The following is a 56,132-nucleotide window of genomic DNA, read 5'->3' as shown; positions in this document are numbered from 1 at the left end:
CCCCGGTGTGCACGTTCTCGGCGAGCCGCCGGGCGGCGGCGGCGAACATGCTGGTCGTCACCTCGCGAGCCTCGGAAACGAGCGCCCCCAGACCCATGGCGGGGAAGACGTAGACGTTGTTGCCCTGCCCGATGACGTGCACCCGGCCGCCCATGTGCACCGGTTCGAAGGGGCTTCCGGTGGCCACCAGGGCCCGGCCCTCCGTCCAGAGCAGCACGTTCTCGGGGGTCGCCTCGCACTTGCTCGTCGGGTTGGACATGGGGAAGACGAGAGGGCGTTCCACGTGCTTGGCCATCTCACGGATGATGGCTTCGGTGAAGGTGCCAGGCTCGCCGGAGGTGCCGATGAGCATGGTGGGATGCAGGGCGCGCACCACGGCCAGCAGGTCGCGGGGCTGACCCTTGCCGAGGCCCATCTTGGCGGCGAGTTCGGCGGGCCAGGCGAAGTCGCGCTTGTGCACGTCGGCGATGGGCTCGTCGTCCACCAGCAGGCCGTGGCTGTCCAGGTTCGCGGTCGCGCGGATGAGGGCCTCGCCGCTGAGCCCCTCACGCTTGAGGGTGTCGCGCACGAGGCGCACGATGCCGATGCCCGCGGCGCCCGCGCCCAGCACCACGATGCGCTGCTCACGCAGGGGGATGCCCGTGGCGCGGCTGCCGGCGATCAGGCCCGCCACGGCCACGGCCGAGGTGCCCTGGATGTCGTCGTTGAAGCTCGTGATCACCTTCTGGTAGCGGTCGAGCAGGCGGAAGGCATTGGTCTTCTTGAAGTCCTCCCACTGGAGCAGGGCCCGCGGGAAGCGCCGCTGCACCGCGTGGACGAATTCGTCCACGAGGGAGTCGTATTCCGGGCCGCGCAGGCGCGGGGCGCGCCAACCCAGGTAGAGGTCGTCCGAGAGCAGGTTCTGGTTGTCCGTGCCCACGTCGAGGCTGATGGGCAGCGTGAGCCAGGGCGGGATGCCCGCGGCGGCCGTGTAGAGGGCCAGCTTGCCGATGGGGATGCCCATGCCTCCGGCGCCCTGATCACCCAGGCCGAGGATGCGTTCGTTGTCCGTGACGACGATGAGGCGCACGTCGTCGAAGGGCGCATTCCCCAGCACTTCGTAGATCCTGCCCCGGTGCTCGGGGGTGATCCAGATGCCACGGGCGCGCCGGAAGATGTGGCTGAACTCCTGGCAGGCCTGGCCGACGGTGGGCGTGTAGACGATGGGCAGGAACTCCTGGATGTGGCCGATGAGCACGCGGTAGAACAGGTACTCGTTGCGATCCTGCAGGGCCGCCAGTCCGATGTACTTTTCCAGCGGATCCTTCTTCCGGCTGATGTTGGCGTAGACGCGGCGAGACTGCTGATCCTGGGTACTCACGGCGTGCGGAAGCAGTCCCTCCAGCCCGAGGGCCATGCGCTCTTCATGGGAGTAGGCCGTCCCCTTGGTGTACATGGGGTGGCGCAGCAGCCTCGTTCCCCGGTAGGGCACTGCGGTGCGCAGGTTTCCCTGGTTGTCGTATTTCAGGCCGTAGCGTTCCATCTCGGCACCCTCCCAGAACGGGGTCCTTGACCCCGGCGTTCGCGTGGACGAACCACCCCCTTCTCTCGCTGGAGAGCGTCGGGGCATTCGCCGGAGGGCCCTCGTCCTACCTCTCGGGAACAGGTCCTTCGACCTAAGCGAAGCCTGACGTCAACCAAGCGGCGAACGGACTCAATATGGTGCCGGTGGGAGGGGATGTCCAGGTCATCAAGACCTGGAAACGGTGCCCCTGTCTGCGTCTTGCGCGAGTGAGTCCAGGTCCCGCTGGAAAAGGGAGGCGGGCCAGCGTCGCCCGGTCTTCGGATCCCTCAAGGTGCGCTTGAGCACGTAATCGAAGAGGAGCGGATTCCGCTTCCAGATCTCGTTGAGGGCCTTGCGTTCCCCGGCCGTGATCATCCGCAGCTGCACGAGGCGGCGGGTCCAGATGACGAGGTCGACGCCGGGCAGGGGATAGTCGCTGCCGTTGAACAGGCGGCCGTCGAGGTCGGGGCGGGCCAGGAGGGTGCACAGCGGCGCCGGAAGGCGGTTGATCTGGGTGATGGCCGACAGGTCGCCGAAGAGGCGGCCCCGGTATTTCGGTTCGTCCATCAGGCGCAGGAAGAGGTCGAAGTTGGAGGCGCTCGTGCCGGGGTGATCGAGGTCGGCGTTGCGCCCGAGGCTGGCGCAGTGGGCCACGATGACGGTAACGCCGAGATCCAGCGGGCGACGCAGGCGCAGCGGATTGCCGAGGGCCTGCGCGTCCTTCACGGCCACCGCCTTCTCCTCGCCCGCATGGGTGAGCAGCGCGATGCCGAGTTCTTTCATGCGCGTGTAGAAGGCGTCGTAACGGGGATCGGCGGGATCGATGCCCTGGGCGTTGGGCAGCCATTTCAGGAGCCGCGCGCCCTTCGCGGCGCAGGCCTCCAGCTCCCGGATCGCGTCCTGGCGGGCGGGGTGGATGGAGATCACGGGCACGAAGCGCTCCGAGTGCTCCGCGGCCGCCTCGAATACGTAAGCATTGGGCACGTGGAATTCCGTGCGGGTCGGATCGGGTGTGCCATCGCCGTGGTAGGCGCGATCCATGGCCAGCAGGTGCACCTTCAGGGGATGGGGGAAGGCCTGGGCCCGCGCCACCAGGACCTCGAGGTACTGCTGGTCGAAGCGCGCCATGTCGCGGACGCCCGTGGCCTTCAGGTAGAGGCCCGTCTCAAGGCGCTTGAAGGGATGCCTCGGGCTGAACTTGTCCGGATTCACCGAAGTGCCGTCGCCATCCTGGCCCAGGCCCACGGCGTGGACGTGGAGGTCGACGATCGGGCGGGCCGGATCCAGGCCCGCGCAGGCCCGATCGATGAGGGTCTGGGCCGCGGGTGAATAGGGTGCTGTCGCAGGCGCTTCCGCTCCGAGGCGAAGCGTGAGGCAAAGCAGGATCAGGACGCGATGGGGGGCACGGATGGGGGCTGAAGGCATCGAACCGTTGTAGCAGGGATGAGGTTTTCCCTGAGCGGCGTCCTTCAGGGCGTCACCACCACCTGCACGGTTTTGGTTGTGCTGCCGTAGGGGCCCTCGGCCAGGAGGGTGTACGTGGTGGTCTTGGTGGGGTGCACGGTGGCGCTGGTGCCCGTCACCCATCCGAGTTCGGGGGTGATGAACCAGCGGGTGGCGTTGGTGCTGGCCCAGCTGAGCAGGGCGCTGGCGCCGCTGGGGATGCTGGCGGGCCCCGTGAAGGTGGAGATGGCCGGCGCGGTGCCCGTGGGATCGGCGGTGTAGACCGTGCCCATCTGCACCACTTCCAGGTCCGACCCCTTGATACCCGACAGGGTGGCCAGCTGGGTGTTGTCCCAGCGCTCGTCGGGCGCGCCGGAGAGGTACCAGGCGCTGCCGTTGTCGGCCAAGATCATGCCGTAGCGTTTGAGGGCTGCCAGCACCACCCGCGCCTGGGCGGGATAGGCGCTGATATCCACGCCGGCCTTCAGGCGCACGCGCAGGCCCATGGGCGGCGCGCTGGCGCTCGTGTTACTGGAGGCCCAGTGGGTGGCGGGCAGCACGTAGGCGCGCCGGGAGGTGGGCACCGTGAAGCGCAGGGCGTGGAGGATGGCGCCTGCGGCCACCTCGTCGTAGCGGGCCAGCCCGGGGAAGATGGGCAGGCCCGCCGCATCGGCGCTGGTCCAGCCGTAGGGCCTCAGGGCATTGCTCTTCAGATCCCAGACGGAGGCGGAGTCGGCATTCCAGCTGCCGTCGCCCTGCGGGTAGGTGCCATAGAGTTCGTAGAGCAGGCAGGTGTCGCGGTCCATGACGAGCACGTGGCGATCACCCGTGGACGTGTTGCCGCCTTCCACGGGCGCGGCGGCGGGGATGGGCATGGGGCCCGGGTCGCTCTCGTCGCCGTAGGCCGTGAAGGCCACGGAGACCTTGGCCTGGGATGAGGAGCCCACCACCACGTAGGGGATGCCGATGGGCGCGCCCTGCCAGAGCCCGGCGCCGAAATCGGGATGGAGGCCCGTGCCCGCGCCGATGAAGGCGATGATGGCGGCGCTGTTGGGATCCACCGGCGCGGCGGAGACATCCTGGTTCCAGGCGTTGTCGCCGGGGAAGGCGGTGAAGCCGTGAAGGCTCGCGCCGATGCCCAGGTCCGCGCCATTGCAGGCGCCCGCGGGAGGCTGCACGGAGACCGTCACGGGCACCTGGGCGGACTTGGTGGGATCCGCGGCGCTCACGGCCTTCACGTGGAAGGTTCCGGCGTTCCCGGGCGCGGTGTAGAGGCCTGTTTCCGTGATACTGCCGCCGGAGGCTTCGAGCACGCTCCAGGTCACGGCCTGGTTGGTGCTGCCGGAAACCGTGGCCTGGAAGGCCTGGGTACCGTTCGTCCATAGGCTGGCCCCGGGTGGGGTGATGGTCACGCTCAGGAAGGGCGCCGGCGGGGGCGCGGCTTTCTTGCCGCCGCCGCATCCGGGCGCGAGTCCCACCATCAGCCAGAGGATCCAGCCCGTACCCCAACCCAAGCCCCAATTTGGCACACGCATGGATTCCTCCGGGGAGCCCGAAGCCATGAGTGTTCTCCCCCTGTGATGAATGTCAATCCTGCCTGCCGGAAGGCGCGGAGCAGAGCTCCCGGCCTCTAATCTGACCGGGAGGTATTCATGAGCGCCAAGCCCACCTTCCGCGAGAAGTACGCCTTCCCGTCCAGCTTCTGGAACGCCAACGTGACGGAGCTCTTCGAGCGGGCGGCCTACTACTCCATGGCCAGCTTCATCGTGATCTACCTCGGGCGCCTCGGCCTGGGCGACTACTGGCCCAGCACCCTGAACGGTGTGCTCTGGTTCCTCGTCTACTTCCTGCCCATCCTCAGCGGCACCGTCGCCGATCAGATCGGCTTCCGCCGCAGCCTTCTCCTGGCCTGCGTGCTGCTGGTGGGCGGCTACTTCCTCATGGGCTACCCGGTCTGGTTCGGCGGGCAGACGCTGGCCCTGCAGGCCGGGAAGGACGTCACGGCAGGCTCGGCCGTGATGGTGCCCGTGGCGGCGGCCATCCTGCTCATTGGCATCGGCGGCTCCTTCGTGAAGCCCTGCATCGCGGGCACGGTGCAGCGCACGCACCTGGGCAAGGCGACGCTCGCCTTCGGGATCTTCTACACCGTGATCAACATGGGCAGCGTGTTCGGGCGCCTCACGGCCTTCTTCGTGCGCACCAAGCTGGGCCGGCTCGACACCATCTTCATCGTCTCCATGATCGCCTCGGTGCTGGCCTTCCTCACGGTGCTGCTGCGCTACCGCGATCCCGAAGCCGCCGTGGATCCCGCCAAGCCCAAGCGCAGCGTCTCCGAAGTGTTCTTCGGCATCTTCAAGGTGCTCGGCAGCGGCCGTTTCAGCATGTTCCTCGTGGTGAGCAGCGGCTTCTATTTCATCTACAACCAGGTCTACAACGTGCTGCCGCTCTACGTGAAGAAGACCGTGGAGCTGAGCCCGGCCATGGACCTCTACACCATGGCGAACCCGCTGACCATCGTGCTGTTCCAGCTGGCGATCACGAAGGCCTTCGGCAAGCTGCCGCCCATCAAGTCCATCATCGTGGGCACGGTCATCATCGGCCTCGCCATGCTCATCAACGTGGCGCCGCTCTTCATGGCCGGGGGCGTGACGGCCCGCGTGCTGCTGCCCGTGGGCAGCCTCTTCATCGTGATGACCGTGGCCCTCATCGCCTTCGGCGAGCTCTTCGCCGCCGCCCGGCTCTACGAATACATCGGCTCCCTCGCGCCCAAGGGCCAGGAGGGTCTCTTCCTCGGCTACGCCAACCTGCCCATGGCCCTGGGCAGCCTGGTGGGCGGCCCGGCGGGCGCCTGGATCTTCAACCGCATCATGTGCGCCGGCGCCGTGAAGCTGCCCAGCGGACTCCTGCGGCTCGATCCGAAAGCGGCCGCCGCGGGCTGGATCCTCCTCACCCTCTTCGGCCTCGGCAGCGCCCTCAGCCTGTGGTTCTACAACCGCTGGCTGCAGAGGCAGAGCTAAAAAAAGATGAACCGCGAATGACGCGAATGGGCGCGAATAAAGAAGAAAGAAAGAAAGTAAGTCTGTTGCTTTTATTCGCGTGCCCGAAGGGCATTTTCGCGCCATTCGCGGTTCGGGTTTTTCAGATCACGCCGCGGCGCTGCTGGTCGCGTTCGATGGAGCGGAAGAGGGCGGTGAAGTTGCCTTCGCCGAAGCCCAGGTCGTTCTCGCGCTGGATGATCTCGATGAAGATGGGGCCGATGATGTTCTTCGTGAAGATCTGCAGCAGGTAGCCGTTCTCGTTGCCGTCCACCAGCACCTTGTGGGCCTGGATGCGCTGGGGATCCTCGCGCACGCCGGGCACGCGCTGGAAGACCTCGGCGTAGTAGTCGGGATCGATGTCGAGGGTTTCGATGGGCGTGTCCCGCATGGCGTCGAGGGAGGCGAGGATGTCGCGGGTGGCGAAGGCCAGGTGCTGGACGCCGGGGCCGTCGTACTCGCGCAGGTACTCGGCGATCTGATCCTTGTCGGACTTGGGCTGGTTGATGGGGATGCAGAAGCTGCCATCGGGTGAGCGCAGGGCGTACGAGGTGAGGCCCGTCTTCATGCCCTTGATGTCGAAGTAGCGCACCTCGAAGAAGCCGAAGACCTGCTTGTAGAAGTCGGCCCATTGCTCCATGGTGCCGGGCGGCACGTTGTTGGTGAGGTGATCGACGGCGAGGAAGCCCTTGTCGGACTGGTGGAGCGGATCCGGGTGAGGCGCGAAGTCCGTGTCGTAGAGGCTGCCCCGGGCGCCGAAACGGTCGATGAAGTAGATGAGGCTATCCCCGATGCCATGGATGGCGGGGTAGGGCAGATCCTGGGCCTCGGCGTTCCGCGCGCCGCGGCGGAGGGCTTCCGCGTGGGCGAAGACGGCGTCGTCTACGCGCCAGCCCATGCTGGAGATGGCCGGCCCGTGCTTCTGTGCGAAGGCGCGGGAGAAGCCCGTCGCCTCGTCGTTGAGCAGGAAGGTGATGTCGTTCTGCCGGTAGCAGGTGATGCGCTTGGCGGGATGCTGATGGGTGCGCGAAAAGCCGAAGGCGAGGAAGAGCCGCTCCAGTTCCGTGGTGCTGGGGCCGCAGAACTCCGTGAACTCGATGCCGCGGAGGCCGAGGGGGTTGGGCTGAGTCGTCATGGGGCCTCCTACATCCAGCTCTTCCAGTAGTCCGCCATGGCGACGCTGCGGCCGGCCTCGGTGAGCTGGAGGGGGTTGCGGGTGTCGATCATCACGGCCTTCTCATTGGTGAAGGTCTTGGTTTTCGCGGCTTCGATGGCCTTGGGGTGGGGACCGTGGTGGATGCCCTGGGCGTGGAAGGTCACCATGCCGGGTTCGATGCCGGCGCGGCTGAAGAACTCGCCGTCGTGGTAGAAGAGCACTTCGTCGAAGTCGATGTTGCTGTGGAAGAAGGGCACTTTCATGGCGCCGGGGTCGCCGTTCTCCAGGCTGCGGGGCAGGAAGGAGCAGATGACGGCGTTGCGCATGATCCAGGTGGAGTGGGCGCTGGGCGGCAGGTGGTAGCGTTCGCTCATGACGGGCCGGATGTCGCGCAGGTTGAGCTGCCAGACCGTGAGATCGCCCTTCCAGCCCACGGTGTTGATGGGGTTGAAGGGGTAGGTGACCGTCGTGATGCGGCCCAGGCGCTTGATCTCCAGCTGGAAGGGGCCCCCTTCGCGCGGCGCGGGATCGGGCGTCTTGATGACATCCGTATCGAAGAGCGCGTGACGACCCAGCATGCCGCGATCAGGGATGCCGACCTCGCTGAAGGCTTCGACGATGAGCAGCGAGGTGGTATCCGACGGCGTGTACCGGTAGACCGTGCCCCGCGGGATCACGAGGTAGTCGCCCGCCTCGTAGTTCAGCGGACCGAAGTCCGTTTCCAATTCGCCCGCGCCCTTGTGCACGAAGTGGACCTCGTCGCCGTCGGCATTTCGAACGTAGGCGGGCATGGCCTCGCGCAGCATGGTGAGGGAGATGACGACGTCTTCGTTCTCGAGGAAGGCCACGCGGCCCTTCCAGTAGCCGCCCTCGCCCAGGCCTGCGAGGTCGAGCACGCGCAAAGCCTCAGGCCGCAGGTCGCCGTCGATGTCCGTCCACCCCACGGGAGGCTGGCTGCGGTAGAGGTGGCTCGTGCGGCCGAAGAAGCCGTTGCGGGCGTATTCCTCTTCGAAGAGGCCTTCGGGCACGTCCACATGCGCCTGCACGCTGGTAAGGCCTTTTCGGAACTGCATGGGCACCCCTGGAGTTGTTTCCAGGGTGCGGAAGGGGCGCAGGCATAGAAAGCATAGGGATTGGATGAACATGATCGAAAGAGGCGATCATGTGACCCGAACAGGAGGTTCTCTGGGGCTCCGCTGGGGATTAAACTCAATTTTGGAGATAATGGGAGACCTCCGAGGTCGCCATGTCGAAGAAGGAAACGCCGCTCTTCCCCCTGCGCAAGGGCCTGCACTCACGACAGGCGCACGTGGACCTGCCCGCAGGCACGTTCGAGGAAGAACACGCCCGGAAGGGCTTCTACGGGCGCACCACGCACCTCTATCGCCTGCATCCCGTCACGGACTGGACGCGCATCGAGGGCCCCCTACGCCCCCACAGCTACGATCTGAACGGATTGGCGCCTTCAGGAGACGAGGCCATCCGCGCCTCCATGTTCGGCTCCACCGAGGCCGCCTTCGCGCCCATCTGCATCCTGCACAACTCGGACGTGGCCCTGCACTGGGTGGCGCCCTCCGCCATGGATTTCTTCTACCGCAATGCCGATGGCGACGACGTCTACTACATCCACGCCGGGAGCGGGAAGCTGGAGACCACCTTCGGCGCGCTCACCTACGCCAAGGGCGACTACCTGGTGATCCCGCGGGGCACCACGTACCGTTTCCTGCCCGACCATTCCGAACAGCGCTACCTGCTCATCGAAAGCTTCAGCGAGGTCACGATTCCCGATCGCAACCAGCTGGGGCCCAACGCCATCTTCGACCCGGCCATGCTCGATACGCCGGAGCTGGAGCCCTACGACGCGACGCCAGAAGGTGGCCCGCGCGAGCCCGAGGCAGGAGCCGAGGGCCACCGTCCGCAGGATGGCCCGAAGGGCGAGGCCCAGGAGGGGCCTCGTGAGTGGGCCATCCACATCAAGCGCGAGAACGAGATCACGAAGGTCTACTACCCCTTCAACCCGCTGGACGTGGTGGGCTGGAAGGGCGACCTCACGGTCTGGCGCATCAACGTCAAGGACATTCGCCCGGTCGTCAGCGCGCGCTACCACCTGCCGCCCAGCGCCCATTCCACTTTTCTAGCCAACAACTTCGTCATCTGCTCCTTCCTGCCCCGGCCCTTCGAGGAGGAGGAGGGCGCCATGCGCGTGCCCTTCTTCCACAGCAACATCGACTACGACGAAGTGCTGTTCTACAGCGACGGCCATTTCTTCTCGAGAGACGGCATCGGCGCGGGCATGGTGACCTGGCATCCCCAGGGCATCCACCACGGGCCCCATCCCAAGGCCATCCCCCTCAGCCGCACCAAGGATCGCACCGACGAGGTGGCCGTCATGGTGGACACGTTCCGCCCGCTCAAGGCCACCCCGGCCGCGGGGGCGGTGGAGAATCTGAACTACTGGGCCAGCTGGAAGTAGGAACCCCGGAAGGCCCGTCGTAGGGCCCTAACGCCGCAGGGCGCCCCGCAGGAAGAACCGCTTCACGAAATCCGCGAAGTTCATGTGCAAAATGCGGAAGGGTCCGCGATGCTTGCGCCGGTCGAGGGAAACGCCATTGGCCATGGGACACCTCTGGGTCGAATCGAGAACCCTCATTCTAGGTCGCAAATTTTGCCCGTGAATAGAAAAAAGCGTCAAAAATCGATAAATCAAATTCTTTCATAAACCCTTTGGGTCGCCTTTGTTGTCATGGGGCGGCACGTTTTGGTGAGGCTGGATTTGCTAGGCTGGTGCCTGGAGACGCGCATGGAAAGGTCGGCGGGCATGGCGGGTTTGATGCAGGCTCCAGAGCGCCTGAAGGGGTTGCTGGACTGGATGCAGAGCTCGGGCTGGTCGCGGCTCTCCCACCTGCTGCTGGTGGCGGCGGCCAGCATGGCCATCCTGGGGGCGGTGAAGCTGGTGACCCGGGCGGTGCGCCGCGCCGTGGACGACGGCAACGACGAGGTGACCTCGGATGCCGAGCGCCGGGCCGAGACCCTGGGATCCGTGCTCACCAATGCCGCGCGCGTGGTGGTGGTGGCCTTCTTCCTGCTGATGACGCTGCAGGAATTCGGCGTCAACATCGGCCCCCTGGTGGCCGGCGCGGGCGTGGCGGGCGTGGCCCTGGGCTTCGGCGCGCAAAGCCTCGTGAAGGACGTCATCAGCGGCTTCTTCCTGCTCATGGAGAACCAGTTCGGCGTGGGCGACATCATCAACCTGGATGACAAGAATGCTGGAGTGGTGGAGCGCATGACCTTGCGCATCACCCAGTTGCGCGATTCCGAGGGCCGCGCCCACTTCGTACCTAACGGTTCCATCAATCGGGTGGTCGTGCTGTCCAAGGATTTCGCCCGGGCCCTGGTGGATGTGGAAGTGGGATTCGGCGCCGATCCCGACCAGGTGTTCGAAGTTCTGAAGAAGGTGGGTCAGAAGCTGCACGAGGACCGGCCCTATCAGGCCCTCGAAGTGCTGGAGGTGAAGGGCATCGAATCGTTCAGCCCCAACGGCTTTGTCGTTCGCACCCTCACGAAAACGGCACCCGGCGCCCAGTGGGACGTGGCGCGCGAACTGCGCCGAAGCATCGTGGTGGCCTTCCGGGAGGCGGGCATCGAGATTCCCTACGCCCAGCGGGTGGTGCATCACCGCGAGGCGGGGAGTGGCGCTCCTTCCGCGCTTACGCCCCCCTTTGAAAGCAAACCCTAGTAGCCTCTGGTCAACCCTCTGGAGCCTCCATGGCTACGAAGACCAGCCGATCAGGGCCCACCACGCACTTGCTGCTCCTGGCCCTGATCCTCCTGGCCGCCATCGGGTTGCTGACCTGGCGCACCCTCACCGAAGAAAGCCGTCGGGCGGGAGTGACCCTGTCCGCCAGTGCGGAGGCCGCGCAAAAGGGGATCGAGTTCAGACTGAAGGGAAACGAGAACTACCTGCTGCTCCTCGCGGAGGAACGCGGGCACGGCGCGTTGACCGAGGCGGGCTTCCAGAAGCGCGCGGCCTCCTACATCGCCACCCATCCGGAACTGATCAATGTGACCTGGGTGGACGCCGCCTTCATCATTCAGGACGTGGCGCCGCGGGCGGGCAACGAGCAGATCCTGGGCCTGCGGCTCTCACTCCCGGAACCCAAACGGGCCGCAGAACTGGCGGCGGGGCTCCGGATTCCCCAGTACACGAAGCCCTTCGAGGCCATCCAGGGCCGTCCCTCCTTCGAGGTGTGGGTGCCCGTGTTCGAAGAGGGGCGGTTCCTGGGGCTGTTCGCGGGGGTCTACTCGACGGAAAGGCTCCTGAAGGCGGGCGTTCCCCCTTCGCACAGCGCTGCCGTCAAACTGGAATTGGTGGATGCGGCAGGCAGTCTCCTGGCAGAGGCCCCGCCGGACCAGCCGGCGGATCCTTCCACGCCGCGCCGGGTGGTGGACTTGACGCCCCCGGGTCAGGGGCTCTCCCTGCGGGCGAGCCGTCTCCATCCGGTCCAGGGGCGCCCATGGACCCTGGCCCTGGCCGGATTGTGTCTGCTTCTGGGCTTGGGCGGGGCCACCAGCCTTTGGCGCCTGCGCCGGCATATCAGTGAACGGAAGCGGGTGGAGGCGGCCCTTCGCGAGGCGCACCAGTTCAATGATCAGGTCATCCGGTGCGCTCAGGAGGGGATCATCGTCCACGGCCGGGATCTGCGCTACCTGGAGTGGAATCCCTTCATGGAGGGCTTGACGGGCGTTCCCGCCAGCGAGGTGGTGGGTAGGCATCCCATGGAGGTCTTCCCCTTCCTGCAAGAAACGGGACTGCTGGCCTGCCTGGAACGGGTCCTGGCCGGGGAATCGGTCCAGCCCCTCGAATGGCCCTACGAGCTTCCCCTGACGGGAAAACGGGGGTGGACGAGCAATTCCTGCTCCCCCTTCCGCGATTCGAAGGGCGAGATCATCGGCGTGATGGTGATCGTCAGTGACATCACCGAACGCAAACGCAACGAGGAAGCCAAACACAACCTCGAAGCCCACCTACATCAAGCCCAGAAAATGGAGAGCCTGGGCAGCCTGGCCGGGGGCATCGCCCATGACATGAACAACGTGCTGGGCGCCATCCTTGGCCTGGCCTCCGCCAACCTGGAATCCCAGCCCCCGGGAAGTCCCGCCCACCAGGCCTTTCAAACCATTTCCAAGGCGGCCCTCCGGGGTGGCAAGGTCGTCCGGGGCCTGCTGGATTTCGCACGGCAAAGCCCGGCGGAAGAGCGGGAACTGGATCTGAACGCCCTATTGTCGGAGGAGGTGGGCCTCCTGGAGCACACCACCCTCTCCAAGGTGTCCCTGGCCTTGGATCTGGGCGCCGACCTGCGGCCCGTCCGGGGCGACGCCAACGCCCTGTCCCATGCCTTCATGAACCTTTGCATCAACGCCGTGGACGCCATGCCCGAGAAGGGCACCCTCACCCTCCGGACCCGGAACCTGGACCGGGACCGGGTCGAAGTCACGGTGGAAGACACGGGCTGCGGGATGTCGAAGGAGGTTCTCAACAAGGCCATGGATCTTTTCTTCACCACCAAGGAACACGGCAAGGGAACGGGGCTAGGGCTTTCCATGGTCTACAGCACCGTGAAGACCCACCATGGGGAGATGGAGATCCAGAGCGAACCCGGCCGGGGCACCTGCGTGAAGATGCGCTTTCCCGCCTGCGCGGCTCCGACTCAGGCCGAAGAGCTTCCGCCTGGGGCCCGGCCCGAGGCCCCCAAGGAGGGGCACCGGGTGCTCCTGGTGGATGATGACGACCTGTTTTTGGGCTCCGTGAGATGCCTCCTGGAGGCGATGGGACATGCCGTCACCACGGCGTCGAGCGGCGAGGAGGCGCTTGAGAAACTGGAAGGAGACCTGCCGCTCGACGCGATCATCCTGGACATGAACATGCCGGGGCTGGGGGGCCTCGGAACCCTGCCCCGCTTGCGGGTCCTGCGTCCGACCCTGCCCGTCCTGCTCGCCACGGGGCGGGCCGATCAGGATGTCCTGGATCTCATCGCCGCCCACCCCCTGGTCACCCTGCTGCCCAAACCCTTCAGCATGGCGGATCTCCGGAAGTACTTCGAATCAGCCCTTAGCGCTCGGTGACGCGAAGCCCCACCAGGCGCCAGGCCTCGCCCGTGTCACCCGCGGCGAGGGCCCGTCGGATGGCATGGTCGAGGCCCGCCGCGGCGGGGGGGTCGCCGGGTTTTCGGGTCATGGAGGTGAGGTCCGGCAGGCTCGGGCTGTTCGCCAACTGGCCCAGGTCGTTGCCGGTGAGGACGTGGCTTCGCTTCAGGGCCTCGGGCAGGGCGTCGTAGCCCAGCGGCTTGCCGGCGGGCTTGGGCACCTCGAACACCGCCGAACCGCTGGCCCGGGTGTAGAAGGCGCCGCCGTTTCGGCCCACCAGGTCGAGGCGGTCCGGGTGCAGGAGGCCGTCCACGAAGCAATCCTCCCGCACGTGGAAGGCCAGCACCTCGCCGAGGATCATGAGGCCGGAACCGGGCCCTTCGCCCAGTTCCACCACCTGCTTCAGTCGGCACTCCATCTGGAAGGGGCTTTCGCCCACGAGGGCGGGCTGCACGTGGAGCGCGGGCACGGGTGTCAGGCCGCACTTGGGGAACTCGTCGACGCCATCGGGCCATTCGGCGCTGGCGACATTCATCTGATGCAACATCGCGTGGCTCACGGCCGCGATGACGAATTCCCCCGTGGCCACGGCGTTCAGGTAGGTGTGCTTCACCGTGCCGTCGCGACCACGGCGGTTGGGCGCGAAGGCCACGGTCGGGGGATTCGATCCGAAGGCGTTGAAGAAGCTGAAGGGCGACAGGTTCCGCACGCCCTCCGCGCTGCATGTGGAGGCGAGTGCGATGGGGCGCGGGGCCACGCCGCCACAGAGCAGGGCGTTGGTCTCGATGGGGCTCAGGTCGGCGGGGAGGATCGTGCGATGGCTCATGGTGGCAAACCTCACTGGTTCGGACGGCTGCGGTCCCCGCGGATCACGGCGCCGCCCTTGACGACGGTGCGCAGGCGCTGGAGCGCCGTGATGTCCTTCGTGGGGTCTTCGGCGAGAGCGATGAGATCCGCATGGGCACCGGGTTCCAGGGTGCCCAGATCCTTCGCGCCCAGCAGGTCCGCGGCGACGAGGGTGGCGGATTGCAGGGCCTGCAGGGGTGTCATGCCGCGATCGACCATCAGGGCCAGTTCTTTGGCGGGGTTCTCGGTCCAGGGGAAGGCGCCCGCATCGCTGCCGAGGGCGATCTTCACGCCCTTGGCGAGCCCCTTGCGGAAGGCCGCAGCGAGGAGCTTCGGATACAGGTGGCCGAGGGGGCCCCGTCCGTCGGCCACCCAGACGCCCGCGTAGATGGTGGGGCACCAGAAGGTGCCCTGCTTCAGGGCGCGCTCCAGCAGATCGTCCGTGAAGCCGTCGGCGTGCTCCAGCGTGTCGAAGCCCGCGGTTAGCGCCGCGTCGATGCCATCCCAGCCCTTCACGTGGGCCGAGGTGCGTTTGCCGAGGCGGTGGGCCTCCTCCACGAAGGCCTTCAGCTCCTCGGGCCGGTAGTTGGTCAGGGAGCGCAGGCGTCCGTCGTCGCCGAGGTAGGCGCTGCGGTCCACGTAGACCTTCACCCAATCGATGCCGCGCCGCACTTCGTCGCGCACGGCCTGGCGGATGGGCTCCACGCCATCCACCACGCGCACGCCCGAGGGCAGGTCCAGCTCCCAGGCGTAGTTCTGCAGCGGGTAGGTGCCGGTGGCCGAAAAGGCGCGACCGGCCACGAAGAGCCGCGGGCCGGGGATGACGCCGGCCTCGATGGCCTTCTTCAGATCCACGTCCGCGTATCCCGCACCTTCGCTGCCCAGATCCCGCAGGGTCGTGAAACCCCACAACAGGGCCGAACGCGCCGCCACCGCCCCGCGCAGGGTGCGATAGGGCACGCTCTCCTTGAGGATCTGGTCGGCGTAGTCCTGGCTGAGGCGATTGCCCTGCAGCAGCACGTGGGTGTGGGCCTCGATGAGGCCCGGCAGGACGAACTGGTCCGAGAGGTCGAGGACGGTCGCGCCCTTGGGTGCCGAGGCCGAAACCTGCGCCCAGGGCCCGCTGGCGGCGATGCGGCCCGCCTGGATGAGCAGCCCGCGATCCGTCTGCACCTGTCCCGTGCGCACATCCAGCAGGCGCCCCGCCCGGATGAGCGAAGGTTCCTGGGCGGCGAGGGCCAGGCCCATCAGGAGGACGACCAGGTGACGGAGCTTCAGGGGCCGGATCATGCCGCCATCATGGTCCAGGGAAGGCCATTGGGCAACGACTGGGCGACTGTTTGGGCGACGGTTTCGACCGCCATCCGGATGGGGATCACTCCCCGGCTTCGCCCGAGGGCGAGCCGGCGTAGAGGTCCGGAAGCGTTCCGCCCACCAGGTGCGGCGGCATGTCGCTCAGGCGCTCGGGCACGTGGACGACCGTGTTCACGAGGCGGCCCAGGCCCTCGATCTCCATGACGACCTCGTCGCCGGCCTTGAGCCACAGGTTGTCGGTGATCTTGGAGCCGTTCAGTTCGAGCAGGCAGCCCGTCCCCACGGTGCCGCTGCCGATGACTTCGCCCGGGTGCATCTGGATGCCGTAGCTCGTCCGCTGCAGGATCTGCGCAAAGGTCCAGTTCATGCTGTCGACGTCGCCGTTGGACAATCGCTGTCCATTGACCGTGCAGGTCATGGGCGCATGCAGGATCTCGCCCTTGGGGGTCTTTTCCAGCTTCAGCTCGTCCTTGGTCACGAGCCAGGGGCCGAGACTGGTCGCAAAATCCTTGCCCTTGCAGGGGCCGAGAGAGAGCTTCATCTCCTCCATCTGGAGCATGCGAGCGCTCCAGTCGTTCATCACCATGTATCCGAAGATGGCATCGTCGGCCTCTTCCAGGGTGGCGTTCCGCAGGGGGCGGCCGGTGACGATGGCCACCTCCAGCTCGAAATCCAGGCGCACCAGATGGTGGTCCTGCACCCTCACTTCGCCGGGGCCCGTGACCGCCAGGTGGTTGGTGAAGTAGGTGACGGGGAAGAGGTCGAACTCGGGAATCATGTCGAGGCCGCGGTTGCGGCGGGCGGTGGAGACGTGCTGGCGGAAGGCGTAGCCGTCCCGCATGGAGACGGGGCGCGGGATGGGTGCCAGCAGCTGCACGGAGGCCGGATCCACGAGGGCATGGGCCGGCGGATGCTCGGCCATGCGGCGGGCCAGGGGCATGAGCCCATCCTGGCGGCGGATGAGGGTGAGCATGTCCACGGCCAGGCGGGCCTCGGCGGCACCCAGATCGAGAATGCGGCCATCGGCCAGGATGGCGCCGATCTTCTCGCTTCCAGTCTGCAGGAAAGTCACCAGCTTCATCGCGCACTCCAAGGCAAAAGACCAGTGTACCGCCGGATGAACATCACTCTGGCGTCGTCATTGCGCGAGCGAAGAGAGCAGGTCTTCCAGCCCTTGGCTCCCGGGAAAATCGGGTAGCCTTTTCCGATGCTCACCCGATCCCTTCTCATCAGCCTCCTCATGCCCGTGGTCGCCATGACGCAATCCGCCATCGAACCCGGCGGCGTGAAAACCGCCCACATCGAGCCGCTGCGCCTCGGCCAGATGCAGGTCTGGACGCTAAAGGACGGAGAGATCCCCCTCGAAGCCTCCCTGCTCAAGGGTCTCGCGCCGGCCGACGCCCGGCGGATGCTGGGCGGCAAGGACGCGGCGGTGACGCCCGTGAACGCCTACCTCGTGCGCCTGGGCGGAAAGACCGTACTCGTGGACACGGGCATCGGCAAAAATCCCGAGGTGGATGCGGGGCACCTGATGGAACGGCTGGCAGAGGCCGGCGTGGCGCCGACGGACATCGATCTGATCGTGATTACGCACTACCACTTCGATCACATCGGCGGCCTGCTGAAGGCCGACGGCAGCCGGGCCTTCCCCAAGGCCAAGCTCCTTGTGCCGCGCCGCGAGCAGGCCTTCTGGCTGGGCGAACCCACCACCCTGCCGGAGCGCCTGCGGGAACGCATCCCCAAGCTGAAGGCGCTCTTCGCGGTCTATGAAAAGGAAGGCGCCTTCGGCACCTTCGAGGATGGGGCGGAACTGCTGCCAGGCCTTCGCGCCATCGCGGCCCACGGTCACACGGGGGGGCACACGGTCTACGCCTTCAGCTCCGAAGGCCGCGAGCTCTGGTGCCTGGGCGACCTCATGCACTTCGGCGCCGTGCAGTTCGAGCGGCCCGAAGTGGGCGTGTCCTTCGATGCGGATGGCGAGCAGGCCATCCGGATCCGGCAGGAGCTCTTCAGGAAAGCCGCCCAGTCGAAGGCGGTGTTGGCGGGCGCCCACCTACCGCGCCTCGTGCGGATCGAGGCCAAGGGCTCCGGATATTCAACGGTGCCCGTCGTCCCCTGAGTGAGCGCCTGAGTGAGCGGGGGCCCCTAGCGGGACAGCAGCTTCAGCAGGGTCTCGGTGGCTTCGCGGATGCGCGCGGGAGGCGTGCAGAGGGGCGGCATGAGGTACATGCAGTCGCCGATGGGCCGCACCAGCAGGCCCTGATCAAGGGCGCGGCGATGGAGGCGCCAGCCGAAGCGCGACTCGGGATCGTGGGCCTGCCCGGTGGAAGGATCAACCAGCCGGCAGGCGCCAATGGTGCCGAGCACCCGCGCCTGGCGCACGCCGGGATGGGCGGCGAGGGCCGTGAAGGCCTCCTTCATGGCGGTGTGGATGTCACGGGCGTTGGCCAGCACGGGCTCGTCGTCGAAGAGGGCGAGGCTGGCGCAGGCGACGGCGCAGGCGGTGGGGTTGCCCGTGTAGCTGTGCCCGTGCAGGAAGGCGCGCCCCGAACTGGGCTCGCCCCAGAAGTGCGCGTAGATGGCTTCGGTGGCCCAGGTGAGGGACAGGGGCAGGGTGCCGCCCGTGAGGCCCTTGGAGAGGCAGAGCAGGTCAGGCGCCACGCCCGCTTGTTCGCACGCGAGGAAGGTGCCCGTACGCCCGAAGCCCGTGGCCACCTCGTCAAGGATGAGGTAGACGCCGTGGGCATCGCACTGCGCGCGCAGCTCCTGCAGCAGCTCGGGCGGCCACATGCGCATGCCGCCCGCGCACTGGATGAGCGGCTCGGCGATGAAGGCCGCCATGCGCTCGCCGTGGGCGTCGAAGAAGGCGCGCATGCCCTGGCGGGCGGAGGCCAGTGTCTCGGGCCAGCCCGTCAGATCGGGATGGAGTTCGCAGCGCGGATCCTCGGGCACCTCCAGTCGATCGCAGGCCAGCAGAAGGGGGCTGAAGAGGCCCGTCATGAAGTTTTCCAGCTCGCCCACGCCCACGGCGCCGAGGGTGTCGCCGTGGTAGCCGCTACGCAGGGCGCCGAAGCGGATGCGTCCCTTTTCGCCGCGCTGCAGTTGGGCCTGGAAGGCCATCTTCAGGGCCACTTCCACGGCCGTGCTGCCGTTGTCCGAGAAGAAGGCGCGGGTGAGGTTCCCGGGCAGCTTCGGCCGCAGCCGCGTCACCAGCTCGAGGGCGGGTTCGTGGGTGAAGCCCGCGAACATCACGTGATCGAGGCGCGCGGCTTGGCGCTCGAGGGCGCTCACGAGGCGGGGATGGCCGTGGCCGTGGAGGCAGGTCCACCAGCTGGAGATGCCGTCCAGCACGCGCTCGCCGTTGGCCAGCAGCAGGTCACAGCCCTCGCCGCCGATGACGGGCATCGGCGGATCGGCTTCGTGGACCTTCATCTGCGTGAAGGGGTGCCAGACGTGGGCCCGGTCCAGGGCGAGGCGATCGGACCAGTCGGGAGGCAGGGGGCTCGGCATGCCCTCAGTTTAGGACGTGAACCAGTACCGGCAGAAACCCGCGCAGCACCGCCGCGTTCTCTTCGGCGGCCTCGAGCGTGGCGCCGTCGGCGCCGGGGTTGAGCAGCACCGCCTCGAGGCGCCAGCCGCGCAACATGAGGGCTTCGGCGGAGAGCAGGGTGTGGTTCAGGGTGCCCAGGCCGCCCAGGGCCACGAGCACGCAGGGGATCTTCAGATCCGTGGCCCAGGCGAGGAAGTGCGTGGACGGCGCGAGGGGCACCATGAGCCCGCCCACGCCTTCGAGCAGGACCCGGCCATGGGCGCTTTCCGCGGGCCGCCGGCACCAGGCCGCGGTGGCGGCCAGGTCGAGGGTCTTCCCTTCGCGCTGGGCGGCGGCCAGGGGCGCCAGCGGCGCCTTCAGCAGGATGTGGTTCTCCACCGTCACGCCCGGCCGCTTCAGGTAGGTGGCGTCGGCTTCGGGATCATCGGCCCGGTCCACGCCGGTCTGGAAGGGCTTGCGGTAGGTCACTGGTGCGCTTTGGGCCCAGGCCTCGGCGATGCGGGCCGACACGAAGGTCTTGCCCACGCCCGTGCCGGTGCCCAGCACCCAGAGCGGACTCGGAAGCGCATCGAAATTCAGCATCGCTGGATAGACCCGTCTACTTCTTCAGCTGGCTGAGCATCTGGCGGGCCTGGCCGGCCTGTTCGCTGTTGGGGGCCGTGGTCAGGATCTTGTTCCAGGCCTTCTCCGCCTCGGCGGGCTTGTTCAGGTCATTGGCATAGACGATGCCGATGTTGAAGAGGCTCTGGACGTGGTTGGGATCCTGCTTGTTGGCCTTCTGGAAGTTGGCGAGGGCCTTGTCGAACTGGCCGAGCTGGCGGTACATCACGCCCTGGTCGGTGAGGACGTTGGGATCGCCGGGCTTGAGGCTGAGGGCCCTGGCGTAGGCGTCCACGGCCTTCTGGGCCTGGTGGGAATCGAAGTACTCGTTGCCGAGGGCCACCCAGGCGTCGTGGTTCTTGGGATCGGCCAGCACCGCCGCTTCGATGCGGGAGATGCGGGCCATGGTTTCGGCGCTGGGAGGAGCGGCCGGCATGGCGCCTGGCATGCCACTGGGGGCCGCGCCAGGCATGCCACCGGGCATCCCGCCGCCGAGCGAAGGCGCCTGCATCACCGGGGCCGTGGGCGCGGCCACGACAGGACCGGCCTCTTCCTTGGATCCACCGCTGAACACGAAGTACCCCGCGATGAATCCAGCGACGAGACCTCCAGCCAGGGCGAGCATGATGTTGCGGTTCAAGCGGCACCTCCTGATGACCCTGTGGTCCGTTAGGATTCTCCCACAGGTGGGGCCCGGGGGTTCCGGCGCCTTTCCAGCGGCAGCGAAATCAGTGATCCAGGAGCCTGCCGAGGGCCTGGATGAGAGCCTCGATCTGGCCTTCCTCCAGGTGGGCGCCGGTGGTGATGCGCAGGCGGGCCGAGCCTTCGGGCACGGTGGGCGGACGCACGGCCCGCACGTCGAAACCCTCGTCCTGGAGCAGGGCCGCGAGGCGCACCGCATCCGCATCGGCGCCGACGAACACGGGCACGATGGCCGAGGGCTGACCGGGTTGCCCGAGGGCCGCACGCAGGCGGCCGGCGAGCGCCAGGGCCCGCTGGCGCCGCCAGGGCTCGGCGCGCGCGAGTCGGATGCCTTCCAGAGCTGCGCCGAGAACCGGTGGCGGGAGGGCCGTCGAGAAGATGAAGCCCCGGGCCGTGTTGAGGAGGTGGTCGCGCAGCAGCCGGTCGCAGCAGACGAAGGCACCGAAGGATCCCAGCGCCTTGCCGAGGGTGCCCATGACGAGGGGGATGCGCCCGTGCAGGCCCTGGGCCTGGGCCAGTCCCGCACCGTCGGCGCCCAGCAGGCCCGTGGTGTGGGCCTCATCGATGAGCAGCAGGGCATCATGCCGGTCGCACACCTCAAGCAGGGCCGGCAGGTCCGCCGCGTCGCCGTCCATGCTGAAGACGGCATCCGTGGCCACGAGGGCCTGGGCCTGAGGCGGGGCCCCGGCGCGCCAGGCGGCAAGCTGCGAGGCCAGATCCCCCAGATCGAGGTGACGGAAGATGCCCACGTGGGCGCCGCCGGCCTTGGCCATGCGGCAGCCATCCACGATGGAGGCGTGGTTGAGGGCGTCCGAAAAGACGCCGTCGCCCCGGCCCACCAGGGCCGGGATCAGGGTGGCGTTGGCCTGAAAGCCGGTATTGAAGAGCAGGCAGGCCTCCGTGCCCTTCCAGGCGGCCAAGTCGGCCTCCAAATCCTCGTGGAGGGGGCAGGTGCCGCGCAGGAGGCGGGCGGCCCCGGCCCCGGCGCCGTGGGCCCTGGCGGCCTCGGCGGCGGCCTCGGCCAAGCGGGGATCGCGTCGCAGCCCCAGGTAGTCGTTGGAACAGAGATCCACCCCGGCCGGGGGCCGGATGTCGCGGTTGCGGCCCAAGGATTGGCGCCGCTCGGCCTGTTGCTGGAGGCGCGTTTGCCAGGGGGAGGGGATCACGGAACCTCGGGGCCGCTCACGGCAGGGAAAGGTGGGGGAATGTTAGGATCTGAGAGGGATCCGCGTCCGGATCTCCCTTGGAGCGTGGCATGGATCTTCAGCAGTCGTGGCAGGGAGCTTCGGAAGGGACCCGGTCCCGGATCGATTTTGTCCGGAACGTCTACCTGTGGCTCATGGGCGGTTTCGCCGTGGCGGCCCTGGGCGCCCTCAGCGCGCCCTTCGTGGCGATGGCCCTGGTGCCGGTCGCCGGGAGCTTTCTGGGGTGGGTGCTCTTCGGGATCCAGTTCGGCACCCTGATGTTCGCCTCCTCGGTCAGCCGCCGGAAGCCGCTGAACAAGGTGGCCTACGGTTTGTTCACCTTCGTCTCGGGGGTCATCGCGGGCATCGTGGCCCTGGTGATCGCCCAGGGCGCGGGGTTCATGCCGGTGTTCATGGCCTTCGGTCTCACGGGCGTCGTCTTCATGACCCTCACCGTGACGGCCTTCGTGTCCAAGAAGGACTTCAGCTTCCTCCGCAATTTCGTCATCGTCGGCATCACCGTGATGTTCTTCGGCAGCCTGGCGGCGGCGATCTTCCACCTGGAGACGTTCCGGCTCATCATTTCCGGCGTGGCGGTCATCGCCTGCTCAGCGAAGCTGCTCTGGGACACCTCGGCCATGCTCCGCACCAATGATTTCGGTGATCCGGCCGGCTTCGCCTTGGCCCTCTTCGTGAGCCTCTACAACATCTTCATCTCGCTGATGAACCTTCTCGGCGGCCGGCGCCGCTAAGGCGACCGCCCGCGTTTCGAACCCAAGGAAACCCATGCTTCGTGCGTCTCTCATGTCCCTGATCGCCCTCGGTGTCGTCGCCCAGGAACCGGCGAAGGCCGCGCCCCAGGCCCCTCCAGCGGCTACCGCTCCAGCTCCCGCCCCTGCGCCCAAGCCCGAGGATGTGGTGCTGGCGAAGGTGGGTGATACCACCATCAGCGAGGCGGATTTCCAGGCGGCCTTCCAGCTGCTGGGCCAGCAGGAGCAGATGCAGATCCTCATGATCCAGGGCGGCAAGGACGAGTTCGTCAAGCACATGGCCGAGAGCAAGCTCCTCTCCATCAAGGCCAAGCGCATGGAGCTCGACAAGAACCCCAGCTATCAGCGGGCCCTGGACCGTGCCAAGGACGACCTTCTGGCCCGCGAGTTCCTGACGAAGGAAAGCGAGGCCCTGCAGAAGAAGCTGGTGGTGGCCGAGCCGGACGTGAAGGCCTACTACGAGAAGCACCCCGAGCGCTTCAAGCAGCCGGACCTCGTCAGTGTTCGGCACATCCTCGTGTCGGTGAAGCAGGGCGAGGGCCAGCCGGGCGTGACGGAGGCCGAAGCCAAGGCCCGCATCGCGAAGATCCAGGCGGAGCTGAAGAAGGGCGCCAAGTTCGATGCCCTCGCCAAGAAGTACAGTGATGATCCCGGCAGCAAGGACAACGGCGGCCTTTATGCCGATGCCGATCCCTCGGGCTGGGTGCCCGAATTCGGCGCCGCCGCCCGTACCCAGCCCGTCGGCAAGGTGGGCGCGCCCGTGAAGACGTCGTACGGCTACCACCTGATGAAGGTGGAGAACCGCAAGCCCGCCCGCCAGGTGCCCTTCGAGGAGGCCAAGCCGACCGCCGAGAAGATGGCTCAGCAGGAGCGGCAGATGCAGGTGTGGAACGAGCTGATGGACGGCCTCCGCAAGGAGATCCCCTTCGAGCTGGTGAAGCCTGCGCCGGCCCCCCAGGCCGCCGAGTCCGCCAAGGCTCCGGAAACCCCGAAAGAAGGTGCCAAGTGAAGATGATTGCGCCAACCCTGGCGATCCTGCTCGCCGCCCCGGCCCTGGTGGCGGAGACCAAGACCGATGTCCGCGAGGAGATCCTCGTGGTCGTCAACAAGCACATCATCACGCGACGCGAGCTGACCCAGGCTGTCGAGCAGCAGCACGCGGCCCTCTACCGCCAGTTCGCCGGCAAGGAGCTGGATGAGAAGCTGAAGGATGCGCGCGGGAAGACGCTGCAGGGGCTCGTGGACGCCTTCCTGCTGGAAGACAAGGGACTGGAGTTGAACTCCCCGGTCACGGACGACTACGTCCGCGCCAACGTCGATGCCATCAAGAAGGAAAACAACTTCGCTACGGATGCCGACCTCGAACGCGCCCTCAAGGGCAGCCTGGGCATCGGCCTTCCCGAATTCCTCAAGCGCCAGAAGCAGCAGGCCATCCAGCAGTTCGTGCTGCAGCGCGAGGTGTATTCCAAGGTCGCCGTGGAAGACAACGAGCTGCGGGCCTACTACGAGGATCACAAGGACGAGTACCGCCTGCCGAGCCGCTTCCGCATCCGCGAGCTGGTGCTCGCCAAGGGCGCGACCCCTGAAGAACAGGCCGAGGCCCGCAAGAAGCTGGAATCCATCCAGGCGGAGCTGAAGGTGGGCAAGTCCTTCGAAGAGCTCGCCCGTGCGCAATCCACCAGCCCCAGTAAGGCCACGGGTGGAGACCTGGGCTGGATGAACAAGGGTTTCCTGCGCGCCAGCATCGAGGATGCGGCCGTGAAGCTCAAGCCCGAGCAGGTTTCGGCCCCCATCGAGACGGACAAGGACCTCTACCTGATCCAGCTCATCGCGCTGGAAGACGCCCCCGTGAAGGCCTTCGCCGATGTGAAGGCAAAGATCCTGGAAAAGCTGCAGGAGCCCAAGGCCCAGAACGCCATCGAGCAGTATCTGTCGAACCTGCGGACCCGCGCCAACATCCGGTATCTGGTGCCCAAGGAACAGATCCTGAAGGGGTGATGCCGTGCGTCTCGACGCCTTCCTCAAGAAGAGCCTGCTCATCAAGCGGCGCGAGCTGGCCCACCAGCTTTGCGACGAGGGGATGGTGCGGGTGAACGGTGTGCCCCGCAAGGCCAGCCAGGACGTGAACCCCGAGGATGAGCTGGAGTTTCCGCTCTACAACCGCGTCCTGAAGGTCCGGGTGCTGGCGCTGCCGGAGGGCAACGTGAAGAAGGCGGACCAGTGGTCCCTCTTCGAGGTGCTGGAGGACAAGCGGATTCCCCTCGAACTGGGCTACGGGGACGAGGATCCCTTCGCCGCGCCGCCGAAGGCCCCCCGCAACCACTAGACAGCCCTTGTCGCATCGGGGCCATCCCGGGCGCACCTGGAGTACCCATGCCCGACCAGTCCCTCATCCGGAACCTGAAGGAGGGGGATGCCTTCCAGGGTTTTCTTCTGGCCCAGGAGGCAGCCTACAAGGTCAGTGCCAAGGGCAGCGAGTACCTGGAGCTGAAACTCTCCGACGCCTCGGGGGACCTGAAGGCCTTCCTGTGGGACATCCGGGCCATCGAGGGCGATATGGATGCCATCCACGCGGATGTCTTCCTGCGCGTGAAGGGGTCCGTGACCAGCTACAACGGGCGGCTTCAGATGAAGCTCGACAAGGCCCGCTTCGCCGCCGACGCCGAGGTGGGCGACTTCTCCGCCTTCTTCCCCGTGAGCGCGCGTCCCGTGCTCGAGATGCTGGCCGAGATGGACGGGCTGATCGATTCGGTGCGCGATCCCTGGATCCAGGGACTGCTGCGTGCGCTCTTCGTGGAAAACGGCGATCTTCGGGCGGCCTTCGCCCTGGCTCCGGCCGCCAAGTCCATGCACCACGCCTATCTGGGCGGCCTGCTGGAGCACACCCTGTCCATCCTGGGCATGGCCGAGCGGGCCTGCGCGCATTACCGGGGGCTGAACCGGGACCTGGTGGTGGCCGGCGTCTTCCTCCACGATGTGGGCAAGACGGCCGAACTGAGTTACCAGCGCAGCTTCGGGTACACCGATGCCGGCAACCTGCTGGGCCACATCGCGCTGGAATCCGAATGGATCAGCCGGGCGGTGGGCAAGATTCCCGGGTTTCCAGAGGAGCTGCGCATGCAGATCCTGCACATCGTTCTCAGCCACCACGGCCGCCTGGAGTTCGGATCGCCGGTGCTGCCGAAGACCCCCGAAGCGCTCCTGGTCCATTACCTCGACGATCTGGACGGCAAGCTGGAGGTCATGTTCCGGGCCATCCGGGACGAGGCGGAGAGCGGATCCTGGAGCTCGTACAACCGGGCCCTGGACCGGATGGTCTACCGGACGCGCTGGCCCGAGACGGATTCCACAAGCGAATCTGTCCAAAAATGAACAGGTAAGTTCCTGCCTGACCACAACTGGACGGATTATGCAGCCCTCTGGGCAGGTATCGCAGGGCTACCCTGGGGAAGAAGTGCTGACAACTCAAGGCCTATGCCTTTTTGTCGAGGTAGAAAATTCCTGGCACGGCTCTGGCTCAGTGGGAAGTCCGACCCTGCTGAGGTGATCCATGAAGCTTTCCCGTAAAGCCAAGCGGTACGACGATTCCGTGCTTCCCGGCGAGTTTCAGGGCTTCGAATCGTTTCATCAGACCGATGTGGAGTTGGATGGGACGCTGGATGGCTTCCTCCGCCGCGCCGATGGGAGTGTTCAGCTGGGCGAGATGGTGCTGGAGCGCCACGCCCCGAAGAAGCTGAGCTTCGCCAAGTTGAAGACCAAGGCCGAAAAGCTTTCCGAGCAGGTGAACTACCTCAAGGAACGCCTCGAGATCGTGGACCACGACCGGCGCGGGATGTACATCCAGCTGCGCAGCCTGCCGCCCTACAAGGACGACACCCAGATCCAGTTCAACGAGATCAGCATCGGCAAGAACAAGATCGTCGTGAAGCGCATCGCCTTCTATCGCAAGGAAGAGGTCAAGCAGCAGGTGCCTCTCCAGCTGTCCGAACTGGAACTCAAGCGCCTCCTGTTCGATATTCGACAGGCGATCGCGTAGGGCGGTGCTTTGCTGATCTAATTCAAGTTATGACTGCAACAAGGGCGCCATTTGGCGCCCTTGTTGTTGGGGTTTGGCTTCGAGGGGGGTGGGGGCCAACCTGGGTGTGATGCTCTGCTCGACGGGTCCCGGCAGGTGACGCTGCACTGCAGCGCCACCTGCCACCCGTCAGAGCATCGCCATCCAGCTCCCGCTCTCCGCCCGGATGGGGCCTTCGGGCAGGTCGCTTTCCTTGAACATGAAGTGGCTGCTGTTCCAGCTGCCGCAGCTGTCGCAGCGGTCGGCGTAGTCCTGGGTGCGCTGATTGCAGACGGCGCACTCGTAGCGGAGCTTGAGGACGCCCAGGTTGCGGAGCAGCTGGCGGTACTCGTTCAGGGCGGCATCCAGACGGGCGCGGCGGCTGTGGATCTTCGCCATGAAGAAGAAGAGGATCGGGCTGTAGACCACCTGGCTGCGCACCTCCTGGAAGAGGTCCAGGGCCTCGTCCAGGATCTCCAGGCGGTAGAGCATCTTGCCCAGGAAGAACTTGGCGGTGGTGGCGTGCTTGGAGGTGGCGGCGACCCGCCGGAGGAGGGCCAGTCCGTCCTCGGGCCGTCCGAGCTGGATGAAGTAATCCTCCAGCTCCTGCAGGAAGGTGCCCTCACCGGTCTTGCGGAATCCTTCGAGCCAGATCTCCAGGCCCTGGGCCTCCTGGTCCTGCAGGATCATGCAGCGGCCCAGGCTGAGGTAGGCGGGCACGAAGTCGGGCTCGTCCTTGAGGACCTGCTGGAAGATCTGGGCGGCATCCTTGAACTGGTCCGCGTCCACCTTGGCCATGCCCACCTGGTAGGCCAGGGCGGCGCCCTGGGCCCGCTCACCCTGGGTGAGTTCCGGGCCGAAGCCGGCCACGAGCTTCTTGTGGGCTTCGGCGGCCTCCTCCCAGCGCTGGGCCTCCATGTGGAGGGCGCGCAGGCGCCGCCAGGCGCGGAGGGCCTTCTTCGGATGATCGGCGGCGAGCTTCTTCAGCACGGCGACGGAGGCCTCGGGATTGCGCACGGCCATCAGCGCCTCGGCCAGCTGGTAGCGGGCCTCGACTTGGTCCGGCTCGTCTTCGCAGAGGGCCTGGAAGAGCTTCACGGCCTCTTCGGCATTGCCGGTCTTCAGGAGGATCTCCCCCATGAGCATGCGCGCCGGGATGTGCTCCTTGCGCTGCTCAAGGATGGTCTCCAGGATCTCCTTCGCCTCGCGCGGAAGGCCGTGAGCCACCAGGTCGCGGGCGTCCTGCATGCGCTCGGAAATCCGCTTCACCAGCCGGGTGTCGGCGGAGGCATTGAGCCCCTTGACGAGACGCATCAGCTCCATGATCCCCGTGAAGAGGATGTTCAGGAAAAAACCCAGGAAGAAGGTGAGGAGGATGAGCGACTGGAGCTTGATGCTCTCGCCGAAAACCACGACCTCACGGATCAGGAGCTCATGGTTCGCGAGATACATGTTTCCAAGTACCGTGAGCACGAAGGCGATGAGCACGAAGAAGAACACATGAATTAGGCGCATCGACGATCCTCAGTGGATGCGCCTAGCATGACACAGCGCGTGGGGACCTTCAGCCCTCGGTCTTGTCCGCCCACTCCTTCGCTGCCTTAAGGTCTTCCCAGACGGCGCGGCGCACGTCCTGGGTGTACTGGCGCAGCACGTAGGCGGGATGGAAGGTGGGCATGACGGGAATCTCGCGGTCGCCGACCTGCAGGCGCTTCCACTGGCCGCGCACCCGCGTGATGCCCTCGCTGATGCCCACCAGCTCGCGCAGAGGCGTGGCGCCCAGGGTGACGATCACCGCGGGGCGGATCAGTTCGATCTGGCGGCGGAGGTAGCCGAGGCAGGCGCGGGCTTCTTCGGTCGTGGGCGTACGGTTGTCCGGGGGACGGCATTTGACGACGTTGGCGATGTAGACGGCCTCGCGTGTCAGGCCGATGGCGCCGATCATCTTGTCCAGCAGTTCGCCGGCCTTGCCCACGAAGGGCCGGCCCTGCAGATCCTCGTCCCGGCCCGGGCCCTCGCCGATGAAGAGGAGGCGGGCTTGGGGATGGCCTTCGCCGAAGACGAACTTCAGGCGTCCGGGCCCCAGGGGGCAGGCGAGGCAGCCCTGGATGGCGCGCTGCAGCTCCTGGAGGGTGGCTGCCGTGGCGACGGCTTCAGGCGGCGGGCAACCGCCGGGATCCGTGGGCGGAACATAGGCCGCCGCGGGTGCGGGCACCGGCCTGGGCGCGGGGCGGGGGGCCACGGGGCGCGCCGGCAGAGAGGCCGAGGCTGGAGTCGAAGGCGTTTCCTGGACCGGCGGCGCGGGTTCGCGCACCAAGCCCATCACCCCCAACTCCTCGAGGGTGTCGCGCCAGGCTTGAAGCGGATGTTCCATCCCTTCCAGCCTAGCCGGAACCTCTGCCGCGTTCCTGGCATCCTAAGGTATCGGAGCCTAGATGCCGCAGTCCCCCACCGAAACCCCATTCGGCACCCAGGAGGCGTTTCATGCCGCCTTCGCCGAACTGTACCCGAGGTTGGTGAGCTACGCGCGGCGTTACGGGGCCACCTTCCCGGAAGACATCGCCCAGGAAGCTTTTGTCATCCTCATGCAGCGGGAAGAACGGGTGGAGCATCCCACCGCCTTCCTGTATGGCACCGTGCGCACCCTCTCCCTCACCGAGCGCCGTCCCATGAAGAACCAGAACCTCAGCCTGGAGGCCGTCTCCGAACCCGGACTCGCCGGTGGCGCGGACGATCTCGTGCTGAACCAGGAGGTGCGGGAGCGCATGCGGCTGCTTTCACCCACCTTCCGCGAAGCCCTGTGGCTCTTCGTCGTCGAAGGCCTCTCCATTCGTGAAATCGCGGACATCCTCGCCATTCCCGAGGCCACCGTGAAGACCCGCATCCACCGGGCCAAGGCCCAGCTCAAAGATCAGCTCAACCCCTCAGGAGGCGTGCATGTCTTGGTCTGATCCCGCACGGCGCTTCGAACCCGCCGAGGACGTCCAGCTCCGAGCCGAACTCCGCGACCTGCTGGGGTTGGGGCCCGCCGTGGCGCCCAGGGTTGCCGAACCGACGGCCGAATTGAACGCCCTGGCGAACGACCTCCGCCGCGAGGCCCAGCGCCGCAGCCGCACCCAGCGGACCCGCCCCACCTGGGGCCTGCTGGCCGCTGCCGCCCTGCCGCTGCTCGTGTCCTTGGCTGGCCTGGGCACCTGGGGCTTCCATCAGAAGGAGCGAGCCGATGAACTGGCCGCCCAGGCCCAGCGTCAGGAGCAGGAACTGACCCGCATGGCGACGCTCCACGCCACGGAGGTGGCCAAGGAGCGCCAGGCCAAGGAAGAAGTTCAGCAGAAACTGCAGCTGGCTTCCCGCAAGGGCGGGCGCAAGACCGAGCCCTACCTCGTGATTCCTGTGGAAAAACCCCTCAAGGTGGTGGGGGACGACTACCAGCGGGTGAAGCAGAATCCCCAGTAGGCGGGCCGGCCCGGTACGGTCCTGGCAACGCCGGTGGTAAGGTGTGCCCATGGCCAGCAATCCCCTGCTTCTACTCATCCTTCTGCTCACGGCCCTCGCCACGATCCTGGCGGGCATGGGGGTCTTCGGAAACAGCCGGCCCCCCGACCCGCGGCTGAACTCGCTGCTCAACGACCTGGATGACATCAAGGGGATCCTGTCCCAGCTCCAGAAATCGGTGCTTCAGACCGAGCGCAAGCTGGAAAAGGAAATCCAGGTCTCCCGCACCGAAAGCCGCGAAGTCGTCGAGCGCCTCGCCGAAGTGCTCGACAAGCGCATGAAGGAACTGGCCGGCTAGTTCGGACGCGTGGAAGCAGCGTCAGCGTTGCGTTACCCGGAGTCGCGCAGCGCCCCGCATGGCGAAGCCTGCTCTAAGAAGCAAGCGGATCACGGCTGCACCGGGATCCGCGCGGGGGCCCGGGGGTGTGCGCGCAGCGCGGAACCCCCGGAGAACATTACCCCGCCTGGCTGTGGTTCGCCGGTGTCCAGCCCCGCTCGTTGAGCAGCTTCACGCCCTGGATGCGGGTGAGGCGGAAGGCCATCTCCTCCTGGTGGAGGTGGCAGAAGGCCAGCAGGTGGTCCTCCTGGATGGTGCGGGGCGAGACCCGCCGAAGCTGCGTACGGTGGGCGGCCGGAGGCAGGTAGGTGAGTTCCACCATGAGCGTGTGGCCGGCGGCGTATTCGAGGATGCGCTGCACCTCTTCGGCAAGCTGATCCTCGCCGCCCAGGTGCAGCATGGGGATGCGCCGCTGCACTTCCTGGTAGAGGGAGGGATCCTCGTCGTGGAGCCGCTGGATGGCCGAGCGCACCATCTGCTGCACGGGCTCCAGGTGGTGGTTCATGCCCTTCTCATCCACGAAGGCGAGGGCGGCCAGGGCCCACAGGTAGAGCTTCTCGTCGCTGTCCACGCTGAGGGCGAGGAAGCGGCCGGGCTTGGGCATGAAGCCCGCCTGCTTGAGCAGGGCGTGGGCATTGCCGTCGCCGCGCACTTCGAGCACGGTGTCCGACAGGGAGCCCAGCTTCAGCGGCGCCAGTTCGGGCCGCAGCTTCAGTTCATCCGCCAGGTGGGCCGTGCGGGCCCGTACGAGCCGCACGCCCTGCTGGACCTCCACCTCGCCCACGCGGCGGGAGAGATCCTCCAGCAATTGGAGCAGGGGCTGGGGCAAGGTCTGGGTGGCGGCGCCGAGGCGCTGGCCCAGCTCTTCGAGGGGCACGCCCGCATCGAGGGCCCGCACAAGCGTCGCGTGGCTCACCCGGAAGGTGCCCATGGCATCGAGGGATTCCACATCCGCCAGCTGCGCGAGCTGGAGCAGGCGGTGGGGGTTCTGCAGCAGGGGCGTCAGCAGCTCCAGCGTGGGCTGCATGATCATGGGCTGATCCTGCTCCAGGGGCTGCCAGTGGGCGGCGGTGCCCTTCAGGTCGCGGAGCAGGTACTCGTGGGCCAGGGCCTCGCCGTGCTCGGTGAGCCTGAGATGCGCGAAGCCCTCGTCGCCCTGGATGATGCCCATGCGGCCGAGGAAGGGCAGGAACACCGTGCGCGTGCGCTCCTCGTCGAGGGGATGCAGGGTCTTGAGGAAGCCGAGGAAGGGCTGGACCGCCAGGGCCTGGCCGCGGCGCTCCAGCAGGTGCTGCATCAGGAAGTGCCGGTCTTCCGCCGGGGGCATGCCCCAGGCCTTGAGGTCGTGCTCCAGAAGGCTCGCGAAGGCGCGCTCGGCCACCCAGCGGGGCGGGTGGCTGATAACGGCGGGCAGCAGGGTCTCCACGCGCCCGTCGCGGTTCCAGAGCAGGCCGAGGCGGTGCAGCAGCGTGAAGAGCAGGGTCGCGTCCTGCTCCTCCTGCAGCATGGCGTTGCGCTGCATGAGTTGGCCCAGCTCCTTCTTGGCGGGCAGGCCGCCCTTGAGCACCCGCAGGCCCGCCACGCAGCGCAGCAGCACGCTGGTGAGCGCGAGGGAAAAGCGGAAGGGCTCGGCGCTCTTCAGTTTCACTTCGGTCGGGGCCTGGAAGCTCAGGGCGCCTTCGTCGAAATCCTCGAGGGCATCGGCCACCCGATCAGCCACGGTCCAGCCGCCTTCCGTGGGCAGGATCAGGCCCAGGTCGCGCAGGATGCCGATGACCTGGGGCTCGGGCGGGGCGCCTTCCCCGACCAGGTGCTTCAGGGCCACGAGGGATTCGCTGTCCAGGTCCGCCAGGGTGTCGGAGAGGCGCTTGTGGTCCTCCAGGTGGAAGACCATGGTCTTGAGCAGGCGCATGCGGCCTTCGCCGCCATCCTCCCAGCGGATGGGAATGGGCAGCCGCCGACGTTCGCAGATGGTCCGGAGCTGCTCATCCGAGCAGTTCGATAGAAGCTGGAAGTGCGTGTGCGGCATGGGCACCCGGGTACAGATGATCTTTCAGTATCTCACGAAGGCCGTTTTGACTCACGCGCAAAAAACGCCGGGCAGGCCAGGCGTTTTTCGCACGCGGGGACGGTTTTATTCGAGGGGTTCCAGGTGGTGGGTCGGGCCGCTCACGCCATCGCTGAGCACCACGTCCAGGCGCCTGGAGGTGGCGGTGATGGTCTGCCGGCCGCCGGAGAGAATGGCGATCACTTCCCCGGAATCCGCATCCCGGACGAGGGCCGCCGGATGGAGGCTCGCATCCCAGGCGAGCTGGACCTTGCCCCCGGCCTGGCGCTGGGCGCTGGGGGTGGCCGCCGTGATGGAACCCTTAGGCGACGCGGGGTGCAGACTGGTCACCACCTGGCCCGCCCTGAGCACCCGAAGACCTGCGATCGCGTCGAGCTTGGCCGGATCCAGGGGCAGGGCCATGACGAAGTGGCGAACGTGATCCTGCGGTGAACAGCCCAGGTCCATCAGTTCGAGAGGCGTGGTGAAGACGGCGCGGCCCTGCGCGTCCTGGCATTCCAGGGTGAAGTCCCCCGCGATGGGAAGGGTCGAGGGCCAGGCCTCGGTGCGGAAGGAGGGCAGGAGGTCCGCCTGGCCGTTCTCGTGGATGATGCCGCGGACGATGAGGCATTCCTGCCTGGCGGGCGCCGTGGGAAGGATGGCGTCCTCGGCGCTGACGACGAGGAAACCGCTGCTCCCGGCGCGGAAGCTGAGGATGCTCTTGTAGACGTAGTCGCTCACCCAGTTGGGCGTGCAGTAGCCCATGATGTCTTTATTCGTGAGCGGGGAATGGAGGGCGTTTAGAACGCTGTCGTAGCCCCACTTGCCGATCCCGCCACCGATTCCGTTGATGACATACTCACTGGTGTTTGGATAGTTGGGATCGGGATTGGAGGCGGTTCCGCAGGGGCTGTGCTGGCGGCCCATGTTGTGGCCGGTCTCGTGAGAGAAGACTTCTGGGAACAGGCCGCCATCGGCGTAGCCGCTGGCCTTGTCCCAGCCGACGGCGGTGCGGTACTTGTAAGCGTCGCCGGGTGAGTTGGGTACCCAGCCCAGGCCAGCGGTTCCGTTCGAATAGCTGACCTTCACCGCACCGTAGTAGTAGCGGTCGTTCGCCTGGTCGGCCAAGTGCTTGGCCGTGAGATCGCTCAGCAGCGTGTCCCAGCTTTTGTCACTGTTATCCGAAGTAAGCGTCGAGACCGATCCCGTGAAGGTGCTGCCCACCGCCACATCCACGCTGGAGATGGGGAACATCTTGGCCAGCCGCGCGACCCACTGGGCCTTGTTGGCTTCCGTGATGTTGCCGGTGCCGCTGCCGAGGACCACGGGGAAGATCGTCGTCTTGAAGGTGGGAACGGTGGTGCCGTTGAGGGTGGCGGTGAAGGTGTTGTTGGTCTTGTCGATCTCGGGCACGGCACCTGTGGGATCCACCTCGGCGAGGATGCTGTATCCACTTCCCGTGGGCGTCGTGAGGTCCGTGCCCGGCACGCTGAGGTTCCAGCTGGACGTGAGGGTGGATTCATCGACGGCCTGGGGCACGCTGAGGCCCGGGGCAGCCACCAGCTTGGGATACCCGCCCACGGCCACCCCATTGTTCAGGAGGGTGATCCGCACGGCGGGCGTGGCGGTGTTGGCCTGGTTGGCCAGCACGAAGGCCCGGATCAGGCCCGGCTTGCCCGCCACGATGGGCACGCTGTTGTCGAGGGTCTGGGTGCTCTGGGTGAGCTCCACCTTGTCCACGTGGAGGTCGAGGGTCACACCGGCCGGGGGCGGGGTCACGGTGAAGGGGCTGGAGGCGGTCCCGCCGGGGCCCGCGACGACGAGGTTTCCGGTGACGGCACCGGAGGGCACATCAAAGGAGATCTGAGTGGCCGTCTTGGTGAAACCCGTGATGTTCTGTGCGCCAAGCGCGAGGGTGGTGCCCGCATAACCGAAATTGGTGCCCGTGATGACGACGGGCATGCCCACCTGGCCGGAAGACGGGCTCACGCTGGTGATGGTCGGCGCCCAGTAGGCCACGGTGTAGGCCGTGGCGGAGGTGCCCGTGCCCCCCGGGGTGGTGACGGTGATGGTGCCGGCCGTCAGGCCCGCAGGGGCGATGGCCTGAATCTGAGTGTCGCTGCTCACGGTGAAGGAGGTGCTGATCTGATTGAAGGCCACCTGGGTTGCACCCAGGAAATGGGCCCCCGTCAGGGTGACGGTGCTTTCTTCGGCGATGGCCATGGGCGAGAAGGCGCTGATGGTCGGAGCCAGTGCGACGGCGGGGGCCGGGGCCGAGGATCCGCCCCCGCCTCCGCAGGCGCCAAGCAGGACGAGGCCGGTAAGGGCGAGGCATCGGGTCGACGGGAAGGTCATGACGGCTCCGAACATGTGCCGGCGGGTCCAAGCACGCTGTGGGTCAGGGGGATCCTAAAGATAACCGGACCCTCCTAGGGACGCTGTATCGACATCTGGACGGGCGGGAATGAGGGGGCCGGTCCCCGGGCGGGGCGGTCTTCCCCTAGATGCCCGGAACCTGCCGCCCGGATTCCGTCCCGAGGTGGAATCCGGGCGGCTTTCGTTGACCGGCCCGGCCCCGGCGAACTACGCTCAAAGGTTTGGGTCCCGCCACTGTGATCGCCCTCCGTCCCGACAACCCCCTGATCGTCCAGAGCGATCGCACCCTGCTGCTCGAGGTGGCCCACCCGGCCTTCGAGCAGGTGCGCGATGAGCTGGCGCGCTTCGCGGAGCTGGTGAAGAGCCCCGAGCACATCCACACCTACCGCATCACCCCGCTGAGCCTCTGGAACGCCTCGGCCTCGGGCGTGGCCTGCACGGACATGATCGAGACCCTCAACACCTGGTCGAAGTACCCCGTGCCCCAGAACCTGCTGCAGGAGATCGAGGACCACGGCACGCGCTACGGCAAGCTGCGCCTGGTGGCCAAGGGCGACCGCCTGGCCCTGGAGATGGATGATCGCGGCCTCTTCTGGGAACTGGAGAACCAGAAATCGCTGCAGGGCCTGCTGGCCGAACCCTATCCCGACGAAAAGGGCATCTACCTCCAGACCGGGATGCGCGGTGAGGCCAAGCTGCAGCTCATCCGCCTGGGTCACCCCGTGCAGGACATGGCCGGCTACAAGCCCGGCGACCCTCTGCCCTTCGAGCTCTCCCCCACCACGAAGCAGAACGGCAAGCCCTTCGGCCTGCGTCACTACCAGCAGGCGGCGGTGGACGTCTTCCATGCGGGCGGCGGGCCCGACGGGGGCGCCGGCGTGCTGGTCCTGCCCTGCGGAGCGGGCAAGACCGTTATCGGCATCGGCTGCATGGGCAGCCTGCAGACGCACACCCTGGTGCTCACGACCAACGGCACGGCGGTGAAGCAATGGAAGCAGGAGCTGCTCGACAAGACCTCGCTCACCGAGGATCAGATCGGCCTCTACACGGGCGACACGAAGGAGATCAAGCCCGTCACCATCGCCACCTACCAGATCCTCACCTACCGCCGCACCAAGACGGGGCCCTTCGAGCACTTCAAGCTCTTCGAGGCCGCGAACTGGGGCCTGGTGATCTACGACGAGGTGCACATGCTGCCCGCGCCGGTCTTCCGGGCGGTGGCGGAGCTGCAGGCCAAGCGGCGCCTGGGCCTCACGGCCACGCTCGTGCGCGAGGACGGCAAGGAGGAGGACGTCTTCAGCCTCATCGGCCCCAAGCGCGTGGACGTGCCCTGGAAGATGCTGGAGAAGGACGGCTTCATCGCCACGGCGCACTGCCTGGAGATCCGCGTGCCCCTGCCCATGGACGAGCGCATGGAATACGCCGTGGCCGACCAGCGCCTGCGCTTCCGCATCGCTTCCGAGAACAGCCTGAAGATGGCCGTGATGGACGAGCTGCTGGCGGGCCACCCCAAGGACAACATCCTCATCATCGGCCAGTACCTCGAGCAGCTCCGCATCATCGGCGAGCGGCTCAACGCGCCGGTGCTCACGGGCCAGACGCCGGAGAAGGAGCGCGAGTCGCTCTTCAAGCAGTTTCGCGAAGGCAGCCTGCGCGTGCTCATCGTGAGCAAGGTGGCCAACTTCGCCATCGACCTGCCGGACGCCTCCGTGGCCATCCAGGTGAGCGGCACCTTCGGTTCGCGGCAGGAGGAGGCCCAGCGCCTGGGCCGCATCCTCCGGCCCAAGGGCGACCGCAACGTGAGCTACTTCTACTCGCTCATCAGCAGCGAGACCACCGAACAGGAATTCGCGCGCAACCGCCAACTCTTCCTCACCGAGCAGGGCTACCGCTACCTCATTGAAAGCCGCCGCTTCAACGAGCACCACCAGCTCAGCGAGCCCACCGTGTGGAAGCAGCTGCTGGTCGAGACCGAGCACTGAGGCATCGAGGCCCGGGCGGCCGTCTCCTGCCGGCGCGGGTTACCGCCACATCCCCGGATGCAGCAGGGACTGGGCGCCCAGCCACTGGTCCAGGGGCCAGACGATGAGGGCGGCGAGCAGGCCCGCCAGCACGTCGTCCATGACGACGCCCCAGCCGCCGGGCAGGTGCTGGGCTCGATCGACGACGCCGGGCTTCCAGATGTCGAAGAGGCGGAAGAGCATGAAGGGCGCCACCAGCCGCGCGATCCATAGGCTCAGGGGCTGGGGCTGCAGCGTGACGGTGAAGAGCAGGGGCGTGAGGGCGAACCAGACGCCGGCCCACTCGTCGGCGACGATGAAGGAGGGATCCTTGTCGCCCGTTTCCTTCACCACGCGATCCGCGGCCCACACGGCCAGCAGGGTCAGTGCGATCGGCGCCGCGACGAGGATCCAGGGCGCGAAGCGCCAGGGGCACCGGCCCATGGCCAGCACCAGGCCCAGCCAGGCCAACAACCCGGCCAACGTGCCCCAGGTGCCCGGGGCGGGTTTGAGGTAGCCGCTGCCGAAGCCCGTGGCGAGCCACCAGGCGAGGCGGGGGGCGCGGTGGGAAGGGAGGGCGGCCGATGACGTCATGGGGCCCAGTTTCCCATGCATTCCTTACGGCGCATCCGAACCCCGTGATCCTGGGTTTCCATAAGAACCAGGCCCCATCCAAACGATGGGGCCTGGTTCATCAATCGAGCGATGCCCTGGGGGACGATGGGCCTGGATCAGAGCCCCAGGTTGACCGTCAGGGTGACTCCGGCCGTGACCGCGGCGGGCTGGACGGTGGACGCGCTCGAGGACGTGGTGCCATCGAGGTTCAGCGTCGTGCGGATGGCCTGGAGGCTGTAGGTTCCGATCGGAAGGTTCGAGAATCCGTAGGTCTCCGTCGAGGTCCCCACGATGGCCATGGTGGTGTCCACGATGAAGGTGTGCGTTCCGGATGTTGGAGAGGTCAGGGAGGCCAGCAGGTTGACCTGATCACTTTCGCTGCTGGTGGCCACGGGCGTGAGATCACCGGAAACGCCCCCGAGAGAAGCATCCGAAGTGAAGGCCGCCGAGTAGGTGAACACCGGGCTGGTGGCGGTCAGCGCGTAGGCGTCGCTGGCCTTGGCATCGTAGGCCTTGAGGGTCGTCGAGCCGACGAGGGGCTGGCTCACCACGTAGTAGGTTGCGCCGACGGGAAGCAGATCGAGGGTGTAGGCGCCGCTGGCGTCGGTGGTCGTGCTGCGGGCGATGCGCGCATTGCCGGAAGCGTCCAGGGTTTCGGCATACACCGTGGCGCCGGCCAGGGCCGAAGCCGAACCCGCATCGGTGAGCTTGCCGGAGATGGACCCGGTGACGACCTTGTCATAGGCCCAGACCGTGGGGCGGAGCAGATACTGGTTCGAGGCACCCGCCTGGATCAGCTGGATGGAGTGGGCGGCATCGAAGTCAATCCAGACATCCTTCGTCGTTCCGGCCGCGACATCGAAACTCACCACCAGCTTGACGCCCGTCTGCAGGCCCGAGGGGACGGTCAGGGCGTGAACGCTGCCATCGGAGAGTTTCACGGTGTTGCCGGATCCGAGTATCAACCGCATCTGGCCGTAGTGTCCCGCGGGCAGGGAGGCGCCATTGGCCAGAGTCTCCTCCACGCCACCCACGAGGTTGAGCAGGTTGATGGTCTTGTTCGGTGTGCCGAGGGTCGTCCAGCCCCCGCTTCCGCTGATCTCCACCGATTGGATGTTGACGTTGATTTCCTGATAACCGGAGATGGGGCCGTCCACGAGGTGGACGCTCATGGCGGCGGAGGTGGGCGTCGAGGATTTGGATGATCCACCGCAGCCGAGAAAGAGGAGTGAGCCGAAACCGATGGCCACAGGGAGTGTCAGGCGGGCGAAGTTCATAAAGCCTCCTTGAGAGAAAAAGGGGGTTCAAGGACTAGTGGGCGGTGATCCAGCTCGCGACGAGCTTGTAGGTCCCCGCGTCATGGAACAGCAGGCCCCTGGCCTGGATCGCCGCACCATTGGCGGGTGCGGTGAGCCCCTGGAACTGAGTGCCCGCCTGCTGGTAGACGGTGATGGTGCTCGCGCCGGTGAGGGTGGCGAAGGCGGAATCCGCGGGCAGGGTCAGCGTGAAGGACGCCTGGGATCCGGCGGTGGTGTAGTTGGACACGGTGCCGTGAAGGCCCTGCGGTTCAAGCCGAACCTGGCTGGCCGTGAGCGTTCCGAGACCGCTCCCCGTCATGCCCCCGCCCATCATGCCGCCGCCCATCAGCGCGCCGGGGCTCGTGACCTCCACCCGCTGGCCCAGCGCCAGGCTGACGGGGCCAAAGGCCGGTGTGAAGGGCAGGTTGGCGAGGTCCGTGCCATCCGCATCGATGCTGAAGGGCACCGAGGCGGGCAGGGAGCCGGTGATCGTCCCGCCCATGGAGGCGGCCATCATGCCGCCGCCCAGCCCGCCATTGGCCATCAGGGTGAGCTGGGTCGGGGGATTGCCGGTGAGGGAAGTGACGAGGCCTCCGCCCATCATGCCGGCGGCATCCACACCCATGGCCTCCACGCGCTGAGCGAGATAGGAACCATCCGCCTGGAGCGTCGCGTCGACGGCCACCATCATGCCGGTGCTCATCATGCCCATGCCGGTCAGGCCGGCGCTGGGGAATTGCGTGGCACCGTTGGTGGCGAAGGTCGTCGTCTGGACGCCCATCATGGAACTCATGGTGAAGGTCGACCCGGACACGGCGGACACCCGTCCCACCTGGTGCTGCATGCCGCCCTGCCAGGGGTTGGTGCCGGTTCCCGGGGCGTTCGCGGTCTTGGCGCTGAGCATGGGCGTGAAGGTGACGTTTCCCGAACCGTCGATGGATACGGAAGCGGCCATGTCCATGTCGAAGTTGAGGGCCATGGGCGAGGCGCCCACGGTCATGGCGGGGCTGAAAGGAACCGTGGCCGTGAAGGGGCCTGCCATCGTCTTCTGCTTGGTGGTGTGGGTGGCCGGGTCCATGTAGCTCATGGCGACCGAGGACACGGTGACGGTGGCCTGGGTGTAAGTGCCCTGCGGCATGCTCAGGGTCGAGAGGGGCTGCACGGTGCCCATGGTCTGCATCATTTCCATGGGAGTGGCGGCCGGCACCACGTTCACGGAGGTCCCGCTGGCGCTGGTCAGCGTGATGCCATTCACCGTCATGCCGAAGGCCATGATCCAATCCGCGGGCGCGTCGCCAAGGCTGACCTGCATGGGGGTGGCGGCGGGCGTGGGCGGCGTCGACGTGGCGCCCGTGGACGTGGAGGCGCTGCCTCCGCACCCGAGGAACCCGAGCCCTCCTGCGACAAGCAGCCCGCCCAAGGCCAAGCGATGCGTCATTCTGGTTGCCATGGTGTCCCCCGGTGATCGTGATGTCGCGGGTGGCCAACCTGGGATCTGTTCAACCCCGACGGACCACGGCTGGATGAACCGCGATGGGAAGCCATATCAAGGCGCATGCCAGCAGCATCGACAGGGGTTAGCGACGGATCCGGGGCGTTCTGACCCGCCCGTGCCCCGGCCGGCGAGTCGGAATGTCCCGCGCCCCAGGTCCCATCGCGACGTCATTGGGGATTGATCGGTGCGCCTAGTTGAATCGCCACACCAGGGCCAGGTCCGCGCCCCGCCGGGGCCCGCCGTCGTTGAGGCCCAGCGTGAAGCCCACATTCATTCCCCAGGTCGAGGAGAAGGGCTGGAACACCTTCAGGGACACCTCGCGGGCTCCGGGAGCGCCTTCCAGGGCCGGTCCCCGCGCCTCCAGTCCGAGTTCCCAGCGGGTGAGGTTGGCGTAGCAGGCCACGTTGAGTCCCAGCACGTAGGCCCCGGGCGTCAGGGTTTCAGCGGTCCCAGCGAGGGTGCTGGAGCTCGCCTGGATCCATCCGCCGAGGCAGGTCCACTGGAAGGCGCCGCCGCGGTGGCGGGCGGTGAGGAATCCGCCCACGTCCGTATGGCCGGTGCCGAGCCCCGCAGTTTCGCTCGCGGTGGGCAGCTTGATGGCGCAGGCGCCATCCAGAGACCAGCCCGCCTCGTTCTCGGGCATCAGACGATAGGCGCCGCGGACGACCACATCGCCGAGCCCCTGGTCCTGCGAGCTGGTCCCGCCCTCTTCGCGCGTGAGGCTGAGTGTGGGGACCGTGAGGTTGGCCTCCCACCTTCCGCCGGTGATGCCAAAGGTGGCATGGCCCATCCACAGGGTGCTGCGGACCGGCGTGCCGAAGTCGCCCTGTCGCCATCCGCCGCCCAGCTCCAGGTAGGTGGCCGACTGGGCTTCCAGGGGGCGGGTGGCCAAGCCTCCGGCCAGCAGGATCAGGGAACAGGCCGGCGGGCAGGCCGTCCGACGGAAAAAGGATTCACGCGCCTTCTGCATCGGGCCTCATCAGTGCCGATGGGTGGAACCGGGCCCCATCCCCTTGGACATGCTGCTGCCCGGGGCCATGGCGCTGGCACCCGCGGAACCGTCAGGGCGCATGCCCTGGCTCCAGGCCCGCTCGCCGAACCCCCTCATTGCCACGGGTTCGACTTTGGAGACGCGCTCCGAGCTGATGGTGGTCCATTCGCCCGCCTTCACGAAGATGGGCTCGGCGTGGGGGGCCTGATGGAGCACCTCGACGACGCCTTCGAAAACCACCAGGGTGGATTTCCCGTCCTGATTCACCTCCACCCCGTAGCGCGTGCCCCGCACAGCGAGGAGGGCGCCGGGAACCGCCACCTGCCGCTCCATCTGGGTCCCGTCCACGAGGTGCTGGAAGAAGGCCTTGATGCGGCCCTGGCTGAGCACGAGCAGGACGCCCGGCTCACCGCCCGCCAGCTTCACCTGGGTGTTCGCGTAGACCTCGAAGCGGGCCTGGCGCTCGGGGACCGAAAGCACGGTCTGGCCCCACCAGCCGGTCTTCACGCCATCCCCCGTGGTGGCCTGATCCCCCTTGGCGACCTTCACTTCGCGAGCCTTGTCTCCGGCAGGCCATCGGACAACCGACCGTTTGACCTCGTCGAATCGATAGGTGAACGTCCCGGGGCCGGGCGTTTGGGCCTGAAGCAGGGTGAAAAACAGGGGCGCGAGGATGCTGATCATGGCTCGCCTCATCATGATTCGCCTCCTTCCGGATCTTCCACATCGCTACCTTCGGTCCGCCGGAGTTTGCGCGCAAGGGTCTTTCGCTCGATGCCGAGGATCCGCGCGGCTTCGGTCTTGTTGCCACCCGTGTGAGCCAGGACGGAAAGGATGTACAGCCGTTCCATGTCGTCGAGCGGCAGGAACGGTTCCGCAAAGCCGTTCAGCGCCAGCATCGACCCGCCCGTCGGTCCCTCCGGGAACGCCGCCGTCCCGAGGAGCTTTTGGATGGCGTGCCCATCTTCGAGGGAGCCCGCCTCGATGAGCGCGCGCCGGATGACGTGGCCCAGTTCCCGGATGTTGCCGGGCCAGGGATGCGCCGCGAGGAGGGAGAGCACCTCCTGCGAGGGGCGGCCTGTGTCCGCCAGCCCGAGCTCGGCTTGGAAGCGTTTCTGGAAATGCGCGACGAGGGTCGAGAGGTCCGAGAGACGCTCGCGGAGCGGCGGGAGTTTGATTTCGTAGCCCGCCAGCCGGTAGAACAGATCCTCGCGGAACCTTCCCTCCGCCACCATGGTCTTCAGGTCGCGGTGGGTCGCCGCGACGATGCGCACCGAGACGGGCTCGGGCTTCTCCGCGCCGAGCGGCAGGACCACCCCATCCTCGAGGAACCGCAGGAGCTTCACCTGGAACATCGGGGAGATGTCGCCGATCTCGTCGAGGAACACGGTACCGCCGTTCCCCTGGACGAGGGCGCCGCGCCGGTCCCGCTGGGCATCGGTGAAGGCCCCCTTCTTGTGGCCGAAGAGTTCGCTCTCGATCAGCGTGTCGGGGATCGCGCCGCAGTGCACCGGCACGAAGGGGCCTTGCGGGTTGGATCCGTAGCGGTGGAGTGCGCGGGCCACGAGCTCCTTGCCCGTTCCGGTTTCGCCCAGGATGAGGACGGGAACCCGCAGGGGCGCCACGCGGCTGGTCGCCTTGTAGACCTCCACGATGGCGGGGTGCGAACCGACGATCAGGCTCTCCGGACCCTCCTCCTCCGCAGGCAGCGTTGCCATCCGGCTGGCCAGCGCCGCGCGGACCCGCTCCAGCATCAGATCCAGGTCGAAGGGCTTGGCCAGGTAGTCGAAGACGCCGTCCTTCATGGCTGAGGCGGCCGTCTCGATGCTGCCCTTGGCCGTCATGAGGATCATGGGCGGGGGATCAGGGAGTGCCCGGACTTCCTCCAGCAGATCCAGTCCCGTGCCCCCGGGCATGTAGATGTCGCTGACGATGAGGTCGGGCCGCTGTTCCCGGATCGCCGCCCTGGCAGCCGCGAAGCCGTCGGTTCGCTCGACGCGGTAGCCGCTCTTTTCGAGTGTCATGGCGACCATCTCACGGATCGCCAGATCATCGTCCACTACCAGAATGCGTGTCATGCCACCCTCAATCGGCATTTCCCGGGATCAGCGGGAGTCTAACCCGGAAGAGGCTTCCGCCCTCGGCGCCAGCTTCCACCGTCACGGTGCCGCCGTGCCAGGCCACCACATCGGCAACCAGGGCCAGGCCGAGGCCGAGGCCCGGCGCCATCCCCTGGGCGCTGCCCCGGGCGAAGCGGCCGAAGATGGCGCCGCGCTCCTGCACAGGCACCCCGGGCCCCTGGTCCTCCACCTCGAGCCGGGCCATCGATCCTTCCGACCGGAGGCTCAGCCGGACGGGCGATCCTGCGGGCGAGAACTTGAAGGCGTTGGACACGAGGTTCTCGAGGACCCGCTCGAGAAGGGCCTGGTCGCCCAGGACCCGCAGGTCCGCCTCCACGTCGACCTCGATGTTCCGCTCGGTGCCCGCGCGGAGGTACCCGGCCCGCGCGAGGCAGAGGGCGGACAGATCCAGGATCCGCGCGTCTTGGCCGAAGTCCCTGAGGCGAAGGCGCTCCAGGTCGAGCAGGGCGTCCACCATTTCGGCGAGCCGGGCGGTTTCGGTGACCACCATCTGCGCGACGCGGTTCCGCTCCGGCCCGGAGAGATCGAACTGGGCCAGGAGCTGGGCCAGGCCCCTGACGGAGGTCAGCGGGGTCTTCAGCTCGTGGGCCACGACGCGGCGGGCCTCCGCGTCCTGTTGACGGAGGTCGGCGAGGCTGCTCTGGAGGCTCTCCAGCTCGGCAATCCGGCGCTGGGCCTCATGCATGGCGCGGCGGGATTGGCGCGCGCGCAATCCGCCCACCAGGGTTCCCACCAGCAGGAGCGCGCTCAGTTCCGCCAGGGGCGCCAGCTCCAGGTCCAGGAGGTGCAGCGAGCCGGCCGAAAGCATCAGGGGGGCCAGCAGGATGGGGCTGGCGATCAGCGGAGAGATGCGGCTGGGAGACGCGAGGAGGAAGCTGCCGAGGAGGGCCAGGCCGAAGACCAGCAGGGCATCGAGCAGCGGTGGCGCCGTGCGCAGCAGGTCCTTCGACAGGATGGCTTCGGCGGACATCGCTTCGACGAGGACTCCGGGTTCGGGCGTGCCGCCCTGGGAAATGGGGGACACGAACCGATCGCCGATCCCCGCCGCGCTGGTGCCAAGGAAGACGATGCGATCCCGGAGGGCGGCCTCCAGCTCCGACCCGGGCCGATCCGACCCGAGCCGATCCGACCCGAGCCGATCCGACCCGAGCCGATCCGACCCGAGGAGGACCGCCGCACTGATCTGCGGGATGGGCCGCGTGCGGAAGGCGGGCCGGAGGATCACGCCGACGGGCACGGGAAGGCGCGCGTCCCCGAGCCGCGCGGCCGCGACGGACAGGGCGGGGAGGACCCGGCCTCCCATCTGCTTGGTCGCCGAAAATCGGCGCACGACGCCGTCCCGGTCCAGGTCGAAGCTCACGTGCCCCAGCTGGGTGCCCTGGAGCGTGCGATTCGGCATCAGCCAGGCGCCAGAATCATCCAGGCCCGCGGCGAGCACGGAGGGGCCCTGCCTCAAGGCCTGCGCCAGACCCTCGTCGCCTTCCCGGGCTTCGGGCAACAGGAGGTCGAGGGCGACGCCCTTGGCGCCCGCGGCGAACATGCGGTCGACCAGATGGGCGATCTGCGCGCGGCTCCAGGGCCAGCGGCCCTCGGATCGGATGGCCGCTTCGTCGATGAGCACCACCGCCACCTTCGAAGGCGGCCGGCCCGGCAGGCTCCTGAGCATGGCGTCGCGGACCAGCAGTTCCGCCGACGACAGCACGCCCGACAGGTGCAGGGCGAGCGCGAGCAGGGCAGCCAGGAGCGGCCAGAGAAGCTTCAGGGCGGAGTCTCCTCAAGAAGGGCCGGGATCCGATGGGGGAACGCGGCTTTCCGGGATTGTGACGCATCCGCGGAGAGGTTGGCAGGATTCACAGGCAGGGTCCGGCCCCCGCGTGGAAGCGACACCTCCAGACGATCCCCTTTCAGACGTGCCGCAGGGCTTCGACGATGCGCAGGCGTGCGGCCTTCAGGCCCGGGAAGAGGGCGCTCACCTGGATGGTCGCCTGCAGGCCGAGGGCGACGATGAGGTAGACCATGGGCACGAAGTGGATGTTCAGCTCGTAGCCGTGGCTGGTGCCGGGCGGGGCGGGCATCTGGAGGTGCAGGGCGTTCAGTCCCGCACGCAACATCAACGTGGCGGCCAGGCCCAGGGCGCTCCCCATGAGGCCGAGGCAGGCGCCCTCCCACTGGAGCAGCCTCAGCAATTGGCCGGGCTGCAGGCCCATGGCGCGCAGCACGCCGAATTCGCGGACGCGCTCCATCACGGACATGAGCAGCGTGTTCGCCGTGGCCAGCAGCACCACGAGGAAGAGTACGAGGCCCATGAAACCGAAGATGGCGAAGTAGAGCAGCTTCACCTGGCGGTAGAAGGAGGCCAGCTCGAACCAGGGTTTCACCGACGTTTCCGGCAGCAGGGCTTGGAGCCGGGATTGTTCGGTGGCCGTGTCCTGGGGACGTTTCAGCACGATGGACAGCTTCGACCGCGCCGGCCCGGCGTCCAGCAGTTGGCTCGCGGTGGCGAGGCTGACGCTGAGGAAGCGGTCGTTCAGCTCGCGGAGCCCGAGGTCCTGCAATCCCACCACCTCGACGTCGACGGCGTTCAGCGCGCCATCACGGGTGGTGGACATGAGGGTGAGCGGCGAGCCCACCGTGGCGCCGAGGGCCCGGGCCAGACCGAGTCCGAGGATGACTTCGCGGGCCGCGGGATCGGCGGAAAGCCAGCGCGAACCCGCGCCGCCCGCCACCTGTGCGCCTGCCTTCACCGCCTCCAGGCAGGCCATGTGCTTGGGCTCCAGGGCCGGATCCACGGCCGTGCCGAGGAAGGCCACGCTCTTCGGGCCGCTGCTGAGCAGGCCCATGAACTGGATACGCGGTAGCACTTCGGCCACGGCGGAGTCCAGACGGAGCCGCGCCGCCAGGGCTTCCCCATCCGGCAGGGCCTTTTCCAGACTCTGAGCCTCATCGCCATCCATCGCGCCCGGCGGCATCACCTGCAGGTGGCCGAGGCCGCCGCGGATGGCGCCATCAGACAGCCCCTGGAAGGTCTGGGCCATGAAGCCCCCCGCCAGGCTGAGTGCGAGAAAGCCCGCCACCACCACCATGAGGGTGAGCGCCGTGCGCCGCCGCTGGCGCAGCAGGTTCCGGAGGGCGAGGCGGGCGAGGATCATGAGGCCTCCGCCAGCCGCCCGTCCCTGAGACGGAAGACCTGATGGGCCCGGGCGATGACGGCGGGGTCGTGGCTGGCGACGAGGAAGGTGACGCCGCGCTCGGTGGCCAGCTCGGCCATGAGGTCCATGAGGGGGCCGCCGTGGGCGTGATCCAGGCTGGCGGTGGGTTCGTCGGCGAGCACCAGCAGCGGATCCGGGGCCAGGGCGCGGGCGATGGCGGCACGCTGCTGCTGGCCGCCGCTCAGCTGTCCGGGCCGGTGGTGGCGCCGGTCGGCGAGGCCCACGCGGTCGAGGGCCATCTCGGCCCGCTGCCGCGCTTCGGTTTCGGGCGTGCCCTGGAACTGGAGGGGCAGCATCACGTTCTCCAGGGCCGACAGCACGGGGACGAGGTTGAAGGCCTGGAACACGAAGCCCATCCGCCGCAGCCGCAGGTCGCAGCGGGCCCTTTCGGGCAAGGTGGACACGGATTCGCCGTCGAGGAGGACCTCGCCTTCATCGGGCGTGTCCAGCAGGCCCGCCAGTTGAAGGAGGGTGGTCTTGCCGCTGCCGCTGGGCCCCGCCAGCACCGCCAGGCAGCCCTTCGGAACCTGCAGCGATACGTCGAATACGCCGGCGCGCTCGCCGCCGAGTTCGTAGGCGCGGGTCAGGTTGCGGAATTCCAGCATCCGATCAGTGTAGCGATCTGCCCGGATCAGAACTGCATGGCGTAGGCCAGCTTCGCGAAGAGCCCGCGTTCGATCATGCGTTCGGAGGGCAGGATGGCCCCGGGATCCCGGCGCCGCTGGCCCGACCAGCCGATGTAGGCGTTGGTGAAGGCGTTGGGTTGCCAGCCCAGAAAGCCCTTGAGGAACTTGTCCACGCCTTCGGCCTCGCTGCCGTCGTAGCGCACGACGAAGGCCTGGGTCTTCACGTAGATGGAGTACGGGAACTGCCAGCTTCCCGAGGCCGTGAGTTCGCGGGCGCGCACGAGGCGCTGGTCGTCCCCTTCGCGGTCGAGGCCGGACTGCTGGGCGGCGAGGTTGTACGAGATGGCGCCGACGGTGCCATAGATGGACACCCAGGCCGTCTGGAGCCGCGCGGGATCTCCCGAGGACAGGTCGATGGTGCGGGCCCGCGTGGCGTTCCAGCCGAACTGCAAGGGAGAGTGCTGCCTCCAGTTGCCGCCGAGGGTGAGCGAGCGCGCCGCCACGGATCGCGTGTGATCGTTGCCCCAGGTGCGTCCGGCCACATCCCAGTTGAAGAAGAAGCTCAGGCGGCCCGCGGTTTCCATCCAGGCGTCGAGGCCCACGGCCCGGTCCAGGGGATCGCTGTTCCACCAGGCGAGGTGCCGGTACCGCAGGGTGGCGTTGGCCTGGGAGAGCCGGCCTTCGTTCCAGTTCTCCTTCCATGTGATGGAGGCGGTCTGGCGGCGGTAGCCCTGAAGATCCGTGAAGCCCGAGAGCAGCATCAGATCGGGGCTGGTGGCCTGGCTGATGAGGGCGGCGTTCCAGTTCCGCGTGTTCCAGTCCAGTTCGGCAGACGTCGACGTGCCGCGCTGGGAGGACAGGGTGCCGTCGGCCTGGGGCAGGTGGGTCACGGCGCTCATGGCGCTGCCAAGGACGTGGAATTCAGAGCCCAGGTACTGATCCAGGTAGATGCCGCCGCTTTGTCCGCCCGTGAATCCGGTTCCGCCCATCAAGGCCTTTTCGGTGCCCAGGAAGGAGAGGCCCGAGCCGCGGTCATCCGTCTGCAGTTTCATGGCCGCCGCCGTATCGCGGGTGGCTTTGCCATCCAGGCCCACGGCCCCGTTGGCACCGAGGAGCAGGCCGCCGTCCTCATCCTTGGCGTGCAGCACGCTCCAGCTGGCGAAGGAGGCCTGGCCCGAAGCCTTCACGCCGAAGAGCGGGTTCTGGATGGAGCGGCTGAAGAACTGGCGCTGGGCGCCCTGGACGCCCAGCAGGTCCATGCCTTCGAGGAAGAAGGGCCGCCGTTCGGGGTAGAACACCTTGAAGCGGCTGTTGATCTGCAGCGGATCCACGTCTGCGTCCGCCGTGGCGAAGTCGGGGCGGTACGTGCCTTCGAAGGTGAGTTCCGTGGTGGCATAGCGCAGGTCCGCGCCCAGCTGGGTCTTCGACCGGGTCGGCGCGTTGGGGTCCTGGCTGAGATCCTGGGTGCGGTTGAAGGTGGCGAAGGGGATGAAGAGGAAGGGCGAGCCCGGCTGGTCCACCGGGGCGCCGGACACGCGGGCCATCTGGCAGATGTCGCACTGCACATCCTTGCTCATGCGCGGCCAGGAGATGCCGTAGCGGCGCTCGCGGGGGATGATGCGCAGGAAGCGCATGGCCCAGTCGCCGGGCCTGCGGCGCAGGCTGCTGTAGGGCACGCGCATCTTGACCACGTAGCCGTCCGGGGTCAACACGCCCGTGGAATCCCAGAGGCAATTGTAGGACGAATTCTCCCCCGTGCTGTCCGAGCCGATCTCATCGATCTGCCCGCCGAGGGGCGTCACGAAGAGCCGGATGATGCTCTGCCCCTTGCCCGAGGGATCGAGGTCCACGCCGACGAAGTCGAAGTCACCGCTGTTGGTGTCGCGCATGTGGCGGGCGGCGTGGATCTTCGCAGGCTCGGGATCCTTGGCCTCGATGGCGATGTAGAGGGCGTCGGGACCCCAGCCCACGTGGACGGTGGTGGGCCAGCGGTTCTCACCCTTGTCATCGGGCATGATCATGCCCCACTCCCGGATCTCCAGGGCACCGGCCCAGGTGGAAAGATCCGCATCCCGCGCCATCGAAGGTGCCTGCGCTAGCCGCGGAATGGCGACGTGGGGCGGATTGGGGGACTGGGAGGCGAGCAGGGGAAGACAAGCAAGCGCGAGGGCCGGATGACGCATGGGTTCCCCAAAAGGGTGATTTCCATGCCTACGAGGACTTTCGCAGATCGGTTTAGAGGGTGGATCCCTCAACGGATGCTGAAGCGCTCCAGGTCGCTCTGCTGGTAGGTCATATTGAAGAGGAATTTCGCTTTAACCGGTTTTCCATCCACAATGGCAGGCTCGAATTCGTACCCCATCGCCCATTGGATGGCATGCAGGTAAAGCTCCGGGGGTCCCTGTTTGATGTAGGCGCGCATGGGCTTTCCATCTTCGCCCACCAGCAGTTCCACGAGGACGTTGCCGGCGGTTCGGCGTTCCAGGGCTTCCACCGGCCATGGGGGACGGTAACCATCGGATTTGATCTTCACCGAACTCCAGTTGTGGAACTCGGATGGATTGATCCGGGTGGCTTCGGGGGCCGGTGGGAAGGTCATCGGGAAGACCACATTCGCATAGGGCCGGTTCAGCGCGAAGCTGGTCCATTTGTAGAAGTTGGTGGCGAAGGCGGCCAGGGTGGCATGGATTTCCGAAACCCCCTCATCGATCCCGCTGCGAGCGGCAGTGATGTTGGCGAACCAGATACGCTGGGGCTGCCCTGGGAGGTTCTCGTTCACCTTGGCATTCTTCCCCTCGCTGGCTCGCCCAGACACCTGAAAGGCCACTCGGTCGTAACGATCATGAATCGCTGCGACCAAAAAACGCATCTGAAGGGCGTTGGGCGGAATTGATCCTGAGCTTGGAAGCACCGTGAATCCGGCCTGCTGGAACATGTCGGTCAGGGCTTTCAGAAGGCTCGCCTTGTCCATCTTGGATTTGAATTTGCCACCCTTGAGGGACACCTCGTCCAGGACGATCTGGACAGGCGCCAGTGCCACCGGTGCAGGCGTGGCTGCTTGCGGAGATGTCGTCGGCGGCGTCAGGGCCGGCATCGCTGGGGTCTGGGCCTGGGCCAGGGTCCAGACAACCGGAAGGAGGCATCTCATGGGCTCTCCGAAACAAATGGCACGATTGATTTCAGGTTCGAAGGCCATGTTAGCAAAACAGCTGCTCATCTCCAGCGTCAATAGACGCAATTAGGGTGCGGCTCGGCGCCTCCTCGTTGGAGGTGGACGTTTGCATGCTCGAGGTTCGGTCAGGCCTGTCTGCGGGCCCGGAATGCCTGCTCGTAAGCCGCGGTGCTCGCTTCGAGGCCGCCCTCTTCCACTTCGCCGATGAGGTCGTAGGCGTGGGCCTTCACGATGCGCACGCGCTGGATGGTGTTCACCTGGGGGGCGCCGTCCACCAGCAGCACGTTGCCATCGATGTCCGGGGCCTGGCCCGCGTGGCGGCCCTTCACGATGAGGTCGGTCTCCTCGTGGGCGCCTTCCACCAGCACATCGATGACCTGGCCCACCAGCTCCTGGTTCTTTTCGCGGGCGATCTTCTGCTGCAGCTCCAGGAGGCGGCGCTTGCGGGATTCCTTCGTGCGTTTCTGGATGGGGTCACCCAAGCCGTAGGCCGAGGTGCCCTCTTCGGGGCTGTAGGTGAAGACGCCCACGTGTTCGAAGCGGGCTTCCTTCACGAAGGCCTTCAGTTCTTCGAAGGCGGCCTCGTCCTCACCGGGGAAACCCACGATGAAATTCGAACGGATGGCGATGCCCGGCACGATGCGGCGCACCTTTTCGATGAGCTTCAGGAAGGAGGCGCGGCTGCCGCCCCGGGCCATGGCCTTGAGGATGCCGGCATCCGCATGCTGCAGGGGCATGTCGAGGTAGCGCGCGCAGTTGGGGGTTTCCGCCATGGCGTGCAGGAGGCCGTCCGTGAGGCGGTTGGGATAGGCGTAGTGGACGCGGAACCAGCGCAGGCCTTCCACATGCCCGAGGGCGCGCACGAGCTTTTCCAGCGCGTCGGGATCGCCGAAGTCGCGGCCATAGTCCGTCGTGTCCTGGCCCACGAGGCTGATCTCGAGCACGCCCTGGGCCACGAGGTTCTTGGCTTCATTCACGACGCTTTCGACGCTGCGGCTGCGCTGGCTGCCCCGCAACTGGGGGATGACGCAGAAGGCGCAGGCATGATCGCAGCCCTCGCTGATCTTGAGGTAGGCGCTGGCCTTGGGGGTGGTCAGCATGCGGGGGCTGGCTTCGGTGTAGAGGTAGTCGGGGTTGGGGTTCAGCTCGAAGCTGGCGCCGGCGCCGATGATCTCGGCGATCTGCTCGATGTCCCGGGTGCCCAGGCAGGCGTCGATCTCGGGCATCTCGGCCATGAGGTCGTCCCGGTAGCGCTCCACCAGGCAGCCCGCCACGATGAGCTTTTCGCAGGCGCCCTCCTGCTTCATGGAGGCGGCCTGCAGGATGGCTTCGACGCTCTCCTGCTTGGCGGCGTCGATGAAGCCGCAGGTGTTCACCACGAGCACCTGGGCCTCCTCCAGCACCGGGGTGATCTGGTAGCCCTTGAGGCGCAGATGGCCCAGCATCACCTCGGAATCCACGAGGTTCTTGGGGCATCCCAGGGACATGAAACCGACTTTGGTCAAAGGCACTCCATACCCCGCAGGGTGAACCTCATAGAATACAACGGGCGGCCGATGAAGTCAGCAGCGCGTGTTAAACTCAACGCCCCTCCGGATCTGCCATGAAACTCACCCTCCAGGTTGATGGTGCCCTGCACCCTGTGACCCTCACGGAAGAAGGCATCACCGTCGGCCGGGGCGACCAGGCGACGATCCGGATCCAGGCCAATGCCGTCAGCCGCGTCCATGCCCGGATCTTCCTGAAGGGCGGCCAGCCCTACGTGATGGACATGAAGTCCCTCAACGGCACCACGCTCAACGGCGCGGCGCTGACCGAACCCATGCCCCTGCACCCGGGTGACACGGTGCTGCTGGGCGAGGCCATGGTGATGTGGGTTCCCGAGGGCGGCGCGGCGGCGCCGACGGGCCTGAACCTGGACCTGGCGCCCAAGGCGGCCATTTCGAAGATTTCCCTGGAGGACCGCGCCTTCGACGCGTCGGGCTCCATCCTCGTGCCCCACGCCAGCCTGGAGGCCATGCTGGCCCAGGCCAGCGGCCAACACCCTGCGGGCGAAGCGGTCACGCTCTTCCAGCGCCTGGCGAGCATGGCGGGCACCCTGCTGCGGGCGGCGGGACTGACCGAGCTGCTGGAATCGGTGATGGGCCTCGTGACGGCCCAGATCCCCTGCCAGCGCGGCTTCATCCTGCTGGCCGACGCCGGGGGCGAACTGGTGCCCGAACTGATCTGGGAGGAGCAGCCCGGGGTGCACACCAACCCCATCAGCCGCACCATCGCCCGCACGGCCATGGACAACCGCGTGGCCATCCTCACGACGGACGCCCGCATGGATCCCCGCTTCAGCGCGGGCGAGAGCATCAAGATCCACGGCATCACCTCGGCCCTCTGCGCGCCCCTCATCGTGGAAGAGCAGGCCCTGGGCGTGATCTACCTGGAGACGAGCCTGAACAAGGGTGGCTTCAAACGCGAGGACGAACACCTGCTCAGCGCCATGGCCAACTTCGCCGCCGTGGGCATCCAGCGCGAGCGCGAGGCCAAGTTCCGTCAGCGCCTCGAGCGCTACCACAGCCCGGCGGTGGTGGATCAGATCCTGAAGTCCAGCCAGAGCAAGGAGGCCCCGGCCCTGCAGGCCCAGCGCTGCCAGATCAGCGTGCTCTTCGCCGACATCTCGGGCTTCACGCGCATGAGCGAGGGCATGGAGCCGCTGGTGCTCGCAGGCATACTCAACCGCACCTTCGAGGCCATGACCGATCAGATCTTCAGCCGGGGCGGCACGCTGGACAAGTACATCGGCGACGCCATCATGGCCTTCTTCGGCGCGCCCAACCCCGACCCCGACCACGCGCGCCACGCGCTGGAGGCGGCCGTCGCCATGCAGAAGACCCTCTACGCCCTCAATTCGGCAAGGCCCGAGGGTTACCCCGAACTGAGGATGCGCATCGGCATCAACAGCGGCGAGGCCTTCGCGGGCGACATCGGCTGCGAGAAGCGCATGGACTACACCGTCATGGGCAGCACCGTGAACCTGGCCTCCCGTCTGGAAAGCGGCGTGGCCAAGCCCGGCCAGATCGTCGTCGGCCCCCGCACCGCGGAGCTCGTGGGCAAGGAAAGCCTGCGCCAGCTCGCGGCCTTCTCCCTCAAGGGCATCGAACAGGACGTGAAGCCCTACGAGGTGGTGTGGTCCCAGGATTCGGACACGGCGATCCACGGCATGGGTTGAATCCCAGCCAACAGGGCTCTCGAACATGGCCGCTCTTGGAGCGCGGCATCGGTTTGACTGCTGGCTAAGTTGGTGATGACATGGTCACATATCACATCAACACCCCAAGGGAGATTCCGTGAGCTCAGACCAGTTCTTCATTCAGCAGTTCGGGACCGAGCAGGGGCCAGTGCCCTTCACGGACCTTCAGCTGATGGCCCGATCCGGCCAGATCAAGGGCTCCACCCTGCTCCGGAAGGAGGGCGGCCAGTGGTTCCCGGCCAAGGAACTGACCGGCGTCTTCTCCGAAAAGGAATGGATCGTCGCCCTGCTGATTTCTTTCTTCCTCGGCGGGCTGGGCATCGACCGGTTCTACCTCGGACAGACCGGTCTCGGCGTGGCCAAGCTCCTCACCCTCGGTGGATGCGGCGTCTGGGCCCTGATCGACTTCATCCTGATCGCCCTGAACAACGTCAAAGATGCGGACGGACTCCCTCTTCGCAAGTAGTTCCCGATCTCTGGCCCTCCTGCTGTTCGGGGGGGCCCTGTTGCTGGTGGGGCTCGTCCCGGTCGCAGGCTGGGAGGCCCTGCCGGACCTCTGCCTGTTTCACCGGCTGACGGGGCTGCTGTGTCCCACCTGCGGGCTCACCCGGTCCTGGGCGGCCCTGGCGCGGGGCCAGATCGGCATGTCGCTGCACTTCCACGCGCTCGGAGCGCCGGCCCTGGTGCTGGTGGGCCTGGGCCTCGGACTGAGCCTGGCGGGGCGGCTGCGGCCCATCCCGTCGATGGTGAAGATCCTGGGCGTCGCGCTGTGGTCGGCCTATGCCATCGGCCGGATGCTCGGATTGCTTCCGGGTCCCTGAGGGGCAGGGGCCCTCGTCAGCGGTCCGATTCCTTGATGAAGTCCTTCCACAGCATGGACGGCTGGATGCCCGAGTTCCGCTGGTACTTGCCCGATTCGTAGCTGTCGTACTCGCCGCTGACGGTGTGGTAGAAGATCTGGCAGATGGCCACGCCCGCATAGATGCGCACGGGCTGGATGCAGCTGATCTCCAGGGTCCAGTAGCCGCAGAAGCCGATGTCGCCGAAGCCCGCGGTGACGTGCACGAAGAGCCCCAGGCGTCCCACGCTGCTGCGCCCCTCCAGCATGGGCACCATGCCGCGGGTCTCGGTGTATTCGAGCGTGCGGCCGAGGTAGAGCTTCCCCGGCTGCAGCAGCAGGCCCTCGGCGGGGATCTTCAGGAACTCGATGCCATTGGGTTTCGCCATGTCGAGTTCGTGCTCGGTGTAGACCGCCAGGTCCTCGCCGAGCCGCAGGTTGTAGCTGTTGGGGTTGAGCTGGCTGCCCTGCCAGGGTTCGATGCGGATGCGACCATCCGCCTTCGCCTCGAGGATCTGCTTGCCGGTGAGGATCATGGCGGGCTCCACTGGGGCGTGGGATGGATGACGGCCCGCAGCATGCGGACGCTGCCGAAGGCCGTGAGCGCGAGGACCAGGGCGAGGGCGGCCCGGCGCAGGGCCCGGGTGAAACGGGGTCCCGTGAGGAGGGGGGACGGCAGCCAGGGGGCACCGAGTCCGGCCAGGCAGAGGGCGAAGAGGGGGAAGGCGAAGGGGTGCAGGGTCCAGGCTTCGTGGACCTGCCCGTGGGCCAGGGCCACGAAGGCACGGGTGAGCCCGCAGCCTGGGCAGGGCAGGCCCGTGACGGCATGGAAGGCGCAGATGTCCAAGCCCCCGAAGCTGGGAAGGCCGTCCGGGGGAAGCAGGCGGCTCAGGGCCAGGACCAAGGCGCAAATCCCCGCCATGAGCGTCGCGCCACGGGGAAGCAGGAACGCTCTCCCGGCGCGGTGCTCATGGAAAGGAGCCATCTCCGCCAAGGCCTAGGCCTGGAAGGCGCCCTTGACCTCGGGCTTCACGAGGATGACGAGGGCCCAGATGCCGAAGGGCAGGCCCAGGCAGCAGCAAGGCGAGAGGCAGGGCACCATGGCGAGGATGGCGGCGGTCATGGCGAATCCGTAGCTGCGGGCATCCTTCATCTTCAGGGCGCCCATCAGGACCACCACACCGAAGGCGATGCCGACGACGGCCATGGCCATGCCGATGCCCCCGCCCATCAGCTGGGCCATGCGCGCATTGTCGCCGTAGCCGCGCATGGCCATGGGGAAGGCCGTACCCATCATGTGGCCCAGCAGCGAGAACAGCTGGAGCGCGATGCCGATGGCGGCGGTGACGATGAGCGCGATGGCGGGACCCTTCAGCTGGTCAAGGGCCGCGCGGCGGGAGCCGTCCTGTTCGAAGTTCATGGGATTCCTTTCGCAAGCGGCGGGAGCCGCGGGTCAGGGCGGCATCGACGCGGCATCAACGTGATGTCAGCGGTCGACCTTGATGCAGACGGATTTGCTGATCATGTCGCCGACGTGCTTGCGCTCGCTGCCGAACACGAGGAGGTAGAGGATCGTGAAGTTGAGGATGTGGCCCACGCGGCGCAGGATGGCGGTGCCGAAATCGATGCGGCCGAGGGGGTTGTCCTCGGGCACGATGCGCAGCTTCATCAGCTTCTTGCCGATGCTGCCGCCGTAGTGGCTTTCGCAGTAGGGGATGAAGAGGAAGCTGTAGGCGAGGCCCGCCAGGCCCAGCAGGGGGAAGACGATGCAGCCGAGGAAGGGCACGATGACGCCGAGCACGAAGACGGCGATGTAGAGGACGATGAAGGGCACGACGTCGATGATCACCGCCACCAGACGGGTGAAGAAGTCGCCCCGCTCCCCGATGGGCTGGGCGTCGTCGGGGATG

General features: G+C 67.1%; 50 protein-coding genes (2 of these 50 cut by a window edge). 18 read left to right on the top strand and 32 right to left on the bottom strand.

Features of this window, described 5'->3' with window-relative positions; genetic code table 11:
* From QSJ34_RS17880 to QSJ34_RS17870, 3 genes are all read right to left on the bottom strand, one after another.
* Positions 1-1,522 carry the 5' portion of an NAD-dependent malic enzyme gene (locus QSJ34_RS17880; RefSeq protein ID WP_285577904.1) on the bottom strand. The gene continues 245 nt to the left of window position 1, outside the view, so 1,522 of the gene's 1,767 nt are visible here — the first part of the coding sequence; its start codon is at positions 1,520-1,522; its stop codon lies off the left edge, out of view.
* Positions 1,523-1,729: 207 nt separating this feature from the next.
* Positions 1,730-2,968 (bottom strand): amidohydrolase family protein, encoded by a 1,239-nt coding sequence (locus QSJ34_RS17875; RefSeq protein WP_285577902.1) that lies wholly within the window; start codon positions 2,966-2,968, stop codon positions 1,730-1,732.
* Positions 2,969-3,012: 44 nt separating this feature from the next.
* Positions 3,013-4,521 (bottom strand): Ig-like domain-containing protein, encoded by a 1,509-nt coding sequence (locus QSJ34_RS17870; protein ID WP_285577900.1) that lies wholly within the window; start codon positions 4,519-4,521, stop codon positions 3,013-3,015.
* Between the two features lie 117 nt (positions 4,522-4,638).
* On the opposite strand from QSJ34_RS17870, the gene QSJ34_RS17865 reads away from it, so the two are divergent.
* Positions 4,639-6,003 carry an MFS transporter gene (locus tag QSJ34_RS17865; protein WP_285577898.1) on the top strand — a complete coding sequence of 455 codons (1,365 nt, stop codon included), beginning with the start codon at positions 4,639-4,641 and terminating at the stop codon, positions 6,001-6,003.
* 121 nt (positions 6,004-6,124) lie between these two features.
* Here QSJ34_RS17865 and hppD read toward each other — a convergent pair whose 3' ends face one another.
* Both hppD and QSJ34_RS17855 read right to left on the bottom strand, forming a co-directional pair.
* Complete coding sequence (gene hppD, locus QSJ34_RS17860) at positions 6,125-7,156, bottom strand: 4-hydroxyphenylpyruvate dioxygenase (RefSeq protein ID WP_285577896.1); 1,032 nt, start codon at positions 7,154-7,156, stop codon at positions 6,125-6,127.
* 8 nt (positions 7,157-7,164) lie between these two features.
* Complete coding sequence (locus QSJ34_RS17855) at positions 7,165-8,250, bottom strand: homogentisate 1,2-dioxygenase (protein WP_285577894.1); 1,086 nt, start codon at positions 8,248-8,250, stop codon at positions 7,165-7,167.
* A 173-nt stretch (positions 8,251-8,423) separates the two neighbouring features.
* Here QSJ34_RS17855 and QSJ34_RS17850 point away from each other — a divergent pair, with 173 nt between their 5' ends.
* The 3 genes from QSJ34_RS17850 to QSJ34_RS17840 all read left to right on the top strand — a co-directional run bounded on the left by QSJ34_RS17850 (position 8,424) and on the right by QSJ34_RS17840 (position 13,300).
* Entirely contained in the window at positions 8,424-9,650 is a 1,227-nt protein-coding gene (locus QSJ34_RS17850; protein WP_285577892.1) for a homogentisate 1,2-dioxygenase, read from the top strand.
* 327 nt (positions 9,651-9,977) lie between these two features.
* Entirely contained in the window at positions 9,978-10,913 is a 936-nt protein-coding gene (locus tag QSJ34_RS17845; RefSeq protein ID WP_285577890.1) for a mechanosensitive ion channel family protein, read from the top strand.
* Between the two features lie 29 nt (positions 10,914-10,942).
* On the top strand, positions 10,943-13,300 hold the full coding sequence (locus QSJ34_RS17840; RefSeq protein ID WP_285577888.1) for an ATP-binding protein: 2,358 nt from the start codon (positions 10,943-10,945) through the stop codon (positions 13,298-13,300).
* On the opposite strand, the gene QSJ34_RS17835 is transcribed toward QSJ34_RS17840, so the two are convergent.
* The 3 genes from QSJ34_RS17835 to QSJ34_RS17825 form a co-directional block, all read right to left on the bottom strand.
* On the bottom strand, positions 13,287-14,147 hold the full coding sequence (locus QSJ34_RS17835; protein ID WP_285577886.1) for a flavin reductase family protein: 861 nt from the start codon (positions 14,145-14,147) through the stop codon (positions 13,287-13,289). The two genes, QSJ34_RS17840 and QSJ34_RS17835, sit on opposite strands and share 14 nt — an antisense overlap.
* 11 nt (positions 14,148-14,158) lie before the next feature.
* On the bottom strand, positions 14,159-15,457 hold the full coding sequence (locus QSJ34_RS17830; protein ID WP_285577885.1) for a metal-dependent hydrolase family protein: 1,299 nt from the start codon (positions 15,455-15,457) through the stop codon (positions 14,159-14,161).
* An 85-nt stretch (positions 15,458-15,542) separates the two neighbouring features.
* A complete protein-coding gene (locus tag QSJ34_RS17825; protein ID WP_285577884.1) occupies positions 15,543-16,562 on the bottom strand; it encodes a fumarylacetoacetate hydrolase family protein in 1,020 nt (339 codons plus the stop codon).
* A 126-nt stretch (positions 16,563-16,688) separates the two neighbouring features.
* On the opposite strand from QSJ34_RS17825, the gene QSJ34_RS17820 reads away from it, so the two are divergent.
* Entirely contained in the window at positions 16,689-17,600 is a 912-nt protein-coding gene (locus QSJ34_RS17820) for an MBL fold metallo-hydrolase (RefSeq protein ID WP_285577883.1), read from the top strand.
* Positions 17,601-17,626: 26 nt separating this feature from the next.
* Here the strand turns inward: QSJ34_RS17820 and bioA are convergent, their stop codons facing one another.
* The 4 genes from bioA to QSJ34_RS17800 all read right to left on the bottom strand — a co-directional run bounded on the left by bioA (position 17,627) and on the right by QSJ34_RS17800 (position 21,499).
* On the bottom strand, positions 17,627-18,991 hold the full coding sequence (gene bioA, locus QSJ34_RS17815; protein WP_285577881.1) for an adenosylmethionine--8-amino-7-oxononanoate transaminase: 1,365 nt from the start codon (positions 18,989-18,991) through the stop codon (positions 17,627-17,629).
* 4 nt (positions 18,992-18,995) lie between these two features.
* The gene (gene bioD / locus QSJ34_RS17810) at positions 18,996-19,613 is read right to left on the bottom strand and encodes a dethiobiotin synthase (protein ID WP_285577880.1); all 618 of its coding nucleotides are present in this window, start codon (positions 19,611-19,613) and stop codon (positions 18,996-18,998) included.
* Between the two features lie 16 nt (positions 19,614-19,629).
* Positions 19,630-20,271, bottom strand: coding sequence for a tetratricopeptide repeat protein (locus tag QSJ34_RS17805; RefSeq protein WP_285577878.1), 642 nt, complete (start codon positions 20,269-20,271; stop codon positions 19,630-19,632).
* 88 nt (positions 20,272-20,359) lie between these two features.
* Complete coding sequence (locus QSJ34_RS17800; RefSeq protein ID WP_285577876.1) at positions 20,360-21,499, bottom strand: aminotransferase class I/II-fold pyridoxal phosphate-dependent enzyme; 1,140 nt, start codon at positions 21,497-21,499, stop codon at positions 20,360-20,362.
* A gap of 89 nt (positions 21,500-21,588) precedes the next feature.
* Here QSJ34_RS17800 and QSJ34_RS17795 point away from each other — a divergent pair, with 89 nt between their 5' ends.
* The 6 genes from QSJ34_RS17795 to QSJ34_RS17770 all read left to right on the top strand — a co-directional run bounded on the left by QSJ34_RS17795 (position 21,589) and on the right by QSJ34_RS17770 (position 26,323).
* Positions 21,589-22,269 carry a Bax inhibitor-1/YccA family protein gene (locus QSJ34_RS17795; protein WP_285577874.1) on the top strand — a complete coding sequence of 227 codons (681 nt, stop codon included), beginning with the start codon at positions 21,589-21,591 and terminating at the stop codon, positions 22,267-22,269.
* 34 nt (positions 22,270-22,303) lie between these two features.
* Entirely contained in the window at positions 22,304-23,296 is a 993-nt protein-coding gene (locus tag QSJ34_RS17790) for a peptidylprolyl isomerase (RefSeq protein ID WP_285577872.1), read from the top strand.
* Between the two features lie 2 nt (positions 23,297-23,298).
* A complete protein-coding gene (locus QSJ34_RS17785) occupies positions 23,299-24,285 on the top strand; it encodes a peptidylprolyl isomerase (protein ID WP_285577870.1) in 987 nt (328 codons plus the stop codon).
* Between the two features lie 4 nt (positions 24,286-24,289).
* Positions 24,290-24,613 carry an RNA-binding S4 domain-containing protein gene (locus QSJ34_RS17780; RefSeq protein WP_285577868.1) on the top strand — a complete coding sequence of 108 codons (324 nt, stop codon included), beginning with the start codon at positions 24,290-24,292 and terminating at the stop codon, positions 24,611-24,613.
* Positions 24,614-24,660: 47 nt separating this feature from the next.
* On the top strand, positions 24,661-25,659 hold the full coding sequence (locus QSJ34_RS17775; protein ID WP_285577866.1) for a 3'-5' exoribonuclease YhaM family protein: 999 nt from the start codon (positions 24,661-24,663) through the stop codon (positions 25,657-25,659).
* Between the two features lie 178 nt (positions 25,660-25,837).
* Positions 25,838-26,323: a hypothetical protein gene (locus QSJ34_RS17770; RefSeq protein ID WP_285577864.1), complete on the top strand. Its 486-nt coding sequence runs from the start codon at positions 25,838-25,840 to the stop codon at positions 26,321-26,323.
* A gap of 168 nt (positions 26,324-26,491) precedes the next feature.
* On the opposite strand, the gene QSJ34_RS17765 is transcribed toward QSJ34_RS17770, so the two are convergent.
* Together QSJ34_RS17765 and QSJ34_RS17760 are read right to left on the bottom strand one after the other, a co-directional pair.
* Positions 26,492-27,856, bottom strand: a complete 1,365-nt coding sequence (locus tag QSJ34_RS17765) for a tetratricopeptide repeat protein (protein ID WP_285577862.1) — start codon at positions 27,854-27,856, stop codon at positions 26,492-26,494.
* A 49-nt stretch (positions 27,857-27,905) separates the two neighbouring features.
* Positions 27,906-28,715, bottom strand: coding sequence for a uracil-DNA glycosylase (locus tag QSJ34_RS17760; protein WP_285577860.1), 810 nt, complete (start codon positions 28,713-28,715; stop codon positions 27,906-27,908).
* Between the two features lie 61 nt (positions 28,716-28,776).
* Between QSJ34_RS17760 and QSJ34_RS17755 the strand changes: the two genes are divergently transcribed.
* From QSJ34_RS17755 to QSJ34_RS17745, 3 genes are read left to right on the top strand one after another with little or no spacing between them, the layout of a single operon-like run.
* Positions 28,777-29,292 carry an RNA polymerase sigma factor gene (locus QSJ34_RS17755; protein ID WP_285577858.1) on the top strand — a complete coding sequence of 172 codons (516 nt, stop codon included), beginning with the start codon at positions 28,777-28,779 and terminating at the stop codon, positions 29,290-29,292.
* Positions 29,279-29,797, top strand: coding sequence for a hypothetical protein (locus tag QSJ34_RS17750; RefSeq protein ID WP_285577856.1), 519 nt, complete (start codon positions 29,279-29,281; stop codon positions 29,795-29,797). Before QSJ34_RS17755 ends, QSJ34_RS17750 begins: the two co-directional genes overlap by 14 nt.
* A gap of 49 nt (positions 29,798-29,846) precedes the next feature.
* Positions 29,847-30,134, top strand: coding sequence for a hypothetical protein (locus QSJ34_RS17745; protein WP_285577854.1), 288 nt, complete (start codon positions 29,847-29,849; stop codon positions 30,132-30,134).
* 157 nt (positions 30,135-30,291) lie between these two features.
* On the opposite strand, the gene QSJ34_RS17740 is transcribed toward QSJ34_RS17745, so the two are convergent.
* Together QSJ34_RS17740 and QSJ34_RS17735 are read right to left on the bottom strand one after the other, a co-directional pair.
* Complete coding sequence (locus tag QSJ34_RS17740; RefSeq protein WP_285577852.1) at positions 30,292-32,202, bottom strand: helicase-associated domain-containing protein; 1,911 nt, start codon at positions 32,200-32,202, stop codon at positions 30,292-30,294.
* Between the two features lie 105 nt (positions 32,203-32,307).
* On the bottom strand, positions 32,308-34,575 hold the full coding sequence (locus QSJ34_RS17735) for an IPT/TIG domain-containing protein (RefSeq protein ID WP_285577850.1): 2,268 nt from the start codon (positions 34,573-34,575) through the stop codon (positions 32,308-32,310).
* Positions 34,576-34,832: 257 nt separating this feature from the next.
* Here QSJ34_RS17735 and QSJ34_RS17730 point away from each other — a divergent pair, with 257 nt between their 5' ends.
* Positions 34,833-36,578: a DNA repair helicase XPB gene (locus QSJ34_RS17730; protein WP_285577848.1), complete on the top strand. Its 1,746-nt coding sequence runs from the start codon at positions 34,833-34,835 to the stop codon at positions 36,576-36,578.
* Positions 36,579-36,617: 39 nt separating this feature from the next.
* Here QSJ34_RS17730 and QSJ34_RS17725 read toward each other — a convergent pair whose 3' ends face one another.
* The 12 genes from QSJ34_RS17725 to rimO form a co-directional block, all read right to left on the bottom strand.
* Entirely contained in the window at positions 36,618-37,190 is a 573-nt protein-coding gene (locus tag QSJ34_RS17725; protein ID WP_285577846.1) for a phosphatidylglycerophosphatase A family protein, read from the bottom strand.
* A gap of 137 nt (positions 37,191-37,327) precedes the next feature.
* Positions 37,328-38,488, bottom strand: a complete 1,161-nt coding sequence (locus tag QSJ34_RS17720) for a DUF4382 domain-containing protein (RefSeq protein ID WP_285577844.1) — start codon at positions 38,486-38,488, stop codon at positions 37,328-37,330.
* A gap of 34 nt (positions 38,489-38,522) precedes the next feature.
* Complete coding sequence (locus tag QSJ34_RS17715) at positions 38,523-39,959, bottom strand: DUF5666 domain-containing protein (RefSeq protein WP_285577842.1); 1,437 nt, start codon at positions 39,957-39,959, stop codon at positions 38,523-38,525.
* A gap of 235 nt (positions 39,960-40,194) precedes the next feature.
* Positions 40,195-40,974, bottom strand: a complete 780-nt coding sequence (locus QSJ34_RS17710) for a hypothetical protein (protein WP_285577840.1) — start codon at positions 40,972-40,974, stop codon at positions 40,195-40,197.
* 9 nt (positions 40,975-40,983) lie between these two features.
* Positions 40,984-41,694, bottom strand: a complete 711-nt coding sequence (locus QSJ34_RS17705) for a FecR domain-containing protein (protein ID WP_285577839.1) — start codon at positions 41,692-41,694, stop codon at positions 40,984-40,986.
* Positions 41,691-43,073, bottom strand: coding sequence for a sigma-54-dependent transcriptional regulator (locus tag QSJ34_RS17700; RefSeq protein ID WP_285577837.1), 1,383 nt, complete (start codon positions 43,071-43,073; stop codon positions 41,691-41,693). The genes QSJ34_RS17705 and QSJ34_RS17700 overlap by 4 nt, the downstream gene beginning before the upstream one ends.
* Before the next feature lie 7 nt (positions 43,074-43,080).
* Positions 43,081-44,868 (bottom strand): CHASE2 domain-containing protein, encoded by a 1,788-nt coding sequence (locus QSJ34_RS17695; RefSeq protein WP_285577906.1) that lies wholly within the window; start codon positions 44,866-44,868, stop codon positions 43,081-43,083.
* Between the two features lie 172 nt (positions 44,869-45,040).
* Entirely contained in the window at positions 45,041-46,285 is a 1,245-nt protein-coding gene (locus QSJ34_RS17690; RefSeq protein WP_285577835.1) for an ABC transporter permease, read from the bottom strand.
* Complete coding sequence (locus QSJ34_RS17685) at positions 46,282-46,950, bottom strand: ABC transporter ATP-binding protein (protein ID WP_285577833.1); 669 nt, start codon at positions 46,948-46,950, stop codon at positions 46,282-46,284. Before QSJ34_RS17685 ends, QSJ34_RS17690 begins: the two co-directional genes overlap by 4 nt.
* 26 nt (positions 46,951-46,976) lie before the next feature.
* Entirely contained in the window at positions 46,977-49,154 is a 2,178-nt protein-coding gene (locus QSJ34_RS17680; protein ID WP_285577830.1) for a DUF5916 domain-containing protein, read from the bottom strand.
* A 68-nt stretch (positions 49,155-49,222) separates the two neighbouring features.
* Positions 49,223-50,167, bottom strand: a complete 945-nt coding sequence (locus QSJ34_RS17675) for an energy transducer TonB (RefSeq protein ID WP_285577828.1) — start codon at positions 50,165-50,167, stop codon at positions 49,223-49,225.
* 101 nt (positions 50,168-50,268) lie between these two features.
* Positions 50,269-51,648: a 30S ribosomal protein S12 methylthiotransferase RimO gene (rimO, locus tag QSJ34_RS17670; protein WP_285577826.1), complete on the bottom strand. Its 1,380-nt coding sequence runs from the start codon at positions 51,646-51,648 to the stop codon at positions 50,269-50,271.
* Between the two features lie 98 nt (positions 51,649-51,746).
* Between rimO and QSJ34_RS17665 the strand changes: the two genes are divergently transcribed.
* The 3 genes from QSJ34_RS17665 (at position 51,747) to QSJ34_RS17655 (ending at position 54,205) form a co-directional block, all read left to right on the top strand.
* Positions 51,747-53,363: an adenylate/guanylate cyclase domain-containing protein gene (locus QSJ34_RS17665; protein WP_285577824.1), complete on the top strand. Its 1,617-nt coding sequence runs from the start codon at positions 51,747-51,749 to the stop codon at positions 53,361-53,363.
* A 118-nt stretch (positions 53,364-53,481) separates the two neighbouring features.
* A complete protein-coding gene (locus QSJ34_RS17660) occupies positions 53,482-53,850 on the top strand; it encodes an NINE protein (RefSeq protein WP_285577821.1) in 369 nt (122 codons plus the stop codon).
* On the top strand, positions 53,822-54,205 hold the full coding sequence (locus QSJ34_RS17655) for a DUF2752 domain-containing protein (protein WP_285577819.1): 384 nt from the start codon (positions 53,822-53,824) through the stop codon (positions 54,203-54,205). The genes QSJ34_RS17660 and QSJ34_RS17655 overlap by 29 nt, the downstream gene beginning before the upstream one ends.
* Before the next feature lie 16 nt (positions 54,206-54,221).
* Here the strand turns inward: QSJ34_RS17655 and dcd are convergent, their stop codons facing one another.
* The 4 genes from dcd to QSJ34_RS17635 all read right to left on the bottom strand — a co-directional run.
* Positions 54,222-54,758 (bottom strand): dCTP deaminase, encoded by a 537-nt coding sequence (gene dcd / locus QSJ34_RS17650; protein ID WP_285577818.1) that lies wholly within the window; start codon positions 54,756-54,758, stop codon positions 54,222-54,224.
* Complete coding sequence (locus tag QSJ34_RS17645) at positions 54,755-55,126, bottom strand: DUF2752 domain-containing protein (RefSeq protein WP_285577816.1); 372 nt, start codon at positions 55,124-55,126, stop codon at positions 54,755-54,757. The genes dcd and QSJ34_RS17645 overlap by 4 nt, the downstream gene beginning before the upstream one ends.
* 93 nt (positions 55,127-55,219) lie before the next feature.
* A complete protein-coding gene (locus QSJ34_RS17640) occupies positions 55,220-55,642 on the bottom strand; it encodes a hypothetical protein (protein WP_285577814.1) in 423 nt (140 codons plus the stop codon).
* A 66-nt stretch (positions 55,643-55,708) separates the two neighbouring features.
* Positions 55,709-56,132, bottom strand: partial view of an FHA domain-containing protein gene (locus tag QSJ34_RS17635; protein ID WP_285577812.1) — the 3' portion only. The gene runs 608 nt beyond the window's last position; 424 of the gene's 1,032 nt are visible here — the last part of the coding sequence; the start codon falls outside the window, past its right edge — the gene reads right to left on this strand; its stop codon occupies positions 55,709-55,711.

Source organism: Geothrix limicola (assembly GCF_030268085.1).
GTDB classification, from domain to species: Bacteria; Acidobacteriota; Holophagae; order Holophagales; family Holophagaceae; genus Geothrix; species Geothrix limicola.
The sequence above is the reverse complement of the archived record's forward strand: the minus strand, read 5'-3'. Positions and strand labels throughout refer to the sequence as shown.

What these genes read in the sequence shown, in the direction of transcription:
- QSJ34_RS17725 (WP_285577846.1), bottom strand. Translation starts at nt 37,190, where the DNA reads ATGACGTCATCGGCCGCCCTCCCTTCCCACCGCGCCCCCCGCCTCGCC.
- QSJ34_RS17850 (WP_285577892.1), top strand. Translation starts at nt 8,424, where the DNA reads ATGTCGAAGAAGGAAACGCCGCTCTTCCCCCTGCGCAAGGGCCTGCAC.
- QSJ34_RS17795 (WP_285577874.1), top strand. Translation starts at nt 21,589, where the DNA reads ATGGATCTTCAGCAGTCGTGGCAGGGAGCTTCGGAAGGGACCCGGTCC.
- bioA (WP_285577881.1), bottom strand. Translation starts at nt 18,991, where the DNA reads ATGCCGAGCCCCCTGCCTCCCGACTGGTCCGATCGCCTCGCCCTGGAC.
- QSJ34_RS17765 (WP_285577862.1), bottom strand. Translation starts at nt 27,856, where the DNA reads ATGCGCCTAATTCATGTGTTCTTCTTCGTGCTCATCGCCTTCGTGCTC.
- QSJ34_RS17755 (WP_285577858.1), top strand. Translation starts at nt 28,777, where the DNA reads ATGCCGCAGTCCCCCACCGAAACCCCATTCGGCACCCAGGAGGCGTTT.
- QSJ34_RS17775 (WP_285577866.1), top strand. Translation starts at nt 24,661, where the DNA reads ATGCCCGACCAGTCCCTCATCCGGAACCTGAAGGAGGGGGATGCCTTC.
- QSJ34_RS17745 (WP_285577854.1), top strand. Translation starts at nt 29,847, where the DNA reads ATGGCCAGCAATCCCCTGCTTCTACTCATCCTTCTGCTCACGGCCCTC.
- QSJ34_RS17835 (WP_285577886.1), bottom strand. Translation starts at nt 14,147, where the DNA reads ATGAGCCATCGCACGATCCTCCCCGCCGACCTGAGCCCCATCGAGACC.
- QSJ34_RS17825 (WP_285577884.1), bottom strand. Translation starts at nt 16,562, where the DNA reads ATGAAGCTGGTGACTTTCCTGCAGACTGGAAGCGAGAAGATCGGCGCC.
- QSJ34_RS17735 (WP_285577850.1), bottom strand. Translation starts at nt 34,575, where the DNA reads ATGACCTTCCCGTCGACCCGATGCCTCGCCCTTACCGGCCTCGTCCTG.
- QSJ34_RS17855 (WP_285577894.1), bottom strand. Translation starts at nt 8,250, where the DNA reads ATGCAGTTCCGAAAAGGCCTTACCAGCGTGCAGGCGCATGTGGACGTG.
- QSJ34_RS17720 (WP_285577844.1), bottom strand. Translation starts at nt 38,488, where the DNA reads ATGAACTTCGCCCGCCTGACACTCCCTGTGGCCATCGGTTTCGGCTCA.
- QSJ34_RS17760 (WP_285577860.1), bottom strand. Translation starts at nt 28,715, where the DNA reads ATGGAACATCCGCTTCAAGCCTGGCGCGACACCCTCGAGGAGTTGGGG.
- QSJ34_RS17700 (WP_285577837.1), bottom strand. Translation starts at nt 43,073, where the DNA reads ATGACACGCATTCTGGTAGTGGACGATGATCTGGCGATCCGTGAGATG.
- dcd (WP_285577818.1), bottom strand. Translation starts at nt 54,758, where the DNA reads ATGATCCTCACCGGCAAGCAGATCCTCGAGGCGAAGGCGGATGGTCGC.
- QSJ34_RS17845 (WP_285577890.1), top strand. Translation starts at nt 9,978, where the DNA reads ATGGAAAGGTCGGCGGGCATGGCGGGTTTGATGCAGGCTCCAGAGCGC.
- QSJ34_RS17865 (WP_285577898.1), top strand. Translation starts at nt 4,639, where the DNA reads ATGAGCGCCAAGCCCACCTTCCGCGAGAAGTACGCCTTCCCGTCCAGC.
- QSJ34_RS17680 (WP_285577830.1), bottom strand. Translation starts at nt 49,154, where the DNA reads ATGCGTCATCCGGCCCTCGCGCTTGCTTGTCTTCCCCTGCTCGCCTCC.
- QSJ34_RS17640 (WP_285577814.1), bottom strand. Translation starts at nt 55,642, where the DNA reads ATGAACTTCGAACAGGACGGCTCCCGCCGCGCGGCCCTTGACCAGCTG.
- QSJ34_RS17690 (WP_285577835.1), bottom strand. Translation starts at nt 46,285, where the DNA reads ATGATCCTCGCCCGCCTCGCCCTCCGGAACCTGCTGCGCCAGCGGCGG.
- QSJ34_RS17840 (WP_285577888.1), top strand. Translation starts at nt 10,943, where the DNA reads ATGGCTACGAAGACCAGCCGATCAGGGCCCACCACGCACTTGCTGCTC.
- QSJ34_RS17790 (WP_285577872.1), top strand. Translation starts at nt 22,304, where the DNA reads ATGCTTCGTGCGTCTCTCATGTCCCTGATCGCCCTCGGTGTCGTCGCC.
- QSJ34_RS17710 (WP_285577840.1), bottom strand. Translation starts at nt 40,974, where the DNA reads ATGCAGAAGGCGCGTGAATCCTTTTTCCGTCGGACGGCCTGCCCGCCG.
- QSJ34_RS17740 (WP_285577852.1), bottom strand. Translation starts at nt 32,202, where the DNA reads ATGCCGCACACGCACTTCCAGCTTCTATCGAACTGCTCGGATGAGCAG.
- QSJ34_RS17830 (WP_285577885.1), bottom strand. Translation starts at nt 15,457, where the DNA reads ATGATCCGGCCCCTGAAGCTCCGTCACCTGGTCGTCCTCCTGATGGGC.
- QSJ34_RS17770 (WP_285577864.1), top strand. Translation starts at nt 25,838, where the DNA reads ATGAAGCTTTCCCGTAAAGCCAAGCGGTACGACGATTCCGTGCTTCCC.
- QSJ34_RS17685 (WP_285577833.1), bottom strand. Translation starts at nt 46,950, where the DNA reads ATGCTGGAATTCCGCAACCTGACCCGCGCCTACGAACTCGGCGGCGAG.
- QSJ34_RS17875 (WP_285577902.1), bottom strand. Translation starts at nt 2,968, where the DNA reads ATGCCTTCAGCCCCCATCCGTGCCCCCCATCGCGTCCTGATCCTGCTT.
- QSJ34_RS17820 (WP_285577883.1), top strand. Translation starts at nt 16,689, where the DNA reads ATGCTCACCCGATCCCTTCTCATCAGCCTCCTCATGCCCGTGGTCGCC.
- hppD (WP_285577896.1), bottom strand. Translation starts at nt 7,156, where the DNA reads ATGACGACTCAGCCCAACCCCCTCGGCCTCCGCGGCATCGAGTTCACG.
- QSJ34_RS17870 (WP_285577900.1), bottom strand. Translation starts at nt 4,521, where the DNA reads ATGCGTGTGCCAAATTGGGGCTTGGGTTGGGGTACGGGCTGGATCCTC.
- bioD (WP_285577880.1), bottom strand. Translation starts at nt 19,613, where the DNA reads ATGCTGAATTTCGATGCGCTTCCGAGTCCGCTCTGGGTGCTGGGCACC.
- QSJ34_RS17675 (WP_285577828.1), bottom strand. Translation starts at nt 50,167, where the DNA reads ATGGCCTTCGAACCTGAAATCAATCGTGCCATTTGTTTCGGAGAGCCC.
- QSJ34_RS17785 (WP_285577870.1), top strand. Translation starts at nt 23,299, where the DNA reads ATGATTGCGCCAACCCTGGCGATCCTGCTCGCCGCCCCGGCCCTGGTG.
- QSJ34_RS17705 (WP_285577839.1), bottom strand. Translation starts at nt 41,694, where the DNA reads ATGATGAGGCGAGCCATGATCAGCATCCTCGCGCCCCTGTTTTTCACC.
- QSJ34_RS17750 (WP_285577856.1), top strand. Translation starts at nt 29,279, where the DNA reads ATGTCTTGGTCTGATCCCGCACGGCGCTTCGAACCCGCCGAGGACGTC.
- QSJ34_RS17665 (WP_285577824.1), top strand. Translation starts at nt 51,747, where the DNA reads ATGAAACTCACCCTCCAGGTTGATGGTGCCCTGCACCCTGTGACCCTC.
- QSJ34_RS17715 (WP_285577842.1), bottom strand. Translation starts at nt 39,959, where the DNA reads ATGGCAACCAGAATGACGCATCGCTTGGCCTTGGGCGGGCTGCTTGTC.
- QSJ34_RS17655 (WP_285577819.1), top strand. Translation starts at nt 53,822, where the DNA reads ATGCGGACGGACTCCCTCTTCGCAAGTAGTTCCCGATCTCTGGCCCTC.